Annotated in this window: 52 protein-coding genes and 1 riboswitch (1 of these 53 running past the window's edge); of the genes, 20 read left to right on the top strand and 32 right to left on the bottom strand. The window is 67.2% G+C overall.

What is annotated here, in order from left to right; all coding sequences use genetic code 11:
- From ACFRAH_RS19430 to ACFRAH_RS19410, 5 genes are all read right to left on the bottom strand, one after another.
- On the bottom strand, positions 1-509 hold the 5' portion of the coding sequence (locus ACFRAH_RS19430) for an MBL fold metallo-hydrolase (protein WP_377992540.1). The gene continues 142 nt to the left of window position 1, outside the view; the window shows 509 of its 651 coding nt (coding positions 1-509); the start codon lies at positions 507-509; its stop codon lies off the left edge, out of view.
- A gap of 26 nt (positions 510-535) precedes the next feature.
- A complete protein-coding gene (locus tag ACFRAH_RS19425) occupies positions 536-892 on the bottom strand; it encodes a DMT family transporter (protein WP_377992539.1) in 357 nt (118 codons plus the stop codon).
- Complete coding sequence (locus ACFRAH_RS19420) at positions 892-1,215, bottom strand: SMR family transporter (protein ID WP_353710345.1); 324 nt, start codon at positions 1,213-1,215, stop codon at positions 892-894. The genes ACFRAH_RS19425 and ACFRAH_RS19420 overlap by 1 nt, the downstream gene beginning before the upstream one ends.
- Positions 1,216-1,224: 9 nt before the next feature.
- Positions 1,225-1,291: riboswitch (guanidine-III (ykkC-III) riboswitch) on the bottom strand.
- A gap of 78 nt (positions 1,292-1,369) precedes the next feature.
- A complete protein-coding gene (locus ACFRAH_RS19415; RefSeq protein ID WP_377992538.1) occupies positions 1,370-1,900 on the bottom strand; it encodes a ferritin in 531 nt (176 codons plus the stop codon).
- 42 nt (positions 1,901-1,942) lie between these two features.
- Positions 1,943-2,530, bottom strand: a complete 588-nt coding sequence (locus ACFRAH_RS19410) for a HutD family protein (RefSeq protein ID WP_377992537.1) — start codon at positions 2,528-2,530, stop codon at positions 1,943-1,945.
- 103 nt (positions 2,531-2,633) lie between these two features.
- Between ACFRAH_RS19410 and ACFRAH_RS19405 the strand changes: the two genes are divergently transcribed.
- The 3 genes from ACFRAH_RS19405 (at position 2,634) to ACFRAH_RS19395 (ending at position 4,901) form a co-directional block, all read left to right on the top strand.
- Positions 2,634-3,230: a phosphoribosylanthranilate isomerase gene (locus tag ACFRAH_RS19405; protein WP_377992536.1), complete on the top strand. Its 597-nt coding sequence runs from the start codon at positions 2,634-2,636 to the stop codon at positions 3,228-3,230.
- A 19-nt stretch (positions 3,231-3,249) separates the two neighbouring features.
- Complete coding sequence (locus tag ACFRAH_RS19400; RefSeq protein WP_377992571.1) at positions 3,250-4,425, top strand: MFS transporter; 1,176 nt, start codon at positions 3,250-3,252, stop codon at positions 4,423-4,425.
- 74 nt (positions 4,426-4,499) lie between these two features.
- Entirely contained in the window at positions 4,500-4,901 is a 402-nt protein-coding gene (locus tag ACFRAH_RS19395; RefSeq protein WP_377992535.1) for a YccF domain-containing protein, read from the top strand.
- Here ACFRAH_RS19395 and ACFRAH_RS19390 read toward each other — a convergent pair.
- From ACFRAH_RS19390 to ACFRAH_RS19355, 8 genes are all read right to left on the bottom strand, one after another.
- Positions 4,898-5,767: a DUF4031 domain-containing protein gene (locus tag ACFRAH_RS19390; protein WP_377992534.1), complete on the bottom strand. Its 870-nt coding sequence runs from the start codon at positions 5,765-5,767 to the stop codon at positions 4,898-4,900. The genes ACFRAH_RS19395 and ACFRAH_RS19390 overlap by 4 nt on opposite strands.
- 105 nt (positions 5,768-5,872) lie before the next feature.
- Positions 5,873-6,613, bottom strand: a complete 741-nt coding sequence (locus ACFRAH_RS19385) for a hypothetical protein (protein WP_377992533.1) — start codon at positions 6,611-6,613, stop codon at positions 5,873-5,875.
- A 266-nt stretch (positions 6,614-6,879) separates the two neighbouring features.
- Entirely contained in the window at positions 6,880-7,287 is a 408-nt protein-coding gene (locus ACFRAH_RS19380) for a hypothetical protein (RefSeq protein ID WP_377992532.1), read from the bottom strand.
- Positions 7,277-9,277, bottom strand: a complete 2,001-nt coding sequence (locus tag ACFRAH_RS19375) for a hypothetical protein (protein ID WP_377992531.1) — start codon at positions 9,275-9,277, stop codon at positions 7,277-7,279. Before ACFRAH_RS19375 ends, ACFRAH_RS19380 begins: the two co-directional genes overlap by 11 nt.
- A complete protein-coding gene (locus ACFRAH_RS19370; RefSeq protein ID WP_377992530.1) occupies positions 9,274-11,394 on the bottom strand; it encodes a glycosyltransferase in 2,121 nt (706 codons plus the stop codon). The genes ACFRAH_RS19375 and ACFRAH_RS19370 overlap by 4 nt, the downstream gene beginning before the upstream one ends.
- 1 nt (position 11,395) lies before the next feature.
- Entirely contained in the window at positions 11,396-12,496 is a 1,101-nt protein-coding gene (locus ACFRAH_RS19365) for a hypothetical protein (protein ID WP_377992529.1), read from the bottom strand.
- Positions 12,497-12,566: 70 nt separating this feature from the next.
- Entirely contained in the window at positions 12,567-13,565 is a 999-nt protein-coding gene (locus tag ACFRAH_RS19360; protein ID WP_377992528.1) for a glycosyltransferase, read from the bottom strand.
- Between the two features lies 1 nt (position 13,566).
- Positions 13,567-14,343 (bottom strand): glycosyltransferase family 2 protein, encoded by a 777-nt coding sequence (locus ACFRAH_RS19355; protein WP_377992570.1) that lies wholly within the window; start codon positions 14,341-14,343, stop codon positions 13,567-13,569.
- 310 nt (positions 14,344-14,653) lie between these two features.
- Here ACFRAH_RS19355 and ACFRAH_RS19350 point away from each other — a divergent pair, with 310 nt between their 5' ends.
- Positions 14,654-15,781, top strand: a complete 1,128-nt coding sequence (locus ACFRAH_RS19350; protein WP_377992527.1) for a glycoside hydrolase family 16 protein — start codon at positions 14,654-14,656, stop codon at positions 15,779-15,781.
- 35 nt (positions 15,782-15,816) lie between these two features.
- Here ACFRAH_RS19350 and ACFRAH_RS19345 read toward each other — a convergent pair whose 3' ends face one another.
- Complete coding sequence (locus tag ACFRAH_RS19345) at positions 15,817-16,953, bottom strand: metallophosphoesterase (RefSeq protein ID WP_377992526.1); 1,137 nt, start codon at positions 16,951-16,953, stop codon at positions 15,817-15,819.
- A gap of 225 nt (positions 16,954-17,178) precedes the next feature.
- Between ACFRAH_RS19345 and ACFRAH_RS19340 the strand changes: the two genes are divergently transcribed.
- Positions 17,179-17,976: a S1 family peptidase gene (locus tag ACFRAH_RS19340; protein WP_377992525.1), complete on the top strand. Its 798-nt coding sequence runs from the start codon at positions 17,179-17,181 to the stop codon at positions 17,974-17,976.
- Between the two features lie 75 nt (positions 17,977-18,051).
- On the opposite strand, the gene ACFRAH_RS19335 is transcribed toward ACFRAH_RS19340, so the two are convergent.
- The gene (locus ACFRAH_RS19335; RefSeq protein ID WP_377992524.1) at positions 18,052-18,258 is read right to left on the bottom strand and encodes a hypothetical protein; all 207 of its coding nucleotides are present in this window, start codon (positions 18,256-18,258) and stop codon (positions 18,052-18,054) included.
- Between the two features lie 346 nt (positions 18,259-18,604).
- Here ACFRAH_RS19335 and clpB point away from each other — a divergent pair, with 346 nt between their 5' ends.
- The gene (clpB, locus tag ACFRAH_RS19330) at positions 18,605-21,262 is read left to right on the top strand and encodes an ATP-dependent chaperone ClpB (protein ID WP_377992523.1); all 2,658 of its coding nucleotides are present in this window, start codon (positions 18,605-18,607) and stop codon (positions 21,260-21,262) included.
- 33 nt (positions 21,263-21,295) lie between these two features.
- On the opposite strand, the gene ACFRAH_RS19325 is transcribed toward clpB, so the two are convergent.
- Positions 21,296-22,051: a septum formation family protein gene (locus ACFRAH_RS19325; RefSeq protein ID WP_377992522.1), complete on the bottom strand. Its 756-nt coding sequence runs from the start codon at positions 22,049-22,051 to the stop codon at positions 21,296-21,298.
- Positions 22,052-22,376: 325 nt separating this feature from the next.
- Between ACFRAH_RS19325 and ACFRAH_RS19320 the strand changes: the two genes are divergently transcribed.
- The 5 genes from ACFRAH_RS19320 to ACFRAH_RS19300 all read left to right on the top strand — a co-directional run bounded on the left by ACFRAH_RS19320 (position 22,377) and on the right by ACFRAH_RS19300 (position 25,049).
- Positions 22,377-22,610 (top strand): DUF3073 domain-containing protein, encoded by a 234-nt coding sequence (locus tag ACFRAH_RS19320; protein WP_377992569.1) that lies wholly within the window; start codon positions 22,377-22,379, stop codon positions 22,608-22,610.
- 274 nt (positions 22,611-22,884) lie between these two features.
- Positions 22,885-23,232 carry an ArsR/SmtB family transcription factor gene (locus tag ACFRAH_RS19315; protein ID WP_377992568.1) on the top strand — a complete coding sequence of 116 codons (348 nt, stop codon included), beginning with the start codon at positions 22,885-22,887 and terminating at the stop codon, positions 23,230-23,232.
- The gene (locus ACFRAH_RS19310; RefSeq protein WP_377992521.1) at positions 23,229-24,212 is read left to right on the top strand and encodes a TIGR03086 family metal-binding protein; all 984 of its coding nucleotides are present in this window, start codon (positions 23,229-23,231) and stop codon (positions 24,210-24,212) included. Before ACFRAH_RS19315 ends, ACFRAH_RS19310 begins: the two co-directional genes overlap by 4 nt.
- Positions 24,213-24,258: 46 nt before the next feature.
- Complete coding sequence (locus ACFRAH_RS19305; RefSeq protein WP_377992520.1) at positions 24,259-24,759, top strand: VOC family protein; 501 nt, start codon at positions 24,259-24,261, stop codon at positions 24,757-24,759.
- The gene (locus ACFRAH_RS19300; RefSeq protein ID WP_377992567.1) at positions 24,741-25,049 is read left to right on the top strand and encodes a VOC family protein; all 309 of its coding nucleotides are present in this window, start codon (positions 24,741-24,743) and stop codon (positions 25,047-25,049) included. The genes ACFRAH_RS19305 and ACFRAH_RS19300 overlap by 19 nt, the downstream gene beginning before the upstream one ends.
- A 119-nt stretch (positions 25,050-25,168) precedes the next feature.
- Here ACFRAH_RS19300 and purM read toward each other — a convergent pair whose 3' ends face one another.
- From purM to uraD, 6 genes are all read right to left on the bottom strand, one after another.
- Entirely contained in the window at positions 25,169-26,332 is a 1,164-nt protein-coding gene (gene purM / locus ACFRAH_RS19295; protein ID WP_377992519.1) for a phosphoribosylformylglycinamidine cyclo-ligase, read from the bottom strand.
- A complete protein-coding gene (purF, locus tag ACFRAH_RS19290) occupies positions 26,332-28,074 on the bottom strand; it encodes an amidophosphoribosyltransferase (RefSeq protein WP_377992518.1) in 1,743 nt (580 codons plus the stop codon). The genes purM and purF overlap by 1 nt, the downstream gene beginning before the upstream one ends.
- Positions 28,075-28,121: 47 nt before the next feature.
- Positions 28,122-28,478 carry a hypothetical protein gene (locus tag ACFRAH_RS19285; RefSeq protein ID WP_377992517.1) on the bottom strand — a complete coding sequence of 119 codons (357 nt, stop codon included), beginning with the start codon at positions 28,476-28,478 and terminating at the stop codon, positions 28,122-28,124.
- A 62-nt stretch (positions 28,479-28,540) separates the two neighbouring features.
- Positions 28,541-29,386 (bottom strand): fumarylacetoacetate hydrolase family protein, encoded by an 846-nt coding sequence (locus tag ACFRAH_RS19280; RefSeq protein ID WP_377992516.1) that lies wholly within the window; start codon positions 29,384-29,386, stop codon positions 28,541-28,543.
- Positions 29,387-29,397: 11 nt separating this feature from the next.
- Positions 29,398-29,736 (bottom strand): hydroxyisourate hydrolase, encoded by a 339-nt coding sequence (gene uraH, locus ACFRAH_RS19275; protein ID WP_377992515.1) that lies wholly within the window; start codon positions 29,734-29,736, stop codon positions 29,398-29,400.
- Positions 29,733-30,230 (bottom strand): 2-oxo-4-hydroxy-4-carboxy-5-ureidoimidazoline decarboxylase, encoded by a 498-nt coding sequence (gene uraD, locus ACFRAH_RS19270; RefSeq protein ID WP_377992514.1) that lies wholly within the window; start codon positions 30,228-30,230, stop codon positions 29,733-29,735. The genes uraH and uraD overlap by 4 nt, the downstream gene beginning before the upstream one ends.
- A gap of 259 nt (positions 30,231-30,489) precedes the next feature.
- Between uraD and ACFRAH_RS19265 the strand changes: the two genes are divergently transcribed.
- A complete protein-coding gene (locus ACFRAH_RS19265) occupies positions 30,490-31,758 on the top strand; it encodes an ATP-binding protein (RefSeq protein ID WP_377992513.1) in 1,269 nt (422 codons plus the stop codon).
- A 56-nt stretch (positions 31,759-31,814) separates the two neighbouring features.
- Entirely contained in the window at positions 31,815-34,292 is a 2,478-nt protein-coding gene (gene opgC / locus ACFRAH_RS19260; protein WP_377992566.1) for an OpgC domain-containing protein, read from the top strand.
- Here the strand turns inward: opgC and ACFRAH_RS19255 are convergent, their stop codons facing one another.
- From ACFRAH_RS19255 to ACFRAH_RS19235, 5 genes are all read right to left on the bottom strand, one after another.
- Positions 34,293-35,597, bottom strand: a complete 1,305-nt coding sequence (locus ACFRAH_RS19255) for a glycoside hydrolase family 26 protein (protein ID WP_377992512.1) — start codon at positions 35,595-35,597, stop codon at positions 34,293-34,295. It lies immediately after the preceding gene.
- A 97-nt stretch (positions 35,598-35,694) separates the two neighbouring features.
- Positions 35,695-36,123: an ATP-binding protein gene (locus ACFRAH_RS19250; protein ID WP_377992511.1), complete on the bottom strand. Its 429-nt coding sequence runs from the start codon at positions 36,121-36,123 to the stop codon at positions 35,695-35,697.
- Positions 36,116-36,448: an STAS domain-containing protein gene (locus tag ACFRAH_RS19245; RefSeq protein WP_377992510.1), complete on the bottom strand. Its 333-nt coding sequence runs from the start codon at positions 36,446-36,448 to the stop codon at positions 36,116-36,118. The genes ACFRAH_RS19250 and ACFRAH_RS19245 overlap by 8 nt, the downstream gene beginning before the upstream one ends.
- Entirely contained in the window at positions 36,438-38,459 is a 2,022-nt protein-coding gene (locus ACFRAH_RS19240; protein WP_377992509.1) for a glycosyltransferase family 2 protein, read from the bottom strand. Before ACFRAH_RS19240 ends, ACFRAH_RS19245 begins: the two co-directional genes overlap by 11 nt.
- A complete protein-coding gene (locus ACFRAH_RS19235) occupies positions 38,456-39,595 on the bottom strand; it encodes a PP2C family protein-serine/threonine phosphatase (protein WP_377992508.1) in 1,140 nt (379 codons plus the stop codon). Before ACFRAH_RS19235 ends, ACFRAH_RS19240 begins: the two co-directional genes overlap by 4 nt.
- Positions 39,596-40,036: 441 nt before the next feature.
- Between ACFRAH_RS19235 and ACFRAH_RS19230 the strand changes: the two genes are divergently transcribed.
- The 5 genes from ACFRAH_RS19230 to ACFRAH_RS19210 all read left to right on the top strand — a co-directional run bounded on the left by ACFRAH_RS19230 (position 40,037) and on the right by ACFRAH_RS19210 (position 46,705).
- Entirely contained in the window at positions 40,037-40,720 is a 684-nt protein-coding gene (locus ACFRAH_RS19230; RefSeq protein WP_377992507.1) for a response regulator transcription factor, read from the top strand.
- Positions 40,717-42,147, top strand: a complete 1,431-nt coding sequence (locus ACFRAH_RS19225; RefSeq protein ID WP_377992506.1) for an ATP-binding protein — start codon at positions 40,717-40,719, stop codon at positions 42,145-42,147. The genes ACFRAH_RS19230 and ACFRAH_RS19225 overlap by 4 nt, the downstream gene beginning before the upstream one ends.
- 350 nt (positions 42,148-42,497) lie before the next feature.
- Positions 42,498-43,631, top strand: coding sequence for an S-(hydroxymethyl)mycothiol dehydrogenase (locus tag ACFRAH_RS19220; protein ID WP_377992505.1), 1,134 nt, complete (start codon positions 42,498-42,500; stop codon positions 43,629-43,631).
- Complete coding sequence (locus tag ACFRAH_RS19215) at positions 43,628-44,248, top strand: MBL fold metallo-hydrolase (RefSeq protein ID WP_377992504.1); 621 nt, start codon at positions 43,628-43,630, stop codon at positions 44,246-44,248. Before ACFRAH_RS19220 ends, ACFRAH_RS19215 begins: the two co-directional genes overlap by 4 nt.
- Positions 44,249-44,347: 99 nt before the next feature.
- Positions 44,348-46,705 carry an FdhF/YdeP family oxidoreductase gene (locus ACFRAH_RS19210; RefSeq protein ID WP_377992503.1) on the top strand — a complete coding sequence of 786 codons (2,358 nt, stop codon included), beginning with the start codon at positions 44,348-44,350 and terminating at the stop codon, positions 46,703-46,705.
- 451 nt (positions 46,706-47,156) lie between these two features.
- On the opposite strand, the gene ACFRAH_RS19205 is transcribed toward ACFRAH_RS19210, so the two are convergent.
- From ACFRAH_RS19205 to ACFRAH_RS19185, 5 genes are all read right to left on the bottom strand, one after another.
- Positions 47,157-48,179, bottom strand: coding sequence for a LacI family DNA-binding transcriptional regulator (locus ACFRAH_RS19205; RefSeq protein WP_377992502.1), 1,023 nt, complete (start codon positions 48,177-48,179; stop codon positions 47,157-47,159).
- A gap of 46 nt (positions 48,180-48,225) precedes the next feature.
- Complete coding sequence (locus ACFRAH_RS19200; protein WP_377992501.1) at positions 48,226-49,044, bottom strand: carbohydrate ABC transporter permease; 819 nt, start codon at positions 49,042-49,044, stop codon at positions 48,226-48,228.
- A complete protein-coding gene (locus tag ACFRAH_RS19195) occupies positions 49,041-49,979 on the bottom strand; it encodes a carbohydrate ABC transporter permease (protein WP_377992500.1) in 939 nt (312 codons plus the stop codon). Before ACFRAH_RS19195 ends, ACFRAH_RS19200 begins: the two co-directional genes overlap by 4 nt.
- A gap of 69 nt (positions 49,980-50,048) precedes the next feature.
- On the bottom strand, positions 50,049-51,365 hold the full coding sequence (locus ACFRAH_RS19190) for an ABC transporter substrate-binding protein (RefSeq protein WP_377992499.1): 1,317 nt from the start codon (positions 51,363-51,365) through the stop codon (positions 50,049-50,051).
- Positions 51,366-51,412: 47 nt separating this feature from the next.
- Complete coding sequence (locus ACFRAH_RS19185) at positions 51,413-52,759, bottom strand: glycoside hydrolase family 36 protein (protein ID WP_377992565.1); 1,347 nt, start codon at positions 52,757-52,759, stop codon at positions 51,413-51,415.
- A gap of 1,008 nt (positions 52,760-53,767) precedes the next feature.
- Between ACFRAH_RS19185 and araB the strand changes: the two genes are divergently transcribed.
- Both araB and ACFRAH_RS19175 read left to right on the top strand, forming a co-directional pair.
- Complete coding sequence (gene araB, locus ACFRAH_RS19180; RefSeq protein WP_377992498.1) at positions 53,768-55,513, top strand: ribulokinase; 1,746 nt, start codon at positions 53,768-53,770, stop codon at positions 55,511-55,513.
- The coding region (locus ACFRAH_RS19175; RefSeq protein WP_377992497.1) for a class II aldolase/adducin family protein at positions 55,510-55,769 on the top strand (260 nt) is incomplete at its 3' end. The genes araB and ACFRAH_RS19175, both read left to right, overlap by 4 nt.

Below are 55,769 nucleotides of genomic sequence, written 5' to 3'. Positions count from 1 at the left end.
AACCGCCCCGGGTCCTTCTGGGTGTTGCCTACGCCGCCCGGGAACAGGGAGTCGCCGGAGAAGATGTGTGCCGGCCCCTCGGGGTCCTGGTACACCAGTGCCACCGAACCGGGGGTGTGGCCGCGCAGGTGGACGGCCGTGACGTCGAACCCGTCGAAGTTCCCAACGTCGCCGTGGTCCAGCAGCACGTCCACCGCCACGGGAAGCTCCGGGGCGTCGTCTGTGCCGGCAGCCGTCCTGGCCCCGGTTGCTGCAACGAGGCCCGGCAGCGCGCGCACGTGGTCCCAGTGCTGGTGCGTGGTGGCGATGAGCGCGAGCCTGGGCTCGCCGGGGGTGTCCGCCGCGGCATCCGCCAGCAGGCCCTGGATGGCCGGCAGGTCGTCCGCGGCGTCGATCAGCAGCTGCGCCCCGGACTGCCTGGCCGTCAGCAGATAGACGTTGTTGTCCATCTCGCTGACCGAGATCCGGCGGATGGTGATGTCCCGAAGTGAATGAATGAGCGTGTCCATCTGCCCAGTCTATGGAGGAGCCCGGTCTAGGGACTGCCCTTGGCCCGGCCGGCCGGCAGCATCTTGAGTCCGGCCGCGCACCCCACAATGCCGGCGATGAACAGCACTTTGAGCAGGCTGAAGGGCTCGACGCCGGTGGCCATCGCCCAGCCCACCGTCAGTGCCGCTCCGATCCCCACCCAGACGGCGTAGGCGGTGCCGAGCGGGATGTGCCGCACCGCCATGCCCAGGCCCTGCATGCTGAGCGCGGCCGTCACGACGAAAACCACCGTGGGCAGCGGGCGGGTCAGGCCGTCGGACTGGCCCAGCGCCGTGGCCCAGACGGCCTCCAGGACTGCCGAGGCGAGCAGGATGATCCAGGAAGCGGCAGGCTTTGCGGGCATTACGCCACCGCCTTCAGGCCAACCACGCACGCGGCGATTCCCGCGAGCAGCAGCAGCCGCGCCGCCGTCGGCCGCTCAACTTTGGCGACGATCGCATAGGCGGACGTCAGCACCACACCGACGCCGACCCACACCGCGTAGGCGGTGCCGGTGGGAATGGACTGCATCGCAATGCCAAGGCCCGCGGTGCTGGCAAGGACTGCGACGAGGAAGAGGGCCCCGGCCGCGACCCGGCGCCGGCCGGAGGACTGGGACGCGCGGTGCAGCGCTGCCGCCCACACCGCCTCAAGGGCGCCGGAAAGAATGAGGATGAACCACGACATGACAGATCCTTTGGCCAGTCTTGTCGCGCACCGGGTACTGATCCGTCGTCCGGAGGTCCGGGGAAAGGGACCTTGCGCTATACCCTAGCAACGCCCGACGGCGGTGGCCACCCCTTGGTGGCACGGCTCACCGCCCGCGGTTCAGGGGTGCCGGTCAGAGCTTGCCGCCTGCCGCTTCCGGTGCCGCGGCGTCACGGCCGCCGTCGCCGATGGTTTCACGTGCAACAAAATTCTCGATGTCGAAGGTGTTGTCCGCGCGTTCGGCGATGTTCAGGAGGGTGGTCATCGAGGCGACTTCCTCCACCTGCTCCTTGAGGAACCAGAGCATGAACTGCTCGCCGAGGGCATCGTCCTCGGCCCGGGCCGCCCGGAACAGGCTTTCGATGCTGCGGGTGACTTCCTTCTCCTGCTCCAGCGCCAGTGCCAGCGGATCGGTGACGGAGGCGAAGTCGTTGCGGACGGCGGGCACGCCGGGAATGGCGACGGAAACGCCGCGGTCCAGCATGTACTGGACCATCATCATGGCGTGGTTTCGTTCCTCCACCGACTGCCGGTAGAAGTACCTCGCCAGCTGGGGGAGGTCCTGGTTGGCAAACCAGACCGCCACGGCAATGTACTGCTGCGAGGCCGCGAATTCGTTGCCTATCTGCAGCAGCAGGAGGTCGCTGAATTTTGACTTGCTCATGGCCCCGAGTCTAGGTTCCGGCGCCGGGCGTGGCCAGAGCCGCTAGCCGGCCACAGGATCGATGGACACCACGGCCAGGAACCCGCGGCCCAGGATTTCCGGCGTCTGGCTGTCCGAACCCACCACCGCGTCATAGCGGTCGAGCGGTACGGGCGCGTCCTCGGACACGGCGTTCCCATGGCTGACGGCGGCCTGGCCCTGCAGCAGGATCCCCAGCTGGCCCGCGAATACGGGATGGGCACGCTTCTTGGACAGCTCGATGATGGAGGCATACGCCCTGAAGGCGCCCTCGCGGGTGATGACGTTGAGGTTGCGGACGTCCCCGGTGGGCAGGGCTGAGGAGGAAGCCGCGCCGCCGGGAAACCGGAAGGGCCGGTACTTTTCCAGCGGGTGCTCGGCCCCGTCCACGGAAAGCAGCAGCAGTTCGCCCTCGACGACGGTCAGCAGCCGTTCCATCCCCGGGAAGGCGGAGTAGTCCCCGGCCTTGGTGACGTCGGCGATGCTGACCCGCCAGTCCCATGCCCCGTCGTCAGCAGAGGCAGCCCCGCGGTGGCTGGCCAGCTCGCGGGTGACCCCGCCGCCGTTGCGCCAGGGCTGGGGTTTGATGTCGGCGAAGCGGATGATCTGCATCAGGCCAGCCTATCCGCGCGTTGCCCGCACGCTCCCTCCCCGCGTAAAGTCGGCGACGGATCGCTGCGGTTGTGGGCGACGCTAACAACAAAGGAGCCGGTCAATGTTCGTCAAAGTCTGCGGCCTGAGCACGCCTGAATCAGTCCGGGAGGCCGTGGAAGCCGGAGCGGACGCCGTCGGGTTTGTCCTGACGGCCAGCCCCCGGGCGGTCTCACCGCACCAGGTTACCCAGCTCGTGAAGGCCGTTCCTGAAGGTGTGACCGCCGTCGGCGTCTTCCGGGCCGAACCGGCCGCCGATGCGGTGGCCATTGCGAGGGCCGCCGGGCTGAGCTGGATCCAGCTCCACGGTGAACGCACGCCGGGCGACGTAAAAACAGCGCACGACGCCGGCATGAAGGTCATCCGGGCCGTCACCATGGGTGACGCACCGGACGCGTTTGCCGACTGGGGAGAGGAACTGCTGCTCATCGACGCCGCAGTCCCCGGTTCCGGCGAAGCCTGGGACTACGGTTCCGTGCGCGGCAAGGGCCTGGAAGGACGCCAGTGGCTCCTGGCCGGCGGGCTGGACGCCGCCAACGTGTCCCAGGCTGCGCGCGATGCCGGGGCGTGGGGCGTGGACGTCTCCTCCGGCGTCGAACAAAGCAGGGGAGTGAAGGACCTGGCCAAGATCCGGGCGTTTGTGACGGCAGCCAAGGGCTGACCGCCACGTGACTCCGCCGATGGCGGCCCGCGGCGCCCGGACGCCCGCGGCACCCCTCTATGCCGCCGGATTCGTGACGGCGTTCGGCGCCCACAGCATTGCCGCAGGCATGGGCGCCCAGAGCGGCAACATCGGACTGACCCTGCTGAACCTGGGCATCCTGCTGGCCGTCTACGACATCTCTGAGGTGTTCCTCAAGCCTGTCTTTGGCGCGCTGAGCGACCGGGTCGGCGCCAAGCCGGTAATCGTCGGCGGGCTCCTCGGCTTCGCCGCCCTGTCCCTGATCGGCCTGGGGGCCGCGAATCCGCTGCTGCTGGGCCTTGCCCGCCTGGGCCAGGGCGCGGCCGCCTCGGCGTTCTCGCCGGCTTCCTCGGCGATGGTGGCGCGGCTTTCGGCCGGGAAGAACGCCGGGACGTTCTTTGGCAGGTACGGGTCCTGGAAGAGCCTCGGATACGTGATCGGTCCGTTGCTGGGTGCCGGTTTGATTGCCGCCGGCGGCTTTGCGCTGCTGTTCGGGGCACTGTCCGTCCTTGCCGCTGCTACCGCCGTGTGGGTCCTTCTCGCCGTGCCGCACCTCCCGCCGCTCCCGCGCCGGCGGTACACCGTGCTGGACCTGGCACGGCAGGTTGCCGAGCGCAGCTTTCTGGTTCCCACCCTGGTACTGGCAGCGTCGATGGCGGCCATGGGCGCGGCGATCGGTTTCCTTCCGGCCCTGGCCGTGCAGCACGGCCTGGACCCGGTGGCCGGCACCGCAGCCGTCAGTGTGCTGGCGGTCGCATCCCTGCTGGTCCAGCCGCGGATCGGCGCGCTGCGCGACAGGCACCGCGTCGGCGACGCCGGCGGGATGCGCACCGGCCTGCTCATCACCGCCGCCGGAGTGGCCCTCGTGGCCGCAGCGCCGGGCCCGCCCACCATCTTTGCCGCGGCGGCGGTGATTGGCGCCGGCGTCGGCGCGGCCACCCCGCTGGGCTTTGCACACCTGGCGGACAGCACGCCCAAGGAGCGGATGGGGCGGACCATGGGCTCGGCCGAGCTGGGACGCGAACTCGGCGACGCCGGCGGCCCGCTCGTGGTGGGCGCGGTCGCGACGGCTGCCTCGCTTCCGCTGGGCCTGGGTCTGCTCGCGCTGCTGGTGGCCGCGGCCGCGGTCCCGCGCCTCAGCCCTGGCATCAGGGTGCCCGCGGCTGAAGACTGAGCGGCTGAAGGTTAAGGGTTAAATCAGGGCAGATTCCGGGTCATTACGGGCTCCCCGACCGGCAGAATGGACGGATGAAGACACTCCTGAACATCATTTGGCTGGTTTTCGGCGGTTTCTGGCTGGCGCTCGGTTACTTCGCCGCCGGCGTCATCTGCTGCCTGCTCATCGTGACCATCCCCTGGGGCATTGCCTCCTTCCGGATCGCGTCCTACACCCTGTGGCCTTTCGGGCGGATGGTGGTGGACAAGCCGGGCGGAAACGGCGTGTTCGCGCTGCTCGGCAACGTGATCTGGCTGCTGGTGGCCGGCATCTGGATCGCGGTCGGGCACGTCGTCACGGCGGTTGCCATGGCGCTCACCATCATCGGCATCCCGCTGGCCATCGCCAACCTGAAGCTGATCCCGGTTTCCCTGATGCCGCTGGGCAAGCAGATCGTGCCCACCGACAGGCCGTTCATCACCGCCTACCGCTAAGAGAGTTCGCCCTGCAGGTTCCGCCGGGCGGCATCCAGCCACAGCCGCCGGGCGCGCTCCGTATGGAAGAGCGGGTCCATCCCCAGCAGTTGGCGGACGACGGCGGCCCGTCCGGCCGCGAAATCGGCGTCGCCGATGTGCGCATAATCTTCCCGGACGGCGGCCACATAGCGGGCGTAGGGCTCCGGTTCCCCGCCCAGAACCGACAGGTCGGCGTCGCAGAGGAGGGCGCCGCCGTCGTCCCCTTCCTCCGGCCGGTGATCGGAGGTGAGCCGGACCAGCCGCGCCACCTCCTCGACGTCGGCCTCCGGGAGGCCGGCCTGGCTGAGACGGAGCTCGGCGAGCCGGGCTGATTCCTCCTCGTCCTCGCCCGCGATGCCCTGATAGACCGCATCGTGGAACCAGGCCGCCAGCACCACGGTCCGCGGCGGCCGGGCGGGTTCGGCGAGCAGGTCCAGCGCCTCCAGCACCGCGAGGAGGTGGGTGCAGCCGTGGTACCTGCGGTGGCTTTCGCTCCAGCGGTCCAGCAGGTCCAGGAACAGGGCGTCGTGGCCGGGCATCACCGTATTCCAGCGGTTGAACAGCGGAGTCTTGAGGGACTTCGTGCGGCTGCGCGCCGGAATCCGCAGCCCGCTGGCGATGAGCTTGCGGACCAGGACCCGCGCCTCCACCGGAATGGCACCGGCAGCGACCAGGCTGTCATAGCGGCGCTGCGGGACGTCGTAGTGGTCGCCGTCGAAAGCCCGCTCCGGGATGCCCGCCGCGGCGGCGAACGCGTGCAGCTCCGCCAGGGACGTGTCCGAGATCAGGTGCGAAAACAGTGTTTCGTGGGCAGGCCAGAGCGGCGGATCGAGATAGACGGCCATGGGGGAGAGTCTAGTCCGCGCCCGCACAGCACGGCATTCCAGCACAGCACGGCACGGCAGGCGTACTACCGGCCACCGCCTGCCGTGCCGTAAGACTGCCTTCCGTTACGAGGACGCCCTCTTGACGATGACGCTGTCGATGTACTCGTCGCCCATCTGCCGGGAGTGCTCCGCTCCGAGCTGCACATGGGTCAGGCTGGTGACCCCGAGGTTCACTGCGCTGCTGGAGTACTCAAGAGCTCCGTCAAACCACACCTTGATGGTGGAGGCGCTGCCGTTGGCCGTGACCTCCATCTGGGCACGGTGCCAGGTACCCAGCGGGATGCTGGACGAAACCAGCTTGGTGTAGGAGAACGTGCCGTTGGGTGCCGTGACGCGCAGCCACAGCTGGCCGTTGCTGTTATAGCGGTAAATGTCCGCAATGCGCGTGCCGTTCGAGAAGAACCGCAGGTACGGAACGTCGTTGCCCGTGAGGCCCGCCGTCGTGATGTTGAACCGGCCGTCGGCGTTGGCCCGTTTGGCGGACGTGGAGCCAAGCGAGAGGGACAGCTTGGCCACCGAACCGGAATCCGCGGTGACGTGCAGCTTCGCGGAGCAGGTGCCCGAGAAGTGCTGGGACGTGCTGATGGTCGCGGTTCCGGTGGTCGCCGTCGAGGCCACGAACGGGGCGAGGGATCCCGCCTCGAAGCCCGTGGCGGTCACCGTGGTGCCGGTCATGGAATTTGTTGGCAGTGTTGTCGAATTGCTGCAGGTCACCGCGTTGGCCGGCGATGAGCCGAGGATCAGCCCGCCCGCCATCAGGACACCGGCGGCGCCCAGGGTGCCCAGTTTCTTGAGCTTGCTCATTTGGTAGTCCTCACTATCTTGTTCGGTTCGGAAGTCACCGGCATCAGGTGCCGGTCCCGGTCCAGCAGCCGGGCAGGCCGCGCCAGGAGCGAAACGCCGTCAAAGCAGTTGGATGAGCCTGGTCAGAAGCGAAACGCAGATTAGGGAAAGGAGAGCCGCTGCGGTGTACACCGCAGCTTTCGGCAGGGGGGCATCCGGCCGAACTATGCGCAAGGCATCACACGTGACCACTGCCACGACAGTGGCAAAACCAGCCAAAAAAACGATCATGACGCACCTGCCGCGGAGACCTGGGACCTCTTGGCTCCCAGGACCAGCAGGAGGAGGGTGATCAGCGACAGCACCAGCACCGCCACGGGCGGCGACCACATCCCGGCGAAGACCATGGCCGTCGACACGAGTGTGGAGAGGGCCAGGCTTGTGGCCACGGCGATGGAGATGGCAAGCGGAAGGGTGCTGTGCGCGGCGGAGCGGTGTGCTCCGGCTCCGTCGGCGTCGTCGGTGCCTGCGGAGCCCAGCCGGAGGAAGAGCACCAGGGCTGTTCCCGGGCCGGCGAGCATCAGGAGGCCGATGACCGCCATCCGCAATTCCGCCGGACCGAAAAACGACAGCGGCACCGCGGCGACGGCGAGGGCCGCCGCGACCCATGCGATGTATCTGCGATCAATTGCCATTGCCTGCTCCTTGGATGTGGAAGACCACGCCATCGGCGTTCTCAAACAGCTTCGACCAGCCCGGCAAACTGCCGCAGTTGGCGATGAAGCGGTCAAGTTCCCCCGGGGGCGTGGTTTCGAGAAGGTCCGCGGCCCGCTTCTGGCTTGTGGTGACGATCAGGTACGCGCCTGCCTGCTGGGCGATCCTGTTGGCTGCGTCGCAGGTCGGCGGTTCCGCGCCGGGCTTCGGCTGGGCCATCGTCAGGGCCCGGTAGTCGTAGTCGGCATACTTCTGGAACTGCCACGGCGTGTTGTGGACCGCCTCGATGAGGATGGACCCGTCCGGGGCCGTCGCGTAGAGCTGTTTGACCAGCGCGATTTCGTTGGGTGTGAACTTCTCCATGCTGTCGTTGCCGTACCGGGTGACCACGGTGATGGACGCCAGGACAGACCCCACGGCCAGCAGGGCCAGTGCTCGCCGCCAGCCGGGGCCGCCGCGGCGGTCCGGCATGAACGTCAGCACTGCCAGGCAGGCAGCGAACGGCAGGCTGAACAGGTAGAGGCGCATCATCAGCTCGCCCCCGTAGGGCTGGCCGGGGATCAGAAGCAGCGGAGCCAGCGCGCCGAGCGCCGCGGTGAGCCAGGCGGCACGACGCCGGTGCGCCAAGTATGCCCCGAGTGCGGCGAGGAGCCACACCAGCGCGACTTCGGCCAGCCGCATGTAGACCACCAGCACGTGCGGATCGCTGCCGGCCACCCGCTCGGACAGCGCGCCGAGGGTATGCGCCTCAACGTCGCCGAAGGAGCCGAACAGCTGGGTCAGGTGGCCATCAAAGAAGTCCTTTGCCACGAATACCAGCCATCCCACCGGCAGCACCGCGGCGAGGACCGGCAGCGAGGGCATCCGGAGCCGGCCGCTCAGGAGGAACAGGGCCAGGATCGGGATGACGGCGAATGGCGTGAGCTGGTGGGATGCCGTCATGGCCACGAGGAGGACCACGCTGGCCACGAGCAGGACGGCCGCGTCCACCGGCGGCGGGCTGGACATGCCCTGGTGGGGCACGGTGGGATCAAGGCGGGTCGCATTCCGTGCCAGGAACTGGGTGAACCGGTTGCTGCCCGTCGGCCAGGCCCAGCCGCTGAAGGCGCTCAGCACACAGGCCAGCAGGGTGACCAGGAGCAGGAAGGCGTATGCCTGGGGCGCCAGGTAGTCCTGCCCCACCCAGCTGGTCAGGTAGAAAAGCCAGACGCCCGCCCAAGCCTGCCGCGGCTGCGAGGTCAGCCGGCGGGCCAGGGCCAGGAGCGGTGCCAGCAGCAGCAGGTTCATTCCCAGGGGCGCCCAGGTGGCCAGGGACATCAGGTCACTGACGCCGGTGGCGCCGGACAGCATGACCAGCATGTCGAAGAACCCGGGCCAGTTAAAGTAGGCGTCCAGGTTGGTGTCCAGATGGCCGGACTGCGCAATGTAGTCGGCGATGCCAAGGTGCCGGTAGCTGGCCTGCAGACGGGGCAGGCCGTGAATGATCGGATCGGCGGCATGCAGGATCACCACGAGCACCAGCACCTGCGTGGCCAGCAGCACGGGGGTGTGCCGGCGCAGGTTGAGTGTGGCCACGAACCCGGTCAGGCTCAGGAAGACGGCGATGAAGAAGGCCGGCGGCACCGCCTCCACGAGCCCGGTCCCGCCGATCCGGGCGGGGTCAACGGCGAGCAGGCTCCAGATCCCGAGGATAAGCGCCGCGGCAGCCAAGGCAGCCAGCGTGACCAGCTTCCAGGGCGGCGTGGGGCCGTGATGTACGACGGCGGGCGGTTCCGTCCCGCCGTGCCGGGCGCCACTGTGCTTGGTTTCGGCGTGCCCGCCATGCTTGGCTTCACCGTGTTTGGCTTCGTGGTGGCCGTTGCCGTGCTGCGTTTCGCCGTGTTTGGGTTCAGCGTGCCGGTGCGGGGCATGCGAAGGCGGGGCCGGGGGCGGTGGCGCCGCCGGTGCCGCAGACGTCGGTTCTGGTGTCATGGCTTCTCACTTCCGGTCGGCTGGCGGACGGCTGCTGGTGCAACCTTGACCGCTTCAGCAGCGGGCATGGGGCGGGTCATCACCCTGAGGCGCCAGGCGGCCATCAGGGCTGCTGCGGCCTGGGCGGCGGACCATAGGGCCGAGACGCCGGTGAGGCCGAACTGTTGGGCGGTGAAGGCGGCCGGGGCCACGATGAGGACGGCGGCGGACACCGCCACCGCCGTGGCTTCGGCAAGCCGGCCCTCGGCCCGGCACACGCCAAAGTAGACCTGGGTGACGCAGCCCAGCAGCAGGGCGGGCACCAGCACCGGGAGCAGGATGGCGGCGGCCTCGTACTCCGGCCCAAGGAAACGGAGAAGGTAGGGGCCAGCGACCAGCAGCAGTGCACCGGCTGCCAGCGTGAGGCCGAGGCTGGCCTTGAGCGCCGAGGAGACAAGTCCCGGCCGGGACCTGCCGCCGGCCAGTGCGGTCTGCAACGAGAGTCCTGCCGACTGCGGCACAAAGAACACCGCGGACGCCATCATCCACAGCATGTACCAGGACGCAGTTGCGGCCGGGCCGAGGACGGCGGCGACGATCAGCGGAAGGAGGTAGCCGGGGGCACGGTCGGCGAGCATCAGCGCATGGTTCGGCAGGCCCGGCTTCAGCAGCCGCAGGGCCGGTGCGAGGCGCAGCCCATGCTTCCAGTCCGGTGACACCCCGGCACGGCCGAGCTGGCGCAGCCCGAGGGCCACGCTGGCCAGGGCACCGGCCGCCACCGCTCCCACCACCACGGCGACTTCCCGGACTCCGACGGCCAGGGCAAAGGCCAGTACTGCAAGCTGCACCACACTCTGGGCAAGGCTCCTGACTAGGGCGCGGTCGGAGCGTTCCTGTGCCACACCCACATGGTCAAGCTGGTACGCGGCGGCGGCAAACAAGGCCGTCGCGGCGAACATTCCGGTGATGACCGGATCGTTCCAGGCCAGGCCCACGCCGGAGCCCAGCGCGTAGGTCACCGCCGCCACTGCACCGGACAGCACCGCCGTGGAGACCCCGACGGTAAGGAGGCTGCTGGCAACCAGCCGGCGGCCGCCGTCGGACTGTTCCGGGAGCAGGGTGAGGGTTGCCGGCCCCACTCCCAGCATCCCCAGCTGCACGGTCAGGAGCGCCGCGGCCACCACAGCGGATCCCATGCCGAGCTGCGCGGGCGGCAGCATGACCGCCGCCAATGCCCAGAACAGGAACCCGGTTACCATCGGTGCCACCCGCGCTGCCGTCAGCCAGGCTGCGTTCCCGCTCACGGAGAGGCCCGTGCCGGGCGGGCGCAGGAGTTCGCCGAACATAGATCTGTAGTTGTACAGCAGGAAACAGACCCAGTAGGCGAGGAAACGGGGCGCGTGCAGCAGCGACAGGCCGACGCCCCGAATCGTGGCCAGCAGGGGCAGCACCAGCAGCCAGCCGGCGCGGCCCGGATGCTTGCGGATGGTGCGGGCCAGCCCGGCTCCGTCCTGGAGCCACTGGTCACGCGCGGCGTCGAAGGAGTCCGTAAACCGGTGCCGCACCGCTGTGGTGCTGGAGACGCCGAGCCGGTAGCCGGCGTCTTCAAGCCGGATCCGGAGCTCGACGTCCTCGCCGGAACGGAAGGTGTCGTCGAACGGCACGGACAGCAGGACTTTCCTGTGCATGAGGGTGGCACACACGCCGAACCACGAGCGTACCCGGCTGTTAACGTGGTGCCAGGCTAAAGCCGCACCCCAGTACCCCGGCCCGTCCGCCTCGCTCACCAGGCCGAACTGCAGGCCGTCGTAGCCGCAGGCCCTGAACTCGTCCAGAAGTCCGCCCAGGGCACCCGGGGGAAGGACGACGTCGGCATCGATGAGCGCAACCAGGTCGGAGCGTGCGTTCTCGACACCGAGCATCCGTGCTGCCGGAAGCCCGAGGCCCTCGTCCGAAATGACCCGGGCGCCCATGGAGTGTGCGATCTCCACCGTGTTGTCCGTGGAGCAGCCGTCCACCACGATGATCTCCCGCGGTTTCTCGGCGCGGATGGATGCCAGGCATTCGCCCAGCCAGCGTGCAGCATTGCGCGCCGGCACCACAACGGAAACTTCGAGGTCGCTCACGTGGGCACCCATATCACTCCTCCAGCTTGGAGCTGATCAGGCCGGCAACGTAGTCGGATGTCCGGTCGGCGGACCAGGCGGCGGGGATCCTGAGCAGGGAGCAGGGGACGTCATCCAGGGCCCGGCGCACCACGGCTGCCTTCTGGCTGAAGAATTCCTCCAGCGGAACCAGGCCGGTTGCGCCGAGGGCCTCGATCAGCCGCCGTGAGACGACGGGGAGCTCCGAGTGGAAGTTTCCGACGATGCGGGAAGTCATCCATTCGCGGCTGCGTGTCTCCAGCCGGGCTTCGGAACCGTCATAGCGCTCAAGGAAAATGGCCAGCCTCGTCAGCGCCGCCGACGAGATGCCGTCCTGCCCGAAGACCAGCTCCGGATGGACCATCCGGTGCTCCGGCGACCAGCGGCGTGTGAAGGCAGCGGTCTTCGGATAACGGACGATCACCGGGTGGACGGCCGTCGCAAGGTGGGCCACCGTATTGGTGAGCCAGCCCGGGGCGAGGGGTTTCCGGGCGCCGCTGAACACCTCGGGGTAGATCTTGCGGTGGTGCGGCTTGAGGAACATCGGCTTCGCATAGCCCATGAGCATGCCGTCGGCGTCCAGGAACGCCCAGTCATCGGCCATGAACCGCACGCCGGGCATGGCCACAAGCTTGGCAACCGTGCTGGTCTTGCCCACTCCGCCCCAGGCGGGAAGGAGGACTCCCGAGCCGCGGAAATCCACCACGGCGGCGTGGATCATGGCGGCGTTCTGCCTGATGCAGAGCCGGTCCAGCAGGGGGATGACGGCCGTCAGCAGCTCGCCGCGCCCCTGGACCGAGTAGCCGTCCCCGGTTTCCTGCACCTGGACGCGGTCCGCCGGGATGTAGAGCGACTCCGGCGTGAACCGGAAGGCATCCTCGGCATGCGACTGGCCGGCCACCTCCGCCGTTTCCGCGCTGACGCGCAGCCGGAGGGGTGCACGGGACGGTCCCAGGAACGGAGCGAGCATGTCCCGCAGCTGCGCTTCGCCGGGGGTTCCGGCGGCCACGTCGATGCCCACGAGGCCATGGACATCGAAGCTGGCGCCGGCGGACGGGACCGAGTCCCTCAGCAGGTCTTTCTCGGACTGGCTCATGCCCGGTGTCCTCCGGCGGTCTCGTCGGTCCCGGCCATTGAGGCAGGTGGGTACTGCTGGTACATCCGGATCATTTGACTTCCCTCCAGCTGGCGTGTGGCTCGTGCGGCGCGAGGCCCGCGTCCGCCGGAACAAGGGGCAGGCGGCGTCCCTGGATGTACCCGCAGGTAGTGACGGCCAGCACGGCGACCGTGGCCATGGCGCGGCGGAGACCGGCGGGGTCCGTTCCCCGGATCCTGCCCGCTATGCCCGAGGCCACGGCACGCGGCAGCACACTGCGGACGTACCGGCGCTCGGGACCCAGGGCGCGCTTGTGGCCGACGATCCTGCTGACCAGGGCTTTGGAAATCCCCTCAGACCAGGCGCGCCGCAGCATGTAGTTCAGCGTGCCCCGCTGTGCGGGGACGAAGTGGTGCACCAGGGCAGCCGGCTCGTACACCACGCGGCCGCCCGGAGAACCGATGGCCGCCCGGATGCAGATCTCCGTTTCCTCGCAGCCCAGGGGCAGTGAGTTCTGGCGGCCGAGGGCGGTGTTGAAGCCTCCCACAACCTGGAGCACCTGGGAACGGAAGGACATGTTGGCGCCGATGACGTTGCGCACCTCGGCCGCCACCTTGGGCATGCCGCGGTGGGTGCAGCCAACGATCCAGTCCAGCTCCTGGCCGAAATAGTCCGGCCGGGTGGTTTCCCAGTCGGGCACCACACGTCCGCCGACGGCCAGCACGTCCGGGTCGTCGTAAAGGGACCTCAGCCGCTCCAGCCAGTCCGGGGCTGCCACCGCGTCGTCGTCGAGAAAGGCAACGACGCCCGCCGTCGCAGCCGCGGTCCCTGTGTTCCGTGCTCCGGAGAGGCCTTTGGCGCCGGTGTTCTCCAGGATCACCACATCGTCGACCGTGAAGATGAGCCGCTTATAGAGGTCCACGTTGTAATCCACCACCACGATGGTCTGCTGCGGCTGTACCGTTTGGGCCCGGACGGATTCGATGGCGGCCATCAGCCTGTCCCAGCGGTCTTCCGTGTAGGAGCAGATCACCACCGAAACGGCCGGAAGCCCTTCAGCGTGGTTCACGTTAATCACCCGCTATCAGGCCAAGGACGGTCGCCGGATCCGTCGGAATGTGGGGGAGGGTCATGCTGGGATATCTGTATTTCACGCGTCTTAGCGATTCTGGCCTGGCGCCGGCCGTGGGTGCTTCCCAGCCCACGCATTCGCGCGCCAGGGTCCGCAGGACCCGCCAGCCGTCACGGAAGGTGTGAAGATTCGAGTTGCCGGAGATCCGGGTCAGTTCGTTGCTGGGCACCTCGGCGATCCGCAGGCCCGCCCTGGAGGCGCGGACGATCAGTTCGGTTTCAATTTCGAACCCTTCGGATTCCAGCTCGAGGATCTGCAGGCACTCGCGCCGCATGGCGATGTAGCCGTAGCAGAGGTCTGAATAGTTGCTGTGCAGGACGAGGTTGGCCAGGCGGGTCAGGGCACGGTTGCCGGTGCTGCGGAGCAGCGTGATGTCCTCGGAACCCCCGCCCGTGACGTACCGGGAGCCCTTGACGAAGTCGAATTCATGCTGGAGCGGCGAGATGAACCAGCCGATTTCCTGGGGATCCATGCTCCCGTCGGCGTCCAGCATGACGATGATGTCCCCGGATGCCGCGGACAGTCCGGCCCGCACTGCGAAGCCTTTTCCGGCCTGGGGTTCGGAGACCACCACGACGTCCAGGCGCAGCGCGCGGGCGACGTCGACGGTGCTGTCCAGGGAACGGCCGTCGACAATCACAACCTCGTCCACATACGAGGGCATTCGTCGAAGGACCCAAGGTAGGTTCAGGGCTTCATTGAGGGTGGGAATCACCACGCTGATGGAGGCCAGGGGTACCGGTACCGCATTTGGAGCACGAACAGATGAAACTTGTATAGGGATGGTCACTAGCCTCACCACTCATCGGAGTCGTATGCCTATGCCCTCCCGAGCAGCCCTCCCGGCTGGATACGGGAAAATAGAAGCGCCTGCTGCTGCGGTATTGGCAACTTTGCTTGCACTCCCCCTCGGAACATGGTCGGACCGGCAACTTGTAAAAAGCTTGGAGTTCATTGAACCGACCCCAGTTTTAGGGGTCGCAGAATCCTTGGTGGCTCCAAGTAACTGCTGTCACACTTGCCCCATGGTCAACTCAGCGCACGGGAAGCACCGCCGGCGCATCAAGCTGCCCGGTCCCCTCGGGAGGGTGGCTGTGCTTGCCGCGGTCGTAGCGCTGACGGTGTACGGAACCGTGGCCACGGAAGCGCAGCGGCCTCCGGAGGACCGCACGCCTGCGGCCGGACCATCCGGGACTAAAACGCCGGCCGCGCCAGCGGCCGCGTCCGCTACGCCGGTGCCGTCGCCGGCGCCTTCCCAGGCGGCGGGCACGGCCAAGCCCTCGCCACAGTCATCCCGGGCGGCGCCGTCCTCGGCGCCGCCACCGTCCGCAGCCGCGCCGCCGTCGACATCCGTGGCCGTGGCCCCGCCCGCGCCTAAGCCCCTGAGGGAGAAGGCGCCCGCAGCCGACCCGACGCTGCATCAGCTGCCCACGGGTGACCTGCCCGGCTGGAAGCAGGTGTTCCGGGAGGACTTCGACCAGGGGAACGTGCCCGTGGGCGGATTTCCGGGACCCGCCTACGCTGCGAAGTGGAGCGCCGGGTATAAGGACGGCACCCCGGACACCGCCGGGCAGCAGGGGAAGAAGTCCGGCTACTACCCGTCCAAAGTGCTCAGCGTGCAGAACGGCATGCTGGACTGGTACCTGCACTCCGAGGATGGCGTTTCGATGGGGGCAGCGCCCACCCCGAAAATTCCGAACAGCAGCACCAACCCGCACCGGGACAACAGCTTCCTGTACGGGCGGTTCTCGGTCCGGTTCAGGGCTGATTCGCTGCCCGGTTTCAAAACGGCCTGGCTCCTGTGGCCGGACAGCGGGATCTGGCCCCGCGACGGCGAGCTCGACTACCCGGAGGGGGACCTCGCCACGAAGTTCTACGGTGCCGTGCACAAGATGGGGAACGACACCCACGCCGTCGACATTTTCTACTCGAACACCACTTTCACCGGGTGGCACGTCGCCACGATGGAATGGAGCCCGGGCAAGGTCGAATTCTTCCTGGACGGCCGCTCGCTCGGAGCGGGAACCTCCCGGACTCCGAACGTCCCCATGCACTACATCCTGCAGACCGAGTCCTGCCTTACGGGCTGCCCCAAGCCGGCGACGGCAGGGCATGTCTACCTGGACTGGATTGCCATCTGGAAGCGGGCCTAGCAGCGCAGGGTCCCGGCCCCGCTGCGATGGTCCGGCTACTTCCGTCCGATCTCGAAGCTGTCCGTGAACGTGTAGCCGGCCGCCGGAACGAACCGTGCAGACAACCGGTCCGCGGTGGCCGTCACATCCAGCGTGCCGAGTGCGGCGTCGCGGTTTTTCCCGGACCAGGCGGCAAAGTACGGGGCCTCGGGATCCTGGTCGTTGACCTCATACAGTCCCACGCCGCCGGTCCCCACCGTGGCGAAGACGGTTCCGGAACCCTTGACCATGGCGCTGTCCGAGTCGGTGAGGCAGCCTCCGGAGAACGTGTCCGGCACCAGCGCCGGGCAACCCTGGCCGCGGCCCAGCTGATGGGTCCGCTGATAGTTGTGGTCGTGACCCGTCAGCACCAGGTCCGCTTTCTTGTCGATGAGCAGGTTGGTGAAGTCGCGGCCGGCCTGGCATTCATACTTGCCCACGCTGAGGCACGGGGTGTGCATCCCGACGACGGTCCACGGGATCTTCCTGGACCTCGCCCCGTCAAGGGCGGCCGCCGTCCACCGCCAGCGCTCGCTGCCCCTGGAGTAGTCCAGCGTGTTTCCGTCGTGGAACCTGATGCCGGGGGACACCATGATGAAGCGGACGAGCGGTGCCCGCTCCGGGTAGTCCGCGTACCACTGGATTCCGTACTCGCCCTGGAGCCCTGGCAGCCTGTTGGGCAGGCAGCCGACGATGTTGGCGATGTCGCCGTCGTGGCCGTCGCTCTCGTGGTTCCCCGTGACAACCTGATAGGGAAAGTCCCCGCCCAGCTTGCCGGTTACCATGTCGCAGAACTCGTGCTCGCGCCCTGCCTCATAGGAGAAGTCACCGAGGGCCAGGCTGAGCTCAGGGCGGAGGCTGCTGATCGTGTCCAGGACCTCCCTTGCTCCGGTGCCTAGGCCGATGTCGCCCTGGGCCGTGAAGTGGACGGCGGCTGGCGCTGTTGGAGCGGCTGGCGCTGTTGTCGGGGCGGCCGGGGCGGACCCTGCGGGGCCGGAGGGCACGGCTGCGGAGGTCGACGGCGAAGCAGGGGACTCCGACGACGGCGGGGGCACGGGCGGGCCGGGCTGGCATGCGGTGAGCAGCACCGCCAGCACCAGGGAGGTGGCCGGAGCAAGGCGGGACCCTCCGCCGTGTTTCGACAGTGCAGTCATGATCCCTCACATCACGGAACTGAGCCTGGTGCCGCTGCAGGCTGGGGAACAGTAAATACTGCTAGGCCCTCAGGGTAGTGCCGGCAAGGCCGCCCGGACCAGACGCCGCAAGACACCGGTGAATGGCAACGCGGTGACCATATCCGTAATGAATATGACAAAAATTGTCACTGACGCGTACGCTCGCAGTCGGACCTCTCGCACCTGACGCTTAGGAGCCTTCCGTTGAAGACCGCGAAAATCCTTGTCACAGCCGCGGCCAGTGCAGCGCTGCTGGCCCCCATGCTGAGCGGACCGGCGGCCCAGGCCGCCGCGGCCCGGGAAGTGCACCACCAGGAAAAGCCAGCCCCCGTGGGTGACGGCACCTTCAGCCGGGACATCGCCGGCGGCGCCACTTCTACGGTTTCAGCCGCACCCTTTGTGGCGCAAGTTTCCTTCGATTCCGCCGGCACCAACGTTGGGTGCACGGGCAGCCAGATCGCGGCGAGCTGGGTCATCACGGCCAAGCACTGCAACGCCACGAGCCTGAGGTCGGTCCGGCTGGGCACCAGCTACCTCGGAACCGGGGGTGCCGTCCGTTCGGTTGCCGGCCGCTACCCCGCGCCGGCCGGGGATGTCCTGCTGCTGAAGCTGTCCACGCCGTATTACGGTGCCTACGTTGGCCTGTCCAATGCCTTTCCCGCCACCGGAACGGCGGCGAGCGTATATGGCTGGGGCGACCAGTCCGAGGGGTCCGGTTCCATGTCCTACTACCTCAAGTCGGCGGCCGTCTCGGTGATCTGGCAGGGGCTGGACAACTACGGCGGCCCGTCCGTCCGGACCCGGTCGCAGAGCGGCCACACCCTCAGCGGCGACTCGGGTGGGCCGCTGATCGTGAACGGAAAACTGGCCGGCGTCCTGTCCTCGTCCGACATCCTGCCGGCCCGGAACCCCGCCAATTTCACGGCCTATTACAACGACCACGCCTCCGTGGCGCGGAACCTCGCCTGGATCACCAGCGTCTCGGGGGTTCAGGGCTCCTAGAGGCGGGGGGTGCGGCCGGCCCTGCAGCCGGCCGGCCGGTCACATTCCCCGAAGGCCTGTCACTGGGCAGGCCTTCTACATTCCCGGCAGGTCTAGGGTCTCGTACACCTGGATGCTCGCGCCGGGCATCATGAGGTGGGGGTGCCCCTCGAGCAGGGCCAGGGCGCCGTCCATGTCCTCGGCCTGCAGGATGCCGTATCCGCCCACGCTGGTAGTCGTGTCCGAGGTGCCCGACTGGCTGATCCTCCTTGCCGGCGCCCAGGGGCTGGCCCATGTCCACAATGCCGCTGCCTGCCCGGGATGCCCACTCCATCCACGCCTTCATGCCTTCCTGCGCGGCCTCGGGGGTACTTTCCGCCATCTGGGATTGTGCCGACTGCGGTGCGTTGTAAAGCACGACGAACTTCTTCATTGCCGGTCCTGTCTCTGGGGTAGTGGTCACTGGACACGTCGATCCTAGGGGGATTCGGCCAGCGGCGATACAGTTCAAGGGCCACCGTTCACGGAAAATTCGCCCGTCCGCAAGAGGGGTATTTCGCTGTGGGAAAACTTGGCCGTGAGGACCTGAAAAAGCAGAGTTGAGCGTAGTAGACTCAACTTAGTTAATCTTCTTCGAAAGGAGCTCTCTTTGGACGTCAAATTCACCACCAAGAGCCAGGAGGCTCTTTCGGCGGCTGCCATGAACGCCTCCACGGCAGGGAACCCGCAGGTGGAACCCGCCCACCTGCTCAAGGCGCTGATGGATCAGCGGGAGGGTGTCGCCGTCGCGCTCCTTCGCGCCACCGGAGCCGATCCGGACGCTGTCAGCGTGCAGGCCAGTACCGCCATCAAGGCCCTTCCCGCCACGTCCGGAAGCTCGGTCCAGCAGGCCCAGCTGTCCCGGCCGTCGCTGCAGGCGATCCAGAATGCCCAGAGCGAAGCTGACAAGCTGGGCGACTCCTTTGTCTCCACCGAGCACCTGCTGCTGGGGCTCTCGGCCGGAAGCGACGGCGTGGGCAGGCTGCTGCGCGACGCCGGGGCGTCCCACGAGGCTCTGGCTGCGGCACTCCCGGGTGTCCGGGGCGACCGCAAGGTCAACTCGCCCGATCCCGAGAACACCTTCCAGGCCCTGGAGAAGTTCGGCACCGACCTGACCGCCGTGGCGCGTTCTGGGAAGCTTGATCCGGTCATCGGCCGGGACAGCGAAATCCGCCGCGTGGTGCAGGTGCTCAGCCGCCGGACCAAGAACAATCCTGTGCTGATCGGCGAGCCGGGCGTCGGCAAGACCGCCGTCGTGGAGGGCCTGGCCCAGCGGATGGTGGCCGGCGACGTGCCGGAGAGCCTGCGCGGCAAGACCCTGATCGCCCTGGACCTGGCCTCCATGGTGGCCGGTGCCAAATACCGCGGCGAGTTTGAGGAGCGGCTCAAGGCCGTGCTTGAGGAGATCAAGAACTCCGACGGCAGGATTGTCACGTTCATCGATGAGCTGCATACCGTGGTGGGCGCCGGGGCCAGCGGCGAGAGCGCCATGGACGCCGGCAACATGCTCAAGCCGATGCTGGCCCGCGGCGAGCTGCGGCTGATCGGCGCCACCACCCTGGACGAATACCGCGAGAACATCGAGAAGGACCCCGCCCTGGAGCGCCGGTTCCAGCAGGTGTACGTGGGGGAGCCCAGCGTGGACGACACCATCGGCATCCTGCGCGGCCTCAAGGAGCGGTACGAGGCCCACCACAAGGTGGCCATCGCCGACTCCGCACTGGTGGCCGCCGCGACACTGTCCAACCGCTACATTTCCGGCCGGCAGCTGCCGGACAAGGCGATCGACCTCGTGGACGAGGCCGCCTCCCGCCTCCGCATGGAGATCGACTCCGCCCCGGAGGAGATCGACCAGCTGCGCCGTGCCGTGGACCGGCTCACCATGGAGGAGCTCGCCCTGCAGGGCGAGACGGACGCCGCGTCAGTGGAGCGCCTGGCTGCGCTGCGCGCGGACATGGCGGACAAAAAGGAGCAGCTGGCCGGGCTGAACGCCCGCTGGGAGGCGGAGAAGGCCGGCCTGAACCGCGTGGGCGACCTGAAGGCCAAGCTGGACGAGCTGCGGTCCACCGCGGACAAGGCGCAGCGCGAGGGCGACCTGGAAACCGCGTCCCGCGTCCTGTACGGCGAAATCCCGGCGCTGGAGCGCGAACTGAACGACGCCGCCGAGGCGGAGGCCGCCGTCGCGGACAAGGCCGCCCTGATGGTGGCGGAGGACGTGACCGCCAACGACATTGCCGAGGTCATCGAGGCGTGGACCGGCATTCCGGCCGGCCGCATGCTGCAGGGCGAAAGCCAGAAGCTGCTGCACATGGAGGAGGAGCTCGGCAGGCGGCTGATCGGCCAGTCCAAGGCCGTCACCGCAGTGTCCGACGCGGTCCGCCGCGCCCGTGCCGGCATCAGCGACCCCAACCGTCCCACCGGCTCGTTCCTGTTCCTCGGCCCCACCGGCGTCGGCAAAACCGAGCTCGCCAAGGCGCTCGCGGACTTCCTGTTCGACGACGAACGCGCCATGGTGCGGATCGACATGTCCGAGTACAGCGAGAAGCATTCCGTGGCGCGCCTCGTCGGTGCGCCTCCGGGATACGTCGGCTATGAGGAGGGCGGCCAGCTGACCGAGGCCGTCCGCCGCCGGCCATACTCCGTGGTGCTGCTGGATGAGGTGGAGAAGGCCCACCCCGAGGTGTTCGACATCCTGCTGCAGGTGCTCGACGACGGCCGCCTCACCGACGGCCAGGGCCGCACCGTGGACTTCCGCAACGTGATCCTGGTGCTGACCTCCAACCTGGGCAGCCAGTTCCTCGTGGACCCCACCCTGGATGCACAGGCCAAGCGCAACGCGGTGATGGCCACGGTGAACGCCAGCTTCAAGCCGGAGTTCCTGAACCGGCTGGACGAAGTGGTGCTGTTCGATCCGCTGTCAGTCGAGGAGCTCGCCCGCATTGTCGAGCTGCAGGTGGGGGAGCTGGCCAAGCGCCTGCATGACCGGCGGCTCTCGCTCGAGGTCACCGAAGGTGCCCGCGCGTGGCTGGCAATGTCCGGCTTTGACCCGGCGTACGGCGCCCGGCCGCTGCGCCGCCTCGTGCAGCGCGAGATCGGCGACCGGCTGGCCAAGGCCATCCTCGCCGGCGAAATCTCCGACGGCGACACCGTCCTGGTGGACACGGCAGCAGATCTCGGGGAACTTACCGTGGAAGGCCTGGAAGCTATGTCGGGGCCCGACGGCGGTGCTCCCGCCGGCAGCGGACTCACCGTCCGCCGCCGGGATTAGCAGGAGCTTACTGGCAGGCGGGGGACGGGAACGTCATCGGGGCAGCAGGCTTGCCTTGATGATGTTCCCGGACGCCGTGACGTAGCAGTCCACGCGGCGGTCGCCCCTGGACCAGCTGGCCGTGCTCGGATAGGCGAGGCGGTAGTTCAGGTTGTAGGCATTGGACTTTTCCGTCAGGGACGCCGTCTGGCATGTTTCCCGGGCCCTGGTCTTCATGGCGTCACGGCCCGGGTACGCGTCACCGTCGGCGTAGTGGGTGACCGCCACCAGCTGGGCGGAATGGTCCGTGGTGCACGCAACGACCGTTGACTTGGACGCCTCGGGGTCGAAGTCCTTGAAGCAGTCGCCCACCCGGAAGTCCAGCGGACTGACGCTCGCGACGGGCAGGGTGGGCCTCGGTGATGCAGCCGGCGCGGCCGGCACCCCGGGGGTGGGCTCCGCCGCCGCGGCAGGCCGGTTGGCGGACTGCATCGTGGCGGCGGCCAGGAGCGAGGTCAGAAGCCACACGAGCAGGCCGCCCGCCACCAGCAGGGCCGCGAGAAAGCCCACCTTGAGCAGCGCCTGCCGGGCCTCGGGCTCCCTGAGCCGGGAGCGGAGTGAACCGGCGAGGCCTTTGATCCTTGCTGCTGCGGTCCTTGCCGGTGTGGGCTCTGGTGATGCGGGCCCTGCTGGGTTGGGTTCTGGTGATGCGGGCCCTGCTGGGTTGGGTTCTGGTGTGGCCGGCTCCGGGTGGACGGCGACCACGCGGACCGGCCCGTGTTCCCCGTGACTGGGATCGTTGTCATTCATATGGGGGCGGCACCCCTTCCTGGCGTTCGCTCGGCGGCGAGCATCCGGCATTCTGCGTTTCCGCGGTGTGGCCCGGGCGGCCAACAGCCGGATCTCCATGCCCGCTTATTTCAGTCGTTCAGGAGACTCTATCGAACAAAAAATTTCTGCGAGCCCCGAATTGCCGCGGAGAAGCGGGCCGCGGGGGCCTCAGAAGGCCGCCGTGGCAAGCAGATGCCGCCGAAAGCATGTAATCTAGGGGTACGACAAATTGACCATTCATTCCGGGGCCTCACCATCGCCAAAGGTGACCACCTCCGGTCCAAGTACAAAAGGGGGTCACGCCATGGGGCGCGGCCGTCAAAAGGCAAAAGCTACCAAGCAGGCTCGGGACATCAAGTACTACTCCCCGAACACCGATTATTCGGCCCTACAGCGCGAGCTCACGGGTCCGGGAAGTCGTGCCACGAGCCATTTCGCGAATGAACCGGTGGAACCGGACTATTCAGCCTACGTGGATAAGTACGCGGACGATGTGGATGAAGACGACGACGAGGTAGACACCCGTCGCATCGGTTAGTCGTTCCCGCTGACCTGCCGAAAGGCAACAGGCTGAACGCCGCCGTCGTACACCTCCCGGGCAATTCCCGCATTTGGGTTGCCCGCCCCCTGCCTGGTCCAGTCACCAGGTGAGAGCCGGACATCTGCCCTAGCCAGGGGCCCGGCGCAGAGGGGCCGGTCCGGTGTCGCCATAGTTATCAAGGCCCGTTGGGCACGCCAGTCTTTGGCGTGCCCAGCGGGCCTTTTTGTTTTCCTGATCCGGCACGGGAAGCGCTTGACCGAATACGTTAGTGATGACTAACGTATTAGTCGTGCTAGATCCCCTCGAAGTTGCAGCCGAGCCAAACCGGCGGCGGCTGCTGCAGCTGCTGGCCGGCGGTGAGAAGACCGTGACGGAGTTGGCCAGTGAATTTACCGTGAGCAGATCCGCCATCTCGCAGCACCTTCTCCTGCTCGAGCAGGCCGGGCTTGTCTCGGCGCGCAAGGAGGGCCGGAACCGCTATTACCGGCCTGATCCGAGGGGCATGAGCGAACTCCGCCGTCTGTTTGACCAGTTTTGGACCAATGAACTGGACCTGCTGGTCTCAGACGCCAATGAACTCAACCGATCCGAACTTCCCACATCAAAGGAAAAATCATGACTTTCGACAAGACCGTCGTTGTTCCGCTGGATCTCGACCAGACGTTCGCACTCATCACGCAGCCGGAGCGGCTCCGACGGTGGCAGACCGTCGCGGCGCGCGTTGACCTCCGGGCCGGCGGCGAATACCGGTGGACGGTCACCCCCGGCCATCACGCCACCGGCTCCTTCACGGAGATCGAACCCGGCAGGCGCCTCGCCTTCACCTGGGGCTGGGAGCAAAACAAGGACATGGCGGCGTCCGATTCGGTGGTAACCCTCACGCTGGAGCCGGTCGACGGCGGGACGTCAGTCCGCCTGACCCATGCCGGCCTGGCCGAACAGCAGGAAGCAGGCCACGCCGAGGGATGGAACCACTACCTCGACCGGCTGGTGGCAGCCGCCACGGCAGGCGACGCCGGCGCGGACCCGTGGGCGGCGGCCCCGGATCCGATCAACGAGCTCACCGCCGCGGACACCACCCTGGCAGTGCTGCAGCGGGTGCTGCGTTCCGTCACCCCGGCCGGCCTCGAAACCCAGACCCCCTGCGCCGACTACAACGCCGGCCAGCTCCTGGACCACGTGGCCGGCTCCATCAGCGGCATTGGCCAGGCGCTGGGTGTGCAGGTCTCCGACGACGCGACGAAGGCGCCCGAGGCGCGCATTGCCGACCTCGCCCAGCCGGTGCTGGAGGCTTTCTACCGCCGCGGCTTGGAAGGGACAGTGGACATGGGCTTTGCGGAACTGCCGGCCACCATGGTGGCTTCCATCCTGAACCTTGAGTTCCTGGTCCACGCCTGGGACTTCAGCAAGGCCCTCGGCACAGACCTCACTGTTGCCGATGCCCTGACCGACTACGTGGAGGTGCTTGCCCAGCAGACCATCAGCGAACAGGTGCGCGCGGGCGGCAGCTTCGCACCGGCCCGGCAGGTGGCTGAAACGGCGGGCAGCCTGGAACGGCTCGTGGCGTTCACGGGACGGGCTGTACACGCCGGCGCCTAGAGGAATTAGGCTGGAGGGAATTCAGCCGACGAAAGGGTGCGGACGCATGGTCCAGCGCAGCGGGTACAGCCTTGGAGAGCTCTGCTGGGCGGATGTCCAGACACCGGACGTGGCGGCGGCCAAGGCGTTCTACGCCGCCGTCTTCGGGTGGCGCTACGAGGACTTTCCCACCCCGGACGGACGCAGCTACGCGAAGGCGTTCCTGGATGACGACCTCGTAGCCACCGTGGCACCGCAGCCGCAGCAGGGCGCGCCGCGGCCCGCGCACTGGAACGTCTACTTCGCCGCGGTGGACGCCCGGGAGGCCGCGGCGGAAGCGCAGCACGCCGGCGGCACCGTCCAGTTCGGGCCGGAGGACATCGGGGACACCGGAACCATGTGTTCGTGGACCCGCCGGGCGGCGGTACCACAGGCATCTGGCAGGCCGGAACGCACCCGGGCAGCGGGCGGCACAACGAGCCCGGAGCGTTCGCCTGGGCGGAGCTCCTCACGCCCGAGCCGCAGGCCGCCGTCGGATTTTTCCAGCAGCTGTTCGGACACGAGGTGACCGAATACCCGCAGGACGACGGCGGCACCTACACCACGCTGATGGTGGACGGCACGGAGGTGGCCGGCATCGCCCCTGCCTCCGAAGAGGACGAAGATGAAGACGGCGGCGAGACCGGCAGCCGCGGCTGGCAGGTGTACTTCGGCGTCTCCAGCGTCAAGGAAGCCGTGCTGTCCGCCGTGGCGGCGGGGGCCGAGGTGCTGGTGGAGCCGGAATTCGCCGAGGACGGCGGCAGCATCGCCACCCTCAAGGATCCGCAGGGCGGGGTTTTCAGCGTCCTGGAGCTCTAGTCCCCACCGCTACCCTCGTCTCGCAAGCTCGGCCAGGGAACCCGGGCGGCGTGGGCCCATCAAGCTCCTTAAAGGAAGAAGGCTCCCCACCGGATGGTGGGGAGCCTTCTGCGTATTGGCTAGGCGTACGCGTTGACCAGCTGGACTGCGCCGCCGTCCACGCCCTTGGCGCCCTGCACGTAGTCCGGGCCGGTTTTCACCACGGCGTCGGAATCGTCGCTGACGGATCCCATGATCCAGGACGGCAGGCCGCGCTCGTTCAGGCGGGCCACGGCGGCGTCTGCGGCTTCGGCGGAGACCACGGCCACCATGCCGACGCCGAGGTTCAGCGTACGCTCCAGGTCGGGCAGCGGCACGCGGCCCAGCTCGGAGACGAGCTTGAAGATGGCGGGCAGCTCCCAGGTGGAGCGGTCAACGGTGGCCACGAGGCCCTGCGGCAGCACGCGCGCCAGGTTGGCGGCCAGGCCGCCGCCGGTGACGTGGCTGAAGCCGTGCACGGCCCTCCCGCCGGTGACGGGGAAGGCGCGGGCCAGGTCCAGGCAGTCGGCGGCGTAGACGCGGGTGGGTTCCAGGAGTTCCTCGCCCAGCGTGCGGCCCAGTTCGGAGACCTGCCGGTCCAGGGCCCAGCCGGCGTGGTTGATGACGCGGCGGACCAGGGAGTAGCCGTTGGAGTGCAGGCCGGAAGAGGCCATGCCGATCACCACGTCGCCGGCACGGACGCGGTCCGGTCCGAGCAGCGCGTCGGCTTCCACAACGCCGGTGGCGGCACCGGCGACGTCGTACTCGTGCTCGCCCAGCAGGCCGGGGTGCTCGGCGGTTTCGCCGCCCACCAGTGCGGTGCCCGCCACGGAGCAGGCCGCTGCGATGCCGCGTACTATGTCCGCGATACGCTCCGGTACAACCTTGCCGCAGGCGATGTAGTCGGTCATGTACAGCGGCTCGGCGCCCACCACCACGATGTCGTCAACCACCATGCCCACGAGGTCGTAGCCGATGGTGTCGTGGATGTCCATGGCCTGGGCGATGGCCACCTTGGTGCCCACACCGTCCGTGGACGTGGCCAGCAGGGGCTTTTTGTAGGTCAGGAGCTTCGAGACGTCGTACAGGCCTGCGAAACCGCCGACGCCGCCAATCACCGACGCGTTGTGGGTCGCCCTGACGGCGTCCTTCATGAGCTCGACGGCGCGGTCGCCGGCCTCGACGTCCACACCTGCGGCCGCGTAGGTGATGCCGGTGTTGTTCTGGGCAGCATTCATGTCAGCAGTGGAGGAAGCGGAAGTCATCAGGACTCTTTCTTGTCAGCGCCGACGGTCGCAGCGTCGTGGTGGAGATCGGGCACGCGGTCGGCGTCTGTGAGCAGGTTCTCGAACTCGGAGTCCGGCCCCGGGTCACAGCCCGTGGCGCCCGGCTTTTCCGCGGGGTCCTCGGTCACCGGGATGCTGTCCGGGTTGCCGGGGGTGGCGGCAGCCGGTGCGATGGCGGCTTCGGCGGCAGCGTCCGCTGCCGAATTGGCAGGAGCGGCGCCGGCCCTTGCTGTTTCAGTGGCAGGCAGGCCGCCCAGGTCCGTGCGCTCCAGCAGGTTCTTGCCGAGCTTGTCGGCGCCGGGCAGCTCGATGGGGTACTTGCCCGTGAAGCAGGCGGTGCAGAGCCGTTCGCGCGGCTGCTGGGTGGCGCCGATCATGCCGTCTTCGGAGATGTAGGCCAGGGAATCGGCGCCGATGGCCTGGGAGATCTCCTCGATGGTGGCGCCGTTGGCGATGAGCTCTGCCCGGGAGGCGAAGTCGATGCCGTAGAAGCAGGGCCACTGGACCGGCGGGGAGGAAATCTTGACGTGGACGGCAGCGGCACCGGCCTCGCGGAGCATCCGGACGATGGCGCGCTGGGTGTTGCCGCGGACGATCGAGTCGTCGACCACCACCACGCGCTTGCCGCGGATCACGGACTCCAGAGCGTTGAGCTTGAGCCGGATACCCAGCTGGCGCAGCGTCTGCGAGGGCTGGATGAACGTGCGGCCCACGTAGGAGTTCTTGACGAAGCCGTGCGCGAACGGGATGCCGGATTCCTCGGCGTAGCCCACGGCCGCGGGGGTGCCGGATTCGGGCACCGGGATGACGATGTCCGCTTCCTGCGTGTTTTCGCGTGCCAGCTGTCGGCCCATTTCCACGCGGGATTCGTAGACGGACCGGCCGGCGATCGCGGCATCGGGACGCGCGAGGTAGACGTATTCGAAGACGCAACCGGCCGGCGTCGGGTCCGCGAAGCGCTGGGACCGCACGCCCTGCTCATCGATGGCGATGAACTCGCCGGGCTCGATCTCCCGGATGAAGCTGGCGCCCACGGTGGCGAGGGCGGACTGTTCGGACGCGACCACCCAGCCGCGCTCCAGCCGGCCCAGGCACAGGGGGCGGATGCCGAACGTGTCGCGGGCTGCGTAGAGCGTGCCCTCGTCCATGAAGACGAAGCAGAAGCCGCCGCGGATCTTGGGAAGCAGTTCGACGGCGGTTTCCTCGAGGGTCTTGCCCTCTTCGCCTTCCAGCAGCGCCGTCACCAGGGCGGTGTCGGAGGTGTTGCCCTGCTTCATTTCACCGCTGAGCTGGCCGCCGTTGCGCTCCTGGATCATGGCGTTGAGTTCGGCGGTGTTGGTGAGGTTGCCGTTGTGGGCCAATGCCACCGTGCCGGTGGCGGTAGCGCCGAGCGTCGGCTGGGCGTTGGCCCAGTGGCTGGCGCCGGTGGTGGAGTATCGGCAGTGGCCGACGGCCAGGTGCCCGGTCAGGGTGTTAAGCGTGGTCTCGTCGAAGACCTGGGATACGAGGCCCATGTCCTTGTAGACGTTGATCCGCTTGCCGTCGCTGGTGGCTATACCAGCAGACTCCTGACCGCGGTGCTGTAGCGCGTACAGCCCGTAGTAGGTAAGTTTTGCTACTTCTTCACCTGGTGCCCAGACGCCGAAGACGCCGCAAGCGTCCATCGGGCCCTTTTCGCCAGGGAGAAGATCATGAGAAAGTTTTCCATCGCCGCGTGCCACTGGTCGATTATCTCACGTCATGGGGTAAGGAATTTCCGGCCGCCGGATTATGACCGGGGACCGGCACCGCCGTCGCCGTCGTCTCCGGTCTCCTCCGCGGCGTCGGGAACGGCTTCGACGACGCCGCGGCGGGCGCGGCGGACGCTGGTCCGGTCCAGGACCAGGGCGGCAATTGCGCCGAGGATCACACCGGCCGCGGCGCACGGCACCATGAAGAAGCCGTAAACCGAGCCGCGGTCGTAGCTCGCATCGCCGGGCAGGGCGAACGCAATGACCGCCGCCGCGGCGAACCCCACCAGCCCGCCCAGGATCAGGAAGGGAACATACTTGGGGGCGCGCCGGACGGTGATCTCGCGCCGTTCAGGAACTTCGTGCTGTTCGGGGGTGGGCTGGTCGGAAGACATGCCATCTAGCCTACTGTCATCCCGGCCGCCGGCCCGCCCCGGCGGCTTCAGGCCAACACCGTTCAGGCCTGCACCAGCCGCTGCCGCTGCTCGCCCAGGAGGTCCCCGCCGGACATCCGCATGACGTCCCCGGATTTCAGGTACGGGAAGCGGCCGGACAGTGCCACCCCCTCCGGAGTTCCGGTGGTGATGAGGTCGCCGGGTTCAAGCACCATGTACTGCGAGAGCCGGCGGACCAGTTCGGCAGGGCCAAAGACCATATCCGCCGTCGAGCTGTCCTGCCGGGCCTCGTCATTGACCCAGGACGCCAGCCGGACGTCATCCGGATCCACGGCCGCGGCGGGCACCAGCCAGGGGCCCACCGGGTTGAACGTCGGGCAGGACTTGCCCAGCGACCATTGCGGTCCGGAGTGCTCCAGCTGGTACTCACGCTCGGAGACGTCGTTGGACAGGACGTAGCCGGCGATGCAGCCGGCCGCCTCGGCATCGGATGCCAGGTAGCTGGCCCGCCGGCCGATGACCACGCCCAGCTCCACCTCCCAGTCCACACGCTGTGCCCCGGGCGGGATGACCACGTCGTCGTCCGGGCCCACCACGGTGTTGGGGTGCTTGAAGAAGATGATGGGCCGCTCGGGAACGGGAAGGCCGGATTCGGCGGCGTGCGCAGCGTAGTTCAGCCCCACCCCGATCACGGCGCCGGGCCTGGCGATGGGCGCACCGATCCGCTTGCCGTCAACCGTCACCCGGGGGAGGCCCGTCAGGTCCAGGTCCGCCAGCTGGCCGGCCCAGGCCTGCAGGAAGTCCCCGTCAATGTCCCGGGTGACCGGCCGCAGGTCATATGCCTGGCCGTCGTCGTCGATGACGACCGGAACCTCGTTGCCCGCCGGGCCAATGCGCATCAGCCGCATTCTGTCTCCTTTCAGCTGCCGCGGTAGGTGGAGTAGGCGAACGGGCTCAGCAGCAGCGGCACATGGTAGTGCTCGGTGCCGGTGACCTCGAAGACCAGGTCCACCTCCGGGAAGAATGTTGTGCCGCCCTGTTGGGCGTAGTAGTCGCCGATGGCGAAGTTGAGCCGGTAGTTCCCGGGGGCCAGGACCTCCGGTCCCAGGTCTTTGGCGCGGCCGTCCGCATCGGTGGTGCCGCTGCCCACCTCTCTCCAGTTGCCGCCGTCGTTCGCGTAAAGCACGACGGCGATACCCGCCGCCGGGCGTCCGGCACCGGTGTCCAGGACATGGGTTGTTACGTGGGAAACGCTCATTCGCTGATCACTCCTTCCAGGCGCAGCAGGGCGATTTCCCGCAGCTGCTGCGCGACGATGGCGTCTTCCTGCGCCGGTGTGTTGGCCAGGCGCCCGTTCAGCGCTGCCAGGATTTCGGGGGCGGTGCGGCCGGCGGCGCGGATCAGGAAGACCCGGCCGAACTTTTCCTCGTACGCGCGGTTGCCGCGGGCCAGGGCGTCGGCAACCTCGGCGTCCGCAGGGTCCACGCCCGCCTGCTCGGAGCGGGACATGGCGGCCTCTGTGGTCTTCGCGGCCGGGCGTTCACCGATCCGCGGATGGTGCGCCATGGCGCCTTCCACCTCTTCCGGGGTGAACGGCGCGGCGGCGGCCCGGGCTCCGTCAAGGAGTTCCTGGCGCGACGCGAACGGGCGTGCCCCGGCGACCTGGTCCACCCAGCGCGGGACGTCGATGCAGGGGCGCAGGACTGCGTTTGCAGCGTCCCTGTCCGCGGCATTGAATTCGGCAAGCTTCACGTTGTGATCCTCAAGCAGATGCTGGCATCCATGGTGACGGCTATGCGGAGGTCCGGGTCCTCTCCCGGTGATCGCCTTCCCTTCACAGGGCATTTGCGAGTTCCGCATCATGGAACTGTTATTTCAGCATACGTAATAGTGAAGCGGAGCATGTCGGCCGGTGTCAAGAGACTACAGCAGGGGTTGAGCGTGGCCGGATAGTATCGGCGTCGGGGGGACTTGACGCTGGGTCGGGGTCCCGCGCGGCGATAGGGGACGGATGAAAGGCAGCAGCGCTCGAACGCTCCCGGAGCAGGACATCGACCGGCAGGCCGCCCTTCAGGCCTACGGGCTGCTTCCCGGCCAGGAGGGCCCGGCGTCCCCGCCCCTCGGCAGCGCACACCGCGCTGACACTGGCCCCGCCGCTGCCCGCACCGCACTGGACAACCTCGTGGACCTGGCGGCCAAGCTCTGCAACGTGCCCTTCAGCGTGGTGAACGTGATTACCGCCGATCAGCAGCTGCAGATCGCGGCGTCGGGCGTCGAACCGGGCATCTGCTCCCGTGAGGATTCGATGTGCGCCCGGGTCTTCCTGGCCCGCGAAACCACCGTGGTCCGCGACGCCTCCGATGATCCGCGCTTTGCCAATAATCCGTTTGTGACCGGTGAGATCGCCAGGGTCCGTTTTTACGCCTCGGTGCCGCTGGAGACGGCCTCGGGCTTCGTGCTGGGCTCGCTGTGTGTTTTCTCCGATGCGCCGGCAGACCCCGGGCCGGAGCAGATTGCCATGCTGGAGCTCCTCGCGCAGCAGACGGTGGAGCTCCTGGAACTGCAGCACCGGACGCTGCAGCTGAACGAGGCACTCGAAGAGGTGCGCAGGAGCAACGCCAAACTCGGCGACTTTGCCGGCCGCGTCAGCCACGACCTGCGCATTCCGCTGACCACGATCCTTGGCTACGTGGAACTGAGCGAGGACGATCCGGACATGCCGCCGCAGCATCCGGCTGCCGAGTACCTGCAGCTCATCGGCAGCAGCGGCCGGCGCATGCTCGCCATGCTCGAGGACGTTCTGGACTACTCCAAGGTGGGCGGTGCGCTGCATCCGCAACCCGTCTCGCTGCGAACCGCCGTCGCGGACGTTGCGCGGGACCTCGGTATTCCGTTCGGGAGCGGTGCCACGCTGGACTCTGAGGACGTGCAGCTGCATGCGGATCCGTTGCAGCTGCGTGCCCTGCTGCAGAACCTGTTCTCCAACGCCGTGAACTACCGCAGTCCGGAGCGTCCCCTTGAAATCCGGGTCATCTCGGTCTCCAACTACCACGGCACAGCTGTCCTTGTTGCGGACAATGGCAAGGGAATCGGGCCAGCGGACCGGCAGCGCGTGCTGGAGCCGCTGGTGCGGCTGCACAGGGAAGGGGACGGCCCGGGGTCCGGGCTGGGCCTGGCCACCTGCCGGCGCATTGTCCAGGCGCACGGCGGTGACCTGACGCTGACGGAGACCCCCGGCGGCGGAACCACGGTGGTCGTGACCTTCCCCGCTGCCCCGTGAGCAGGCCCGTGAACAGCGTCGTGAACGGCGCAGCTCCGGTACTCAGTCCGCTCCGCATGCGGTCTGTCGCCGCCATGTTGCTGGCTCTCCTGCTGGCTCTCCTGCTGGTCCTGTTGCCGGCAGGCCTGGCCCCGGCCGCCGCCGCGGAGCCTCCTTCCCCCACGCCTTCGCCCACAGGGGAGGCGGGCGAACGGGAGGGGCCGCTCTTCGGCGCCGCACTGGAATGGGGCAAGGACAGCGCCGCGGGTTTCGCGGAGCGGTTGGGCGTGCTGCCGGCTATCTTCGGCCACGACATCACTTTCCCGCTGCAGGACTCCGAGAAGGTCCACATCCGTGAATTCTTCCGGCAGAGCGATGCGCAGGGAGCCCATGGCCTGCTGACGGTCAAGCCTTCACGGTCCCTGGACCAGGTGTCCGCAGAGGACGCGGCTGCCTTTGCCCGGACGGTGGAGCAGCTCAGCACCGGCTTCCAGGGCAGGCTGTACATCAGGTTCGCGCCGGACATGAACACCAGTTGGGTGTCCTGGGGCCAGCAGCCGGAGGCCTACCGGAAGGCGTTCCGGGCCGTGGCCGCAGCCTTCAAGTCCCGGGACGACGCCGGCACGGTCATGGTCTGGCAGCCCTTCCTGGGCCGCGACTACCCCTTCCAGCGGAACCGCAATGCACCCGGCCAGGGGTCCGACGGCTTCAGGCTGCTGGACACCAACGGCGACGGGCGCTGGGACGGCGCCGACGACCCCTATTCGCCGTACTACCCGGGCGACGACGCCGTGGAATGGTCCGGCCTTGGTGTGTACCACGACGATACCGGCGGGGCGTCGGCCGTCAACACCCTTCCGGCCGACGGCGAGCTCGCCGGCATGCTGACCGGAAGCGGCGGCCGCGGCGGCTACGGCGATTTCTACGCGGACTACGTGAAGGGCCGCGGCAAGCCGATGATGCTGCAGACGGCCGCCTTCTTCAGCTCCACCACCGGCGGCCCGGCAGAGCAGGACATCAAGCTGGCCTGGTGGAACCAGGTGCTCGCCGCAGCCTCCTCCGAACGGTTCGGGAACATCGGCGCCGTCGTGTGGGACGAACGGACCAGCACCCGGGACACCGGGGTAGCCGCCATTGACTGGCGCCTGACCGGCCAGCCCGGCATTGCCTCGGCGGCCGGGGCGCGGCTGGCGGAATCAGCGCTTGTGACCGGGCCGGTGACGGCAAGCGGCGGTTTGGCCGGCGACGATTCGGGCGGCGTGGGGAAGGTCCTCGGGGGAATCGGTGCGTGGACGACGGCCGGTGGCCTGGCCGCCGTCGTCTGCCTCCTTTGGCTGCTCCCGCGCTTCCTGCCCCGGGCGGCCGGCTGGGCCTATGGCGACCCCTCCTCCCGCGACTCCCGCGTGGACTTCCTGCGCGGCCTCGCCATTGTGTTCGTGGTGGTCAACCACGTCGGCATGACCTCGCTGTTCCAGCTGTTCACCCAGGAAGCGCTGGGCTTCGTCTCCGGCGCCGAGCTCTTTGTGCTCTTTTCCGGGCTGGTGCTGGGCATGGTCTTCGGTCCCCGGGTGAAGGACAGCTTCGGCGACGTGGTTGACCACACCACCAAGCGCGCCGGGAAGCTTTACGCCACGGCGCTGGTGGTGCTGCTCGCGGTGTTCGTGATTTCCCTCGTTCCCGCCATCAACGCGGACACCCTGACGTCCTTCGTGGACCAGGGCACAGGCGCTGCGGGGCGCGGCGGAGCGGGCCGCTCCTACGACCTGTACGCGGGAATGGATTCGCTGCTGCAGTTCCCGGTGGCGCCGGAGGTTATTCCCGGAATCCTGCTGCTGCAGTTCGGCCCCTGGCAGTTCAACGTCATGGGCCTGTATGTGATCCTGCTGCTGGCCAGCCCGCTGGTCCTCTGGGCCCTGTCGCGGGGCAAGTCGGTGTGGGTGCTGGCCGCCACCACGGCTTTGTACGCGGTGGGGACCACCTTCCGGATCCGGCTCCTGCCGTCCGAATTCGAGGACTCCTTCCCGCTGCTGGTGTGGCAGGTGCTGTTCATTGTGGGCATGGTGGCGGGCTACCACCGGCACCGGATCATCGCCTGGCTGGCCGCCCACCCGTGGGTGGTGGTGGCGTCCACCGTGCTGGCTGCGGGCCTCGCGTTCCTGGCCTGGGGCAACCCGTACCTGGCCAACAGCTTCGACGTCCGTGTGGCCATCCTGCCGGACACGGCGTACCGGGCCCTGTACGACGCCTACTTCGGCCGGACCTACCTCGGAGTGGGACGGCTGCTGAACGTCCTGGTGCTGGTGGTGGCAGCCTACGCGCTGCTGACGGCGTACTGGAAACCCGTCCACCGGGCCCTGGGCTGGTTCCTGATCCCGCTGGGCCGGGCCACGCTGTACGTCTTCATCATCCACGTGGCCCTGATCGCCGTCATCGCGAACATCCCGGCCCTGCAGGAGGGCCGGGTGCTGTTCAACACCGCCGCCTATGCGGTGATCCTGGCGCTGCTCTGGGTGATGGTCCGGACCCGGTTCCTGTTCCGCATCATCCCCACCTGACTACTGCCGGCGGGCGGCCAGGGCGTTGCGCAGGGCGTCGGCGGCGGACTGGCTGCTATTGATCCGCCAGTCCGTTTCCTTGTTGAAGTCGAACCAGGTCACGGCCGTGACATCCCCCTGGGCGGCCAGGTAGCCCACCAGGGACGACGTCCAATCGGCCTTCGACCCGCCCTGCTCCGCCGAGGACGTCTCGCCGATCAGGATCTGCTTGCCCGGAGCCAAGGTCCGGAGCTGGCCGAGGCCGTCCCCGAACAGCTGGGACGGCGAAACCCAGGTGCTCCAGGACGCCGATGTGCCCCAGTTGTAGCCGTCGAGCGCCACCGCGTCCACATAGGAAGCGCCCGGGTAGAGGGCGTTCAGCGCTGTGGAACCCCAGTACGGAACGTTCGGATTCCACACCCAGGTGACGTTGGAGGCGCCGGTGGAGGCGACGACGTCGTGCACGTGGCGCCACGCGGCAACGTAGTCGCCGGGGCCGTTCCCGTTGAGCTGTTCGGACCACGGGTACCAGTTGCCGTTCATCTCGTGGCCGAAGCGCAGCATCACCGGATGGCCCCAGCTCGCCAGTGCCTGCCCCCACTGCCGCAGGTAGGGATCGAAGTCGCCTGCGGTGATGCGGTCCAGCGAGTAGGCGGGCTGGGACGTGCCTGCGCCCCAGGTCCACGGCTCCCAGGTCAGCAGGACGGTGGCTCCGCGGCTCCGGGCGGCCTCAAGTTCGGCGAGCGGCGGCGCCTGGTTGAAGTCCTTGTAGGACAGGATGATCGACGGTGCCTCGCCGGCCAGTGCGGCCACCTCGTCGAGCTCGGCCGAGGCGAGCGGCCCGCCGGGCGTGCCCACCCCGAACCGCAGGAGCGACGTGCTGGGCAGCGGTGATGAGGGAGCAGGCGCGGTTGACGTGGAGGCGGACCCGCCGGCCGGGTCGGTTGCGTCCCGAGCCGGATCGGCGGCGGAGGGGGAGCTGTACGTCAGGGTGAACGGGGCCGACGCACTCATCTTGCCGGAGACGGCGGTTACGGTAAGCACCGGATCGGCACTGTCCGGGATGACAACGGCAGCCGTGAAGTAGCCGGATGCGCTGGCCGTGAAGGGTACGGTGTTGGCTCCGGCGCTGAGGGTTCCGGAGCTCTTCTTGGGGAACCCCGTCCCGGTCACGGTGACGGTGGTGCCGGCGGGCCCGGAGCCGGCGTCGAGTCTGATGGCGGCGCTGGCGGCCTGCGCCGGGGCGAGGCCGGCCGCCATGACGCTGGCAGGCAGGGCAACGCACAGGGCGGCCATGACGGTGGCAAGTAACTTGGGCAGTCTCATAGCCGCCCAAGGTACCGTCAACTTCTCGGCGGAAGCGCTGCAAAAGCGCGGCATCAGCCAAGGATTCGCCCAAACCGGAGCGCCGGATCAGCGCCGGTCAGGAACCGATGGGGCTCCGCGACAGGATCCAGGTGTTCGTCCCGTCCTGCCGGGTGAACGTCACGGTGGTGACCAGCGCGCGGATCAGCGCCAGCCCGCGTCCGGACTCGGCGTCCTCGCCGGGCATGGCGGGGTCGCCGTCGTCGATGGCCGGGCTGGCGGCGCCGAACGCGCTGACTTTCGCCTGCAGGCTGGACTGCCGGATGCAGATGTCCACGCCGAGCTCCACCGGGTCCGCTGACTCCGGCTTCGCGTGCTGGACCACGTTGGCGGCGGCCTCGATCACGGCGGTGGCGAACGTCATCCGGTCCATGTCGGGAACGAACGGCGCGTCCCCCCACAGGTCGTCCAGCTGGCCGTGCACGGCATCGACGGCCTCGGGTGCCGCCACGCTCCGGAAGTTGCGGCGGGCCAGGACCTCAGTCATTGCCGAACGCCTCCTCAGCGGTGGCATAGGAGGTCAGTACGCGGTCCATGCTGGTCAGCTCCAGGACCATCTTCACCTGCGGCTGGACGGCGGCGATGCGGAGGTCGCCGCCTGCCTGCCGGGCCGCCTTCAGGCAGCCGATGAGGGCCCCGAGTCCTGAGGAATCCATGAAGGCGGTGTCCTCGAGGTTCACCACGATCCGGCTGGACCCCGAGGCGACTACATCCGCCACGAACTCCCTGAGCTTGGGCGCGGACACCATGTTCAGGCGGCCGGCGGCTTTGATTTCGGCGTATGAGTCCTTGACCTCGTAACTAAGATCCATCCCTCTTCCTCTCTTCGATCAAACCCTCTGCCGGAAGGTCCTCCGGCCCGGAAACCTCTGCTTTAAAACCCTCTGGTTCAAACCCCTCTGGCTCAAAACCCTTGTACAGCACGGCGCGCACCAGGATGCTCATGACCACGAGGTCGAACACCACCCAGGCGACGTTGACCAGCGTACCGACCGGTTCGGACATCCCCGCGGCAAGCCGCGCGATGCCCACCACCGAGGAGACGGCCAGCAGCACGGACACCACGATCTGGGGCCGGATCAGGCTCCAGCTGGGGCCGCCCGTCTGGCGGTCCTTGGGGGTGACGGCGAACCCAAGGGGACGGCCGAACCAGACGTTGCGGGCCGCCGTCGTACATGCCTTGATCCAGGTGGGGAACAGCGCCAGGCTGTACTGCTGCCCGCGCCAGGTGGGGATGCCGCGGCCGGCGATGGCAAACAGCAGCTGGTTGACCACCATGAACGGAATGAACCGGATGAAGAAGTCGGTGCTGAGGCTGGTGACCGGCAGGATCCCGAGCAGCAGGTAAATGATGGGCGCGGCGAAATAGATCACCGCGGCGAATCCGCTCAGGTACGTCCACATGGTGGCGAAGTACATCAGGCGCTGGCCCAGCTTGAGCCCGCGCTGCACCAGCGGGTTTTCCCGCAGCATCACCTGGATGGTGCCCTGCGCCCAGCGCAGCCGCTGCGTCAGCATGGTGGCGAGGTCCTCCGGCGCCAGGCCGTAGGCGAGGACCTCGTGGTGGTAGACGCTCTCCCAGCCCATCGCGTGGATGCGCATGGCGGTGGCCATGTCCTCCGTGACGGATATGGTGGCCAGCGGCATGACGGGCTGGGCTTCGCCGGTGCGTTCCACGGACAGGGCGTCCAGCACGGCCTGCACCGATTCGATGGCGCCGAGCGGGGACCAGTCGCGGGCGGACATGCGCTGCACGGCGTCGTCGGCCACCACGGGAACGCCGGAATCGCCCACGTGCGCCAGTTCCATGGCGGCGATTTCCTCGAGGTCCGCCTGCAGCGCGGACACATCGGCCTGGACCAGGGCGTGGACTGCCTGGTCCACCTTCCGGCGGACACGGTAGGTGATCTCGCTCAGTGACCGGCCGTCGTCGAGCTGGCGCCGGGCCTCCGTCGTGGCGGCCTCCACCTCGTCGAGCACCTGCGCCACAAGCAGGTTGTCCGAATCGGCCGACTTCCGGGCCTTTTGGATGGCCGACTGGGATGCCGCCAGGGCGCGGCGGATGCTCTTTTCCGTCTCCTTGACGTATCCCACCAGGCCCAGCTGCATGAGTGCCTCGCGGCGGAGGATGGCGTTGGAGCCGCAGAAGAACGCGGCGTTCCAGCCGTCCTTGCCCTGCTGGATGGGGCCGTAGAACAGCGGCGCCTGGCTGCCCAGGGGATCGCTGGCGGGGACGTTGCTGAAGTACTGGGGCGTCTGCACCAGCGCAACCTTGGGGTTGGTGAAGTAGCCCAGCGTCCTGTCGAGGATGTCCGGCTCGGGGATCTGGTCGGCGTCGAGGATCAGCAGGAACTCGCCCCCGGTGACCATCAGGGCGTTGTTGAGGTTGCCCGCCTTCGCATGGCGGGGCATGTTCTTCCAGTCCTCGCTGCGCGTGACGTACCCCAGCCCGTGCTCTTCGGCGAGACGGCGCATCTCGGGGCGGGCACCGTCGTCGAGGATCCAGGTGCTGTGCGGGTGCCGGATGCGCTTGGCGGCGAGGGCCGTGGTCATCACCAGGTCCAGCGGCTCGTTGTAGGTGGTGATGAAGACGTCCACGGTGGCGTCGTCAGGAACCGGGGGCGCGCCCTTGCGGATTTTCAGGCGCCACACGGTCATCCCGAACAGCATGACGTCGATCAGGCTGTAGGTCTCGGCAGCCACGAGCGGGACGGCGATCCACCAGGCCTCCCAGTTCAGCGAGGCCAGCCAGCGCCAGGCGATGTAGTTGACGCCCAGGAGCACCGTCAGGACCACGACCAGTCGGGTCCAGAAGCGTGTCACCGTGTGGCCGTTCCGGCCGGCTCGTCTGTCCCGGCTGTCCCGGCCAGGCGCCGCACCATGACCGCGGTGACGTCGTCCTCCGCGGTGTCGGCGGGGGCCAGTTCCAGCAGGGCGGCGCAGGCCGCCGCTGCGGTGGGCTGCCCGTGCGTCGAGCGGCGGACGGCATCGGTGAACTCCTCGACGGAGCCGAACACGTCCAGGATGCCGTCGCTGACGACGACGAGCGAGTCGCCGGGGGACAGGTCCAGGTCCGCTTCGGTCCAGCCGGCATCACCCCAGGCGCCCACCGGCGGCCCGGCGGACGGAAGCCGCTGCGCACCGCCGTCGGCCTGCAGGTGAAGCGCCAGGCCGTGGCCGGCGTCGACATAACTGACTTTCCCGGAACCGGCGTCCAGCCGGGCATGGAAGAGCGTGACGAAGGACCCCGAGATGTCCAGGTCCGACGCGATCGATCGGCTGGCCAGGCTGAACGCGTTGCCGAGGTCCGGCTCGTGGCGGACCGAGCGCATCACCGCCCGGGCGGTCGCGGCGATCAGGGCGGCGCCCATGCCCTTGCCCATGGCGTCGGCGAACGTCAGGTGGAGCCCATCGGGCGTCTGGTACCAGTCGTAGAAGTCGCCGCCCACGCTGCGGGTGGGGCGGAACACGCCTGCCACCTCGTAGCCGTCCAGCTCGATGGCCTCCCGGGGGAGCAGGCTTTGCTGCACCTCGGCGGCGCGCCGGAGATCGTTTTGGGCGGCCTCGTCGGCGGCGGGGGTCCGGGAACGGCGGAACAGCGCGTTGATCCGGGACTGGAATTCCCGCGGGCTGAAGGGCTTGTTGATGTAGTCATCCGCGCCGTTGTCCAGGCCGCTGAGCTTGTCCAGCTCGTCCACCCTGGCAGTGAGCATGATGATGAACGCGTCCGAGAACTCCCGCAGCCGCTTGCAGACCTCCAGCCCGTCCAGGTCCGGCAGGTTCAGGTCCAGCGTGACCAGGTCTGCCTTGGTGTTCCGCACGGCCTCGATGCCCGGGAAACCCGCGCCGGCCTCGGTGACGTCGAAGCCCTGCTTTGTCAGCACCCGGACCAGCAGGCCACGGATGTCCGGATCATCCTCGATCACGACGGCGCGGCGCGGCTCAGGGGTAGCAGGCATGCCTCTATTAACTACTGTCTTTACAGACTTGTCACGCCGAAGTCGCCCCGTGTCCAACCGCTTTGGCCTGCGTGAACGCCCCTGTCAACGCCTCCTCACCTTTGGTCGGGTCCGGTCCTACCCTTCCTCACCTTTGGTCGGGTCGGGTCCGACCCTTCCTCACCTTTGGTCGGGTCGGGTCCGACCCTTCCTCACCTTTGGTCGGGTCGGGTCCGACCCTTCCGCAGCCGGTGCGGAAGGGTTTGCCGTTTTCCTGCAGGAGGTGAGGAAGGGTTTGCCGTTTTCCTGCAGGAGGTGAGGAAGGGTCTGGGGGTGTCACGGGGCGGCGCGGGATGGGGAGGCGGCCGTCGATGGCCCAAGAATTGTCAAACCTCGAAGTAGTAGCCTGTCCAAGCCGTGGCTATCCGCTGCGGCACCGTTCCGGCCGGAAGATAATCGGATATGCAGATCCTGGTGGTTGAAGACGACGAATCGGTTGCAGCCGGCGTGCTGGAGGGCCTGACAAGGGCAGGATTCCAGGCGCGGCACGTCGCCGACGGGGCCGGGGCGCTCGCCGAGGTCCGCAGCTCCAGCCCCGATTTCGTGCTGCTGGACCTGGGGCTGCCGGACATGGACGGCACGGATGTCTGCCGGTCCATCCGTTCGCTGACCATGACACCGATCATCGTTGTCAGCGCCCGCGACGAGGAGATCGACCGGGTGCTCGCCCTGGAGCTTGGCGCGGACGATTACCTGGTGAAGCCGTTCGGAATGCGGGAACTCATCGCACGGATCCGGGCCGTGGCCCGCCGCACGGCCGACCCGCAGTCCGAGACCGCTCCGCCGGCCGACGGCACCCGCACCATCGGCACCCTGAGCATCGACCAGCGCTCGCGCAGGGTCGTGGTGGACGGGACCGAAATCCACCTCACGGCCAAGGAGTTCGAGCTCCTGTACTACCTCGCCGAGGACCCGGGCGCCGTCTGCCAGCGCAGCGACATTCTGCGCGCGGTGTGGGACGGCACCTGGTACGGAACCACCAAGACCCTGGACGCGCACGTGGCCGCGATCCGGAAAAAGCTCGGCGACCCCCGCTGGATCGAGGCGGTGCGCGGCGTAGGGTTCAGGCTGGACGTGCCCGGATGAGGTGGCGGCTGATTTCCGTGTTCATGGCCATCACGCTCCTGGTGGTGCTGGTGCAGGACATTCCGCTGGGCAGCTACCTCGTGCGGGTGGAACGGGACCGGCTGGCCACCTCCTTGGAACGCGATGCCTTCCTGCTCAGCGGGCGGGCACACCATCTCCTCGAATCGGGCGGTCCGGCTACCGGGGCGGTGGCCGTTGCGGTCCGCGACTATGGCCGCGCCAGCGGCGCCCGCGTCGTTATTGTGAACCGTGCCGGTACTGCGGTGGTAACGTCCGACGACGACCAGTCGGCTACCGGGTCCTCTTACCTTTCGCGGCCCGAAATTTCCGCCGCGCTCGCCGGCCAGATCACCTCCGGCCAGCGGCATTCGGACACGCTCGGATTCGACCTGGTGTACGTCACCGTCCCCGTCCTCAGCGGCGAGAACATCACGGGAGCCGTGCGCCTGACCTATCCGGCGTCGGTGGTGGATGACCGCGTGTCCGGCCAGCTGAGGGTCATGTGGGCGGTAGCTGGCATCACGGTGCTGCTCGCCGGACTGCTGGCCTACCTGATGGCAGGAGCCGTGACCAGGCGGATCAAGCGGCTGCAGAAGGCCACGGAGCTGCTGGCGGAAGGGAACCTCGCCACCCGCACCGAGGAGGAGCAGGGGCCGCCGGAACTGCGCACCCTGGCCCGGTCCTTCAACCAGATGGCTGACCGGCTGGAGCACGTGCTGCAGCAGCAGCGGGGATTCGCCAGCGACGCCTCCCACCAGCTGCGGACGCCGCTGACGGGGCTGCGGCTGCGGCTGGAAAACGCCGTGGACGCCGTGGGCAACGATCCCGACGGCGCGCGCATCATGGTGGCGGACTCGCTGGAGGAGACGTACCGGCTGCAGCGGATCATCGACGGCCTGCTCCTCCTGAGCCGGGCGGACAGCCGCCACGTTGACCGTGAAGAAGTGGATCTCAGCGAGATCGCCCGGAGCCGCGTGGAGCAGTGGGAGGCGCTGGCCGAGGAAAGCGGGGTGCGGACGGTGCTGGACGCCGTTCCGGACGCCAGGGTCATGGCCATGCCCGGGGCGGCGGAGCAGATCATCGACAACCTCATCGACAATGCCCTGGCCGTGGCGCCGCCGGACTCGGAGATCCGGCTGGTGGTCCGGCCGGACGGTGCCTCCAACGCCGGCGCTTCTAACGCTGGTGCCTCGCACGGCTATGAGCTGCACGTGCTCGACGACGGGCCAGGGCTTTCCGAGGAGGACCGGCTTAAGGCTTTCAACCGGTTCTGGCGGGGGCAGTCGACGTCGGAGGGCAGCGGCCTGGGACTGGCCATCGTCCAGCAGCTTGCCGAGGCCAGCGGTGCGGCAGCTTCCCTGGAGGCCCGGCCCGGTGTCCGGGGCCTGGACGCCCGCGTCACATTCAAGGCTGCTTCGCACTCGTAGCTGGCTGCCCGGGCCAGTCCCCGCGGGGGGAAACGCCCTGCGGCGCCGGTGAGCCGGCCCACGGCGGGCTTCATCTATTCACTGATATATGGGAAGGTACTTACTGATATATGTGAGGCCTGCCATACTGGTTTGACGCGCTATGCGCTTGCAGTTGTGTAATGCGCAATTACCCTAAGGTGCGAAAGACGAAACTGAAGATCGGCACACCCGCCCTGGTCGACGTCGGCAACGTCACGGAGCGGAGTGTCCGGACTGCGGGACAGGGATTTCGAACCATGGCAAGTCAGTTAGATTTGGCTGAGGTGCCGCAGCCAAAGAGCCCCGTGCTCAGGAAGGAACGTGAACTCATGGTTCATAAAGTGAAGGCAGTTGTTGTCCGGGAGAAGGACGCTCCGGTATCGGTGGAGACGATCCTGGTGCCGGATCCGGGTCCGGGCGAGGCCCTGGTGGACATCCTGACGTGCGGTGTCTGTCATACGGACCTGCACTACAAGCTGGGCGGCATCGGGAATGACTTCCCGTACCTGCTGGGCCATGAGGCCACGGGTGTGGTGTCCGCTGTTGGCGAGGGCGTCACCGAGGTCGCCCCCGGCGACCGGGTGATCCTGAACTGGCGCGCGGTGTGCGGACAGTGCCGGGCGTGCGCGAAGGGCCAGCCGCAGTACTGCTTCAACACCGCCAACGCCACCCAGAAGATGACCCTGGAGGATGGCACCGAGCTGTCCCCCGCTCTGGGCATCGGAGCGTTCGCGGAGAAGACCCTGGTGGCTGCGGGCCAGTGCACCAAGGTCGACGAGGACGCCGACCCGGCCGCCGTCGGCCTGCTGGGCTGCGGTGTGATGGCCGGCATCGGTGCCGCGATCAACACCGGTGAGGTCAAGCGCGGCGAGTCCGTGGCCGTGATCGGCTGCGGCGGCGTGGGCATCGCCGCGATCGCAGGCGCCAAGCTGGCGGGGGCGACGACGATCATCGCCGTCGACATTGACGACAACAAGATCGAGATGGCCAAGTCCCTCGGTGCGACGCACGGGGTGAACTCCCGCGCCGGTGATCCGGTCGAGGCGATCCGGGCACTGACCGGCGGCAACGGCGCCGACGTCGTGATCGAGGCCGTCGGGCGTCCCGAGACGTACAAGCAGGCGTTCTACGCCCGCGACCTGGCCGGCCGTGTAGTCCTGGTGGGTGTCCCGACGCCGGAGATGCAGCTGGAGCTCCCGCTGCTGGATGTGTTTGGCCGGGGCGGATCGCTGAAGTCCTCCTGGTACGGCGACTGCCTGCCGTCGCGGGACTTCCCGATGCTCGTGTCCCACTACAAACAGGGCAACCTGGACCTGGACGCGTTCGTGTCCGAGCGGATCACCATCGACCAGATCGAGGAGGCGTTCGACAAGATGCACGAAGGCAAGGTCCTGCGCTCCGTCGTCGAAATCCAGGCCGCCAGCGAAACCCGGTCCGCCGCAACCCAGGGAGCGTCTGTATGAGCGTCACCATCGAAAACCTCGTCACCTCCGGCACGTTCTCGCTCGACGGCGGGACCTGGGATGTGGACAACAACGTCTGGATCGTCGGCAATGATGAAGAATGCGTGATCATCGATTCCCCGCATGACGCCAAGGCGATCATCAACCAGGTGCGGGGCCGGAAGGTCCTGGCGATCCTGCTCACGCACGCGCATAACGACCACATCGGCGCCGCCCGTGAGGTGGCGGACGCCGTCGGTGCCGAGATCCACCTGAACCCGGAGGACCAGGTCCTGTGGGAGCAGGTCTACCCCGGCACCACCCCGGACCGGCAGATCACGGACGGGGACGTGTTCCCAGTGGGCGGCGCCACGCTGAAGGCGATCCACACCCCGGGCCACTCCCCGGGCTCCACCTGCTTCCACCTGGAGAGCGAGGGGACCGTCTTCACCGGGGACACGCTGTTCAACGGCGGACCCGGCGCGACCGGACGCTCATACAGCGACTACCCGACCATCCTGACCTCCATCCGCGAACGGCTGCTGACCCTGCCGGCGGAGACGGTGGTCCGGACCGGCCACGGTGACAACACCACCATCGCCGCCGAGCGCGAGACCCTCGCCAAGGTGGCGCAGTAAGAACAAACACGATCCACACGCAAGGCGCACCGGGAATGCCCGGCGCGCCTTGCGTGGCGGTCAGACAGGCATGAAAGCAGCCGTTAGGAAGTTGGAACAATGAAGTTCGGGAAGCAGCCCGCCCCCGTCGCGGACATCAATGAGGACGAGCTTGAAGTCCACAAGCCGAAGACCGAAGCCGCCGGCGTCAAAGCCGTGATGGTGGCGCTGGAACGTGCCGTGGCGCAGGCCGGCGTGACCCGGACGGCGCAGTCGCTGCTTCGTCTGAACCAGCGCGGCGGCTTCGACTGCCCCGGCTGCGCCTGGCCGGAGTCGGACAAGAAGCGCAAGGCCGCCGAGTTCTGCGAGAACGGCGCCAAGGCCGTGGCCGAGGAGAACACCCTCCGGACCGTGGGCGCGGAATTCTGGGCGAAGCACTCCATCGCCGAGCTGTCCCGGAAGACCGAGTACTGGCTGGGCAACCAGGGCCGGCTCAGTGAGCCTATGGTCATCCGGGAAGGGGAGACGCACTACTCGCCGATCTCCTGGGCGGACGCCTTCGAGCTGATCGGCGAGCACATCCGGGCCAGCACGCCGGACCGCTGCGTCTTCTACACCTCGGGCCGCACGGCCAACGAGACGGCGTTCATGTACCAGCTGTTCGCCCGCTCCCTGGGCACCAACAACCTGCCGGACTGCTCCAACATGTGCCACGAGTCCTCCGGCTCGGCGCTGAACCCGACCATCGGCATCGGCAAGGGCACGGTATCGCTGGATGACATCCACGATGCGGAGCTGATCTTCGTCGTCGGGCAGAACCCCGGCACCAACCACCCCCGCATGCTGTCCGCACTCAAGGAGTGCAAGGACAAGGGCGGCAAGGTGGTGGCCGTGAACCCGCTGCCCGAGGCCGGCCTGTTCAACTTCCGTGACCCGCAGACGCTCTCCGGCGTGGTGGGCGGCGGCACGCCGCTGGCCGACGAATACCTGCAGATCAAGGTGGGCGGCGACCTCGCGCTGTTCCAGGCGCTGGGCCACCTGCTCCTGAAAGCCGAAGAGCAAAACCCGGGGACCGTCGTCGACCGTTCCTTCATTGACGCGCAGACCGACGGCTTCGAGGCATACGTCGAAGCCCGCCAGGAACTGGACTGGGATGAGACGGAGCGGGCCACCGGCCTGACCCGGGAGCAGATCGAGACCGTGGCCGGCATGCTGGTGAAGTCCAAGGCCAGCATCTTCTGCTGGGCGCTGGGCGTTACCCAGCAGCCGCACTCGGTGGACACCATCAAGGAAATGGTCAACGTCCTGCTGCTGCAGGGCAACTTCGGCAAGCCCGGCGCCGGTGCCTGCCCGGTGCGCGGACACTCCAACGTCCAGGGCGACAGGACCATGGGCATCTGGGAGAAGCCGAAGGAATGGCTGCTCGAAGCCCTGGACCAGGAGTTCGGCATCCAGTCGCCGCGGCACCACGGGCATGACGCCGTGGAGTCCATGGAGGCGTTCGAGCGCGATGAGGTGGACGTGTTCGTGTCCATGGGCGGAAACTTCTCGCTGGCGTGCTCGGACACGGAGACGCTGGAGGCCGGGATGCAGCGGATCGGCCTCACCGTCCACATTTCCACCAAGCCCAACCGGTCCCACATTGTGCACGGCCGCACCTCGCTGATCCTGCCCACGCTGGGGCGGACCGACAAGGACGACAAGCACCCCAAGGGCGCCCAGTTCCTGTCCGTGGAGGACTCCATGTCCGTGGTCCACTCCACCCAGGGCAGGCTGCAGCCGGTGTCCGACCACCTGCTCGCCGAGCCGGTGATCGTGGCGCGGATGGCCGAGGCCACGTTCGGGCCGGACCATTCGGTGGACTGGAAGGCCATGGCCGAGGACTACGACGTGGTCCGGGACCACATCGCCCGCGTCCTGCCGGGGTTTGAGGACTTCAATGCCAGGGTCCGGACCAGGAACGGTTTTGTGCTGCCCAACCCGCCGCGCGACACCCGTTCGTTTGCGACGGACATCGGCCGGGGCCGGTTCACGGTCAGCCCGCTGGAGTACCTGACGCCGCCGGCCGGCCACCTCGTGCTGCAGACCATCCGCAGCCACGACCAATACAACACCACGTTCTACGGCCTGGACGACCGGTACCGCGGCATCTCCGACGGCCGCCGCGTGATCCTGGTGCACCCGGAGGACCTGGCCGAGCAGGGCTTCAAGGACCGCGACCTCGTGGACGTGGTGAGCACGTTCCAGGGGACGGACCGGCGCGCCGACAAGTTCCGGCTGGTGGCCTACCCGACGGCGAAGGGCTGCGCGGCCGCGTACTTCCCCGAGGCCAACGCCCTGGTCCACAAGGAAAACGTGGCCCGGGTGTCCAACACCCCGGGGTTCAAGGCGATGTTCGTGCGGTTTGAGCCGCACGCGGGTGGGGTTGCGACGGCGGAGGCTGGCGCCGCTGCCGATCTTGAGGCCGCTACTCGCTAGCTGCTTTTTGCACACGAACGGCCCCGCTTCCTTTTGGGAAGCGGGGCCGTTCGGCTTTCCTGGCTGGGGCTTAAGTCGTGCATGTGTCAGGTTGAGTTCTAAGACCTGCCCGACGACGTGTCAGAGAAGGGTGATCTGGACCCTATTCTGACGGGATTAGGCCTCTTTCCTGACGTCAGGTTGGGGTGTGCCCCAACTGCGCAAGCTCCCGGCCGTCAGCCAGCCTCGGGAACTTCCCAAGTTTGTCTCGTTACTCAACGCGGCTTTCGATCTCGGCAAACAATGGCCATCCATTGACTGTTCAAAATGACCATCCACCCGATCCGCGCCGACAGCCGGTTTACGGTGAGTTTCCGTGGCAATGGCATCCGGTGCGCCGATCGCCGAGCCGCAGACCCGAATCCAGCGAGCATGGGACAGAGCCCTGGCGCCTTGGTCCTACGGCGGGAGGCTAGCTCGCCGAGGCCGGCGGCGCCGTGCTCTCTCTCAGAACGATGGAAGGTTCGACTGTGTCGAGTTCCAGCGGTGCCGTCCCATCGAGGAGCGCCAGCAGCTGCGCTGTGCCATGGCGACCGAGTTCGGCGAAGTCCTGGCGAACTGTGGTGAGAGAGGGAATGAACATCGTGGCCAGTGGGTGGTCATCAAAACCTACAACGCTGATGTCCTCCGGAACCCGCCGCTTGGCGTCGTGGATTCCGCGGATGACGCCCATCGCTGTTTCGTCGTTACCACAGAAGACCGCTGTCACGGCGGGGTCTGCGGCGAGGCGGACGCCGATTTCTCTCGCGTTCGAGACGTCCCAGGACGAATCTTCAATGGGGGGAACCGGTGCGCCATTGCGGTTGAGGGCATGTCGCCAACCGATTGTCCGCAGGTCTTCTTTGCCCGAGGCCGGGATTCTCACATGGTGGACTGTGCGGTGTCCCAGGTTCAGGAGGTGTTCCGTCAATGCCACCGCTGCGCGTGTCTCGTCGAGAACGGCATGTGGGACCCCGGGTTTGGGGTTGCCGGATAGTGCGACCGCAGGTAAAGAGCGTTCCAGTGCCCGCAGAGCAGCCACGCCTGGCGGGTCGAATTCAAGGACGACGACGCCGGCCACGCTCTGGCGGAGTACGGCATCTGCGGCCGCCGCTGCCTCGGTGTCCTGGGCGCCGTCGACAACGACGATGATCACTGAGTAGCCGGCTGCCCGCGCAGATTCTTGGACGCCGCGGACGGCCTCCGCATACCCGTACCTGGAGGTGTTGCTGGTGACGATGGCGATGGTGGTGGAGCGTCGTGAGGCGAGGACCTGCGCCGCCGCGCTGGGGCGGTATGCCAGTGCCTTCATGGCTTCGGCGACCCTTTGCTTCCGTTCCTCGCTGACTCTAGCGGCTCCGGTCAGGACTCTCGAGACAGTGGGCACGGACACACCCGCAAGCCGCGCCACGTCGGCGATGGTGGCGTGTCTGTCGGGAGGGGCTATATGGGTCATGATTCCTTCATCTTATGGCCGCTCGGCCTATGCCGAGCGGTGAACGTCATTTGACGGCGCCGCTGGTGATTCCGGCAATGATCTTGCGCTGCATGACCATGAAGGTGACGAGGAGAGGCAGGCTCATCAGAATGATGTAGGCAAAGATGAGATGCCAGTTCTGCAGGTGCAACCCGCTGCTGGCGACCTGGTAGAGGTTCAGCGGAAGCATGTCCAGGCGACCACCGACGACGAACAAAGCATAGAAGACGTCGTTCCACACGTACAGACAGATCAGGATCGTTGCAGTGGCGAGGGTCGGGCCAAGCAGCGGCAGGATGATTCGGAGAAAGACCTTCAGCGGTCCTGCCCCATCAACGCGTGCTGCCTCTTCGAGCTCGACCGGGATGGTACGAACAAACCCTGTAACGAAAAAGATCACGGTGGACAGGTACATCCCCATGTAGACCCCGATCATTCCTGCAGACGTTCCGGCCAGCCCTAGCTGCCGCAGCAGCAGAACGATAGTGACGACCGCAGGCGGCAGGACAATGCCGCTGATGGCCAGTGCATAGATGAAGGCGGTCACTTTACCCCTGCGTCGTCCGAGAACCCACGCAGCCATGGATCCGAGGACCAGGACGCCGGCCACGGAAATCACCATGATGAACAGGCTGCCAAGCAAGCCCGGGACCATCCTGCCTTGCTGGATCACGTCCGAGAAATTCTGGAAGAGCTGCCATTGGCTTGGCGGCGTGAGGTTTGGATCGAGTGCCTCGCCTTGGGCTTTGCCGGCCGTGGCAATGACCAGCCAGAAAGGAATCCCAAGAAGGAGAGCGACAAGGGCTACGGCGACGGTCGGCTGTATGAGGCTGCGGGTTTTCATGAGAGCACTTCTTCTCGCTTGCGGAGGACCTTGATGACAGGGAAGGCCAGGATGGCGACCATGACGAAGAGTACAAGGCTCATCGTCGTGGCCTGGGCGAAGAGACCCTGGCCGAAGGTGCGGAAGACGAAGATGTTGAGCAGCTCCGTGCTGCCACCCGGTCCGCCTCCCGTGGTGGCCTGAACGATGTCGAATCCGTTCATTGATCCGAGGAGCGAGGTGGCGACGTTGAAGGTGACCGCTGGCGCCAGCAGCGGGAACCTGATGGTTCGGAATGTCGTCCACCAGTTGGCACCATCGATTCGGGCAGCTTCGACGACGTCGTGCGGGATTGTCTTGAGCCCTGCCAGGTAAATAAGCATGGACAGTCCCATCCATTTCCAGGCATGGATGAGGGCCACGACGACGATCGTCCAGGTGGTGTCCCCGAGCCATGCGATGTCGATGTGCTGTCCAGTCACGGCGCTGAGGATGGCGTTCAATGCGCCATTCTGGGACAGCAGCGCACGGAAAATATAGCCAACGGCCAGGGCGGACATGATGACAGGTACGAAGAAAGCGACGCGCGCTGCCCGGTTGATCCGGGTATCTGCCTCGAGAATCAGTGCGAGGATGAGTCCAAACAGGTTCTGGAACACCGCGACAAGTACGGCGTAGATGAGCGTCGTGCGCAGGTCAGCCAGGAGGCTGCCGTTCTGCAGCAGCGCGGTGAAGTTGTCGATGCCTGCAAAGTTGATGCTGACTTTGAAGCTGGACCAGTCAGTGAAGGCGTAGACGAAGTTAAAGATGGTTGGAATGAAGAAGAAGACAACCAGCACCGCCAGGGCAGGGACCAGAAACCACGCGGGGTGGTCTTGCCTGCGGGCGGTCCGGTTTCGACGGGCGCGGCCCGGCGCTGCGGTGCTGGAGCGCGGGGGTGATAGCTGTGCGGTCATGAGAAATTCCTAGGTGTAGATTGTGGCCGGGGCTCCGGGCTTGCCTTGCCCGGAGCCCCGGCCTTCGTCTCAGAAGCCTGCGGCGCCCTGAGCCTTGGCAAGGCCAGCAAATTGCTGCTGAGTGGCCTCTGTTACTTGCTGCGGCGTCTTCGTCCCCTGGATCATGTCTCCGAGGTTGATGTAGAGGTCGGGATTTGCGATGGCTGAGGCCTGCATCGAGCCCACTGCGGTCGGGACTGCTGCAACAGCTGCAGTCAGGGCATCCGGCACGCTTGAGGGTGTGTCCACACCCTTTTCAATCGACACGGCGCCCTGTGCCTTGACGAAGCCGGAGTATCCGTCGCCGAGCCAGTAGGCAAGGAACTGCCGGGCCGCTGCTTCTCGGTTGGAATCGCCGGTCTTGAATGCCACGAGGGCATTTCCTTGGTCCGGGATGACGGTGGCTACGTTTCCGGTCGGGGAGATCGGGAAGAATCCGATCTTCTTGTTCAGCGTTGCGGTATCCGCGCGCTGCTGGAGCTGCTCAGCAAATCCATTGATCTGGACAACCATGGCGGCGTCGCCCGCCAGCAGGGCCTTTCCTTGGTCCTCAAAGGTTGCAGTCTTGATGTTGCTGTTGAACAGGCCGTCCTTGATGAGGTTGTTGTAGTTGTTGACTGCAGTCTGGATCGTGGAGTCGGTGAATTTTTCCTTGCCGGTGTTCACCCGGTCCCAGAGGCCGGCTTTTGCGGCGTCCGCCAGCTGTACCTGAACCCACCACTGCGTCGCCCAAGAGCTGCCGCCCCCGGCGAAATCGAAGAACGGTGTGGTGCCCTTGTCCTTGATCTGGCGCGCAGCGGCGATGAACTCTTCCCAGTTCTTCGGAGTCTTGGTGATTCCGGCCTTGGCGAAGACATCCTTGTTGTAGTAGACGCCTTGGACTGCTGGGGCGCTGAACAACGCCGCGTACCGGGTTCCGTTGACCTGCCCCGTGATGTCCGCGAGATTGTCCTTGTAGTTGGAGAGCCACGGCGCGTTGGTGAGGGGCTGGAGATTCTGTGCCGCGTTCAGGGCCGTGAGCTGGGAGGACGTCGGCTGCCAGAACGCGAGGTCCGGCTTGTCGCCCGTGGCAACTTTCGTCTGCACCCCTTGCTCGTAAGGGTCCGGGATCGTGACAACGTTAACCTTTGCTCCTGTTGCCTTTTCAAAGCCGGCGATCACGGAATCCGCCGTCTTGGTCGAGCTTGCGGCTGCCCAGACAGTGAGTGTGGTGCCGTCCAGTTTCGTCGACTGGGCCGGCCATGTGACCTCGCCGGTGCTTTCTGCTGGAGCACCAGGGTTGCTGCACCCGGTCAGCAGACCAGCCACAGCGGCGACGACGACGGCGCCTTTCCATGTGAGTTTCATGTTGATTGTTCCTTTGGTGTGGGACAGATCGGAAATATTGGGTTGGTTCACACGCTCGGCGCCGAGAGTGTGAGGTTGAGCGTACGGGCCGACGGGGCGGTGACAGTTGACCGTACGATCAGGGTGCCTGTTTCGGCATTCCACCGTGTATCCCATGCCGGGAGCGCGCGGGGGAAGACTGTGTCGATACTGAGGTCCTTACCTTTGAGGGTGGGAAATTCAAGGGCGATCTCGCCCGTGTCATCGCCGCGGTCCCAGAGGGACAGCACGATTTGTTCGGGCCCGTGAAGTGCAGAGGCGATCCAGCGGTCGCCCCAGCCGGGCAGGCCGGCGGGCCATGACGGCGTCGATTCAATAAGGAAGGGCCTGAGCGACTTAGCGGCCTGCACTGCCTCATGGACGAGGTCCATTTGAGTGGCGCTCATCCGGTTGAGGTGCCCGGAAAGGTAGAAGCGGCCAGCCAGGCCGGTGACCAGCGTGAAGGCGCTCTGCTCTGGGGTCATCTCCGGCTGCGGATAGGCCCAGTTCGCGGCCACCTCTGGAAGCATCGACAGCGGAGACGAAGCTGCAATTGGTGGGTACGCTAGCGGGTCCTGCTGGTCTGAGGTGGACTGCAGGTGCATCCTGGACAGAAGGTCCCCGGCTGAACGCATGCCACCTGAGGCACAGTTCTCAAGGATGAGTCCGGGATGACGCTCCAGCAGGCCGTCGAGCCAAGTGATGTGGGCCCTGTTGTGTCCAAGGAGGCCTGCACCTACGCTCGTCGCGTCACGGTCGGTGCCTGGTCCGCCGTCGATGTTGTAGTCGAATTTGAAGTATTCGATCCCAAAGTCTGCCACGAGCCTGTCGACGGTCTCATCGAGATGCTTGCGTGCCGCGGGGTGACGCAGGTCCAGATGGAACCTCCCCTGTTCCTCCACCCGGGAACCCCCGCGCTGGAAGAAGGCGTCCTCCGGCAGCGTCAGTGCCGCCAGGCTGTTCACTCCGATGACTTCAGGTTCGAGCCAGAGCCCGGGAGCCATGCCGCGGGAGCGTATTGCTTCGATAATCTCGCCCAGCCCGCTGGGGAAGCGAGTCGTTGAGGGCGTCCACGCCCCAACTGTGTCCCACCAGTCATTCGAATTGGAATACCATCCGGCGTCGATGCAGAACACCTCAGCCCCCGCCGCGGCGGCTGCTTCTACGAGCGGGAGGACCTTGGCTGTCGAGGGGTCGCCGTTAAGCGTGTTCATATAGTCGTTGAAGACGATGGCAGGGCATGAGTTGTCCGGATGCGAGCGGCGATTGCTTCGACGCCAGGAGGTCAGGGCCGCCGCGGCATCTTGGAGGTCGGATCCGATGCAAAGTACTGCGGGGACGGTCGTAAACGACTCTCCGGGGGCGAGTACTTCCATCCACTGGTGGTCACGATCGGTGGGACCGGACAATGCGACGTAGCAGTCTCCGACGTGCTCGCCGATTTCCCAGCGCCATGGTCCGTTGTGGGGGATTTCCCAAAGCCACGCCAATCCTCGCTGTGCGGACACGAGGCCGGCCACGGGAAGGGCTGCCCCGGTTGACCACGTTCCATCGGCGGTCCGTCCTACTCCGGAACGTGGGGTGTTGTTACGGCCGGTGAGACCATGACGGACGTCCGGGAGGACGTCCCGGAGCGGGGTCTCGGTCCACCGTCCTTCTCCGAGCCACTCGCTGCCGCCTTCAATGAGAATCCAACCCTGCGCCGGGTCGGTGACTTCATTGCCAGTAGATGCTGTTCCGAGCCCGGATACCAAGCTGGTCACAGCCGTCAATGACAGGTTCCGATCCGAACCGTTGGTCACCGTCACGGATGACCGGATTGCGCCGTTGCCTCCGCAAAGGGTCAGTTCGGCCAGAACTCCTTCGGGATTGCCCAAACGGAAGCGGATTGAGTCATCCTGCACGTCTACGTCGTGAGAGAGATAACGCATGGCGGAGCCGATGGATGTCTGGACGAGCCTTCCACTGGCCAGTGTATGACCGCGGCCAACTGCCAAAACCTCGACTAGCGGCAATGGCGCCTGGAAGGTCGCGCTGACGCTTCCACATGTGACCGCGGACAGGTGCAGTGGAGCATCCTGTGCGTGGCCGAAGGTGAGGCTCAGCCCTGGCACGGACCATTCGATTCGCTGCGGGTCCGCCGTTACGGCAGACGCAGATTCTGTTGTCGCATGCTCGCTCGGCGATGTGATAGCGGTTTCAGGCACGGGGATTACTCTTTCGCGGGTGCAGCTAACTTGAAGTAGCTGAAAATATCTGGAGTGGCCTAAACCACATCTGAAAGCGCTATCATTCTTACAAGGAACGAACCGTTTGACAAGAGGCAGCCGATGAACAGCGCTAACAACGGTTTGGCCCGACAGCCAGAAACTATTGGAGGATTCATGGACGTCACAGCAGACGGCAGCGAAAACTATGTCATCGGGGTGGATTACGGCACCCTGTCCGGCCGGGCCGTGGTTGTGCGGGTCCGGGACGGTAAGGAACTCGGCAGTGGCGTGTTCGACTACCCGCATGCGGTGGTCACGGAAGCGCTCCCGGCGGATGTGGGGGGCGACGGCGTCACCCGGCTTCCCGGGGAATGGGCGCTGCAGGTGCCGGGCGACTACCGCGACGTGCTCCGGCATGCTGTTCCCGCCGCGATCGCTGACGCCGGGATCGACCCCGCCGCCGTCGTCGGAATTGCCACGGATTTCACCGCCTGCACCATGGTGCCCGTCAAGGCTGACGGCACGCCGCTGAACGAGGTGCCGGGCTTCGCGAACCGCCCGCACGCGTATGTGAAGCTGTGGCGCCACCACGCCGCGCAGGGCCAGGCCGACCGCATCAACGCACTCGCCGCTGAGCTGGGCGAATCCTGGCTGCCCCGGTACGGCGGGCTGATCTCCTCCGAGTGGGAGTTTGCCAAGGGGCTGCAGCTGCTGGAGGAGGACCCCGAGGCCTACGCCGAAATGGACCACTGGGTGGAGGCCGCCGACTGGATCGTCTGGCAGCTCTGCGGCAACTACGTCCGCAACGCCTGCACCGCCGGGTACAAGGGCATCTACCAGGACGGGCACTACCCGTCCGATGACTTCCTCGCCGCCCTGAACCCGCAGTTCAAAGACTTCGTCAGCGCCAAGCTGGACCACACCATCGGCCGCCTCGGCGACGCCGCCGGGTACCTGACCGCCGAGGCCGCCGCCTGGACCGGGCTGCCGGAGGGCATCGCTGTCGCCGTGGGCAACGTGGACGCGCACGTCACCGCGCCGGCCGCCAAGGCGGTGGAACCCGGCCAGCTGGTGGCCATCATGGGCACCTCCACCTGCCACGTCATGAACGGCGCCGAGCTCCGTGAAGTACCGGGCATGTGCGGCGTGGTGGACGGCGGCATCGTGGACGGGCTCTGGGGCTACGAGGCCGGCCAGTCAGGGGTGGGCGACATTTTCGGCTGGTTCACCAAGTACGGCGTCCCGCCGGAATACCACCGGGCCGCCGCCGAGGCGGGGCAGGGCATCCATGAATACCTCACGGACCTGGCATCCGGGCAGGCGATCGGTGCGCACGGCCTGATCGCGCTCGACTGGCATTCGGGCAACCGCTCCGTGCTGGTGGACCACGAGCTCTCCGGCGTCGTGGTCGGCCAGACCCTGGCCACCCGGCCGGAAGACATCTACCGGGCGCTGCTCGAGGCCACGGCGTTCGGCACCCGCACCATCGTCGAGGCGTTCCGGGACTCCGGCGTCCCGGTGAAGGAGTTCATCGTGGCCGGCGGCCTGCTGAAGAACAAACTCCTCATGCAGATCTACTCGGACGTGACCGGCCTCCAGCTCTCCACCATCGGCTCCACCCAGGGACCGGCCCTCGGCTCGGCCATCCACGCCGCCGTCGCCGCCGGGAAATACGGGGACATCAGGGCAGCGGCGGCGGCGATGGGCGCGGCTCCCGGCGCGGTCTACACCCCCATCCCGGAAAACGTCGCAGCCTACGACGAACTGTTCCGCGAATACCAAACCCTGCACGACTACTTCGGCCGCGGAACCAACGAAGTTATGCACCGGCTCAAGGCCATCCAACGCAACGCCGCCCAGTCCCTGACAGCGGCCCCACTCAACGCCGAATCCCTGACCGCCGAGGAGGTCTCCGCATGAGCGCACTGCTGGAAACCATCGCCCGCGTCCGCCGCGAAGTCTGCGACCTGCACGCCGAGCTGACCCGGTACGACCTGGTGGTCTGGACCGCCGGAAACGTCTCCGGCCGCATCCCCGGCTACGACCTCATGGTCATCAAGCCCTCCGGCGTCTCCTACGATGATCTGACCCCGGAAAACATGGTGGTCACGGACCTCTACGGCACCCCCGTCAGCGGCACCTCCACCGGCGGGGACGGAACGATTGTTGAGTGGGG

Source organism: Arthrobacter sp. NPDC056727, from assembly GCF_042790555.1.
GTDB lineage: Bacteria > Actinomycetota > Actinomycetes > Actinomycetales > Micrococcaceae > Arthrobacter.
This window is presented reverse-complemented; position numbering and strand designations above follow the sequence as displayed.

Excerpts from the sequence above, each read along its gene's own strand:
- ACFRAH_RS19425 (WP_377992539.1), bottom strand. The coding sequence starts at position 892 with ATGCCCGCAAAGCCTGCCGCTTCCTGGATCATCCTGCTCGCCTCGGCA.
- ACFRAH_RS19420 (WP_353710345.1), bottom strand. The coding sequence starts at position 1,215 with ATGTCGTGGTTCATCCTCATTCTTTCCGGCGCCCTTGAGGCGGTGTGG.
- ACFRAH_RS19415 (WP_377992538.1), bottom strand. The coding sequence starts at position 1,900 with ATGAGCAAGTCAAAATTCAGCGACCTCCTGCTGCTGCAGATAGGCAAC.
- ACFRAH_RS19410 (WP_377992537.1), bottom strand. The coding sequence starts at position 2,530 with ATGCAGATCATCCGCTTCGCCGACATCAAACCCCAGCCCTGGCGCAAC.
- ACFRAH_RS19405 (WP_377992536.1), top strand. The coding sequence starts at position 2,634 with ATGTTCGTCAAAGTCTGCGGCCTGAGCACGCCTGAATCAGTCCGGGAG.
- ACFRAH_RS19400 (WP_377992571.1), top strand. The coding sequence starts at position 3,250 with ATGGCGGCCCGCGGCGCCCGGACGCCCGCGGCACCCCTCTATGCCGCC.
- ACFRAH_RS19395 (WP_377992535.1), top strand. The coding sequence starts at position 4,500 with ATGAAGACACTCCTGAACATCATTTGGCTGGTTTTCGGCGGTTTCTGG.
- ACFRAH_RS19390 (WP_377992534.1), bottom strand. The coding sequence starts at position 5,767 with ATGGCCGTCTATCTCGATCCGCCGCTCTGGCCTGCCCACGAAACACTG.
- ACFRAH_RS19385 (WP_377992533.1), bottom strand. The coding sequence starts at position 6,613 with ATGAGCAAGCTCAAGAAACTGGGCACCCTGGGCGCCGCCGGTGTCCTG.
- ACFRAH_RS19380 (WP_377992532.1), bottom strand. The coding sequence starts at position 7,287 with ATGGCAATTGATCGCAGATACATCGCATGGGTCGCGGCGGCCCTCGCC.
- ACFRAH_RS19375 (WP_377992531.1), bottom strand. The coding sequence starts at position 9,277 with ATGACACCAGAACCGACGTCTGCGGCACCGGCGGCGCCACCGCCCCCG.
- ACFRAH_RS19370 (WP_377992530.1), bottom strand. The coding sequence starts at position 11,394 with ATGGGTGCCCACGTGAGCGACCTCGAAGTTTCCGTTGTGGTGCCGGCG.
- ACFRAH_RS19365 (WP_377992529.1), bottom strand. The coding sequence starts at position 12,496 with ATGAGCCAGTCCGAGAAAGACCTGCTGAGGGACTCGGTCCCGTCCGCC.
- ACFRAH_RS19350 (WP_377992527.1), top strand. The coding sequence starts at position 14,654 with ATGGTCAACTCAGCGCACGGGAAGCACCGCCGGCGCATCAAGCTGCCC.
- ACFRAH_RS19345 (WP_377992526.1), bottom strand. The coding sequence starts at position 16,953 with ATGACTGCACTGTCGAAACACGGCGGAGGGTCCCGCCTTGCTCCGGCC.
- ACFRAH_RS19325 (WP_377992522.1), bottom strand. The coding sequence starts at position 22,051 with ATGAATGACAACGATCCCAGTCACGGGGAACACGGGCCGGTCCGCGTG.
- ACFRAH_RS19320 (WP_377992569.1), top strand. The coding sequence starts at position 22,377 with ATGGGGCGCGGCCGTCAAAAGGCAAAAGCTACCAAGCAGGCTCGGGAC.
- ACFRAH_RS19315 (WP_377992568.1), top strand. The coding sequence starts at position 22,885 with ATGACTAACGTATTAGTCGTGCTAGATCCCCTCGAAGTTGCAGCCGAG.
- ACFRAH_RS19310 (WP_377992521.1), top strand. The coding sequence starts at position 23,229 with ATGACTTTCGACAAGACCGTCGTTGTTCCGCTGGATCTCGACCAGACG.
- ACFRAH_RS19305 (WP_377992520.1), top strand. The coding sequence starts at position 24,259 with ATGGTCCAGCGCAGCGGGTACAGCCTTGGAGAGCTCTGCTGGGCGGAT.
- purM (WP_377992519.1), bottom strand. The coding sequence starts at position 26,332 with ATGACTTCCGCTTCCTCCACTGCTGACATGAATGCTGCCCAGAACAAC.
- ACFRAH_RS19285 (WP_377992517.1), bottom strand. The coding sequence starts at position 28,478 with ATGTCTTCCGACCAGCCCACCCCCGAACAGCACGAAGTTCCTGAACGG.
- ACFRAH_RS19280 (WP_377992516.1), bottom strand. The coding sequence starts at position 29,386 with ATGCGGCTGATGCGCATTGGCCCGGCGGGCAACGAGGTTCCGGTCGTC.
- uraH (WP_377992515.1), bottom strand. The coding sequence starts at position 29,736 with ATGAGCGTTTCCCACGTAACAACCCATGTCCTGGACACCGGTGCCGGA.
- ACFRAH_RS19265 (WP_377992513.1), top strand. The coding sequence starts at position 30,490 with ATGAAAGGCAGCAGCGCTCGAACGCTCCCGGAGCAGGACATCGACCGG.
- opgC (WP_377992566.1), top strand. The coding sequence starts at position 31,815 with ATGCGGTCTGTCGCCGCCATGTTGCTGGCTCTCCTGCTGGCTCTCCTG.
- ACFRAH_RS19255 (WP_377992512.1), bottom strand. The coding sequence starts at position 35,597 with ATGAGACTGCCCAAGTTACTTGCCACCGTCATGGCCGCCCTGTGCGTT.
- ACFRAH_RS19250 (WP_377992511.1), bottom strand. The coding sequence starts at position 36,123 with ATGACTGAGGTCCTGGCCCGCCGCAACTTCCGGAGCGTGGCGGCACCC.
- ACFRAH_RS19245 (WP_377992510.1), bottom strand. The coding sequence starts at position 36,448 with ATGGATCTTAGTTACGAGGTCAAGGACTCATACGCCGAAATCAAAGCC.
- ACFRAH_RS19235 (WP_377992508.1), bottom strand. The coding sequence starts at position 39,595 with ATGCCTGCTACCCCTGAGCCGCGCCGCGCCGTCGTGATCGAGGATGAT.
- ACFRAH_RS19230 (WP_377992507.1), top strand. The coding sequence starts at position 40,037 with ATGCAGATCCTGGTGGTTGAAGACGACGAATCGGTTGCAGCCGGCGTG.
- ACFRAH_RS19225 (WP_377992506.1), top strand. The coding sequence starts at position 40,717 with ATGAGGTGGCGGCTGATTTCCGTGTTCATGGCCATCACGCTCCTGGTG.
- ACFRAH_RS19220 (WP_377992505.1), top strand. The coding sequence starts at position 42,498 with ATGGTTCATAAAGTGAAGGCAGTTGTTGTCCGGGAGAAGGACGCTCCG.
- ACFRAH_RS19215 (WP_377992504.1), top strand. The coding sequence starts at position 43,628 with ATGAGCGTCACCATCGAAAACCTCGTCACCTCCGGCACGTTCTCGCTC.
- ACFRAH_RS19210 (WP_377992503.1), top strand. The coding sequence starts at position 44,348 with ATGAAGTTCGGGAAGCAGCCCGCCCCCGTCGCGGACATCAATGAGGAC.
- ACFRAH_RS19205 (WP_377992502.1), bottom strand. The coding sequence starts at position 48,179 with ATGACCCATATAGCCCCTCCCGACAGACACGCCACCATCGCCGACGTG.
- ACFRAH_RS19200 (WP_377992501.1), bottom strand. The coding sequence starts at position 49,044 with ATGAAAACCCGCAGCCTCATACAGCCGACCGTCGCCGTAGCCCTTGTC.
- ACFRAH_RS19195 (WP_377992500.1), bottom strand. The coding sequence starts at position 49,979 with ATGACCGCACAGCTATCACCCCCGCGCTCCAGCACCGCAGCGCCGGGC.
- ACFRAH_RS19190 (WP_377992499.1), bottom strand. The coding sequence starts at position 51,365 with ATGAAACTCACATGGAAAGGCGCCGTCGTCGTCGCCGCTGTGGCTGGT.
- ACFRAH_RS19185 (WP_377992565.1), bottom strand. The coding sequence starts at position 52,759 with ATGGAAGTACTCGCCCCCGGAGAGTCGTTTACGACCGTCCCCGCAGTA.
- araB (WP_377992498.1), top strand. The coding sequence starts at position 53,768 with ATGGACGTCACAGCAGACGGCAGCGAAAACTATGTCATCGGGGTGGAT.